This window comes from Micromonospora sp. WMMD1128, assembly GCF_027497235.1.
Lineage (GTDB): Bacteria > Actinomycetota > Actinomycetes > Mycobacteriales > Micromonosporaceae > Micromonospora.
On the sequence record NZ_CP114902.1, the window covers coordinates 6,662,973 to 6,720,643 of the forward strand.

Consider the following 57,671-nt stretch of genomic DNA (forward strand, 5'->3'; position numbering starts at 1 on the left):
CTCCGCGTACATCTCGGCGGCGCCGAGGGACGGCGGTCGTTCGGTGGCCGGGTCGTGGGTCCAGACCGGCGGTGGCGGCGGGTACGCGGGGCCGACCTCGATGGTCGCGCGGGCATATCCGGCGAAGGCGACCGCGTACCGGTTCGGGCCGGCGGCCCGAACCACGATCTCGACGTCGGTGGCGGGTTCGGCGATCAGCCACTTGTGGAACTTGGCGTCGTGCACCGCCACCACCGGGACGCCGGGCACGAGCTGCTCCACCGCCTCCATCATGTGCGCGACCAGGGCGGTCGCCGGCACCACCGGCCACCGGTCCTCCGGGTCCGGCCAGTCGTCGGGCTGCACGAAGAAACAGTGGTCAAGCAGGTACGGCATGGTCTTCAGGGAGACCCGCCGGGTGATCCGACCGATCTCCGCACCGGCCCCGGCGGCGGTCCCCGGACGCAGCGGGCCGGTGGTGGTCACCGGTGGCCGCGCGGGCGTGGTGCCGGCCGGTGCCGCCGCGGTCGGGGTCACCGGCCGGGCGGGACGGGTCGGTGCTCCCGTGCCACTGCCGCCGGTGGCCGTCCGCGGCGCCGCCGGGCCCGAGGTGTTCTCCCGCAGCAAGGCGGCGAGTTCGGCCGCCGCGCTGGACCCGCCCGCGAGCCGTTGCAGCGCGTCCAGCGCGGCCGTCGACCGGGCGGCGGCGGGCGTCGGCACGGCGGTCGCCTGTGCGGCGGGTGCCTGTGCGGCGGGTGGTCGGGCCGCCGGGGGTGGTGCGGCGGCCGGCGTCGGCGCGCCACCCTGGCCGGTGGCGGTGCGGCCGGTCATGGCGACGACGGGCCGGGGCACGCCGTTGCCGTTGCCCGGCGTCGGCGGCGCCGGTTCGGGCGACGCGGTCACCCCGAGCAGGCCGGCGGCGTCCGCCCCGAGGCGGACCAGCGGACCGCCGAGGTCGAGCTTCATCCGCGGGCCACGCCGGGCGGCACCGCCCCGCGGCTTCGCCGGGCCGCCGTCGGCGCCCGCCGCCGGCATCCGGCCGTTGCCCGCCGCCGGGGTACGGTCCACGGTGTCCAGCGCCCGCAGGTCCGGTGCGGCACCCTCCACCCACAGCGCGGTAGCGACCCGGCGTAGCTGGTTCAGCCCGCTGCGGTGCGCGGTGTTCACCGGCATCGCGAGGTGGTCGCGCCCGCGCAGGTTGTCACCGACAAGCGAGGCGAGTTGCCCCGCGCCGACCTGGAGGAACACCCGGAACCCGGCGTCGTACATCGCCTCGACGGTCTGCCGGAACCAGACCGGCTCCATCATGTGCCGGACGAAGATCCGGTTGACCTCGTCCTCGTCCGCGGGGAACGGTGCGTGCAGGGTCGCCGACCACACCGGCATCCGGGTCGGGTGCACCTCCCAGCGGCCCAGGGCGGCGCCGATCGAGGTGAGCCCGTCGGCGAAGGCGGGGGTGTGGAACGCCGACCGGAACGGCAGCTTCTGGCACAGGACGTTACGGGTACGCAGCGCCTCGACGAGCCGGTCGACCTGCGGCTCGGGGCCGTTGACCACCGACTGCGCCGGGGCGTTGTCATGCGACAGGACCACCCCGGGATAGTCGCCGAGCAGCGGGGTGACCTGGTCCGCGCCGGCACCGACGGCGGCGAAGACGTAGCCGGAGACCTCCACCGAGTCGGCGTTGAACAGGTCGAGGAACTCGTCCATCGCGGCGGTGCTGATCTGACCGCTGACCGCGGCGGCGGTCCACTCGCCGATGCTGTGACCGGCGACGGCGTCGGGGCGTACCCGGATCCGGGCCAGCGCCTCGTCGAGCAGCTTGCCCACCTCGATCAGCCCGGCGCCGTGCCGGCCCAGGTCGGCGGCGGACCAGTCCCGGTCCGGCAGGCCGAAATGGGCGGCCAGATCGGCGGTCCGTGGGGCGAACTCCGCCTCCAGGCCGGGGAAGACGAAGGCGAGCTTGCCCGCCCCCGCGCCGAGCAGCGGCCGGGGGCTGAACCAGATGTCCCGTCCGCCCCGCCACGCCTGGCCCCGGGCGACCGTCTTGCGGGCCACCGCGAGCAGCTTGTCCGTCGGGTTGACGACGCCCAGCCGGGTCCGCGCCGGGGCGTCCCCACCGGAGCGGGCGGCCAGCTCGACGCCGAGCCGGCGTACCTCGTGGTCGTCGCGGGCCAACAGCTCGGCGAGCCCGGCCGGGTCCGGCGCGGCCAGCCAGAGCACCTGGTCCGGCTCGTCGACCACGGCCCGGCCGGCGGCCGGGGCGGTCGGCGCGACCACCGGCTCGCCCACCGACATGGGCGGCTGCTCGATGATCAGGTGGGCGTTGATCCCGCCGAAGCCGAACGCGTTGACCCCGGCCCGGCGCGGCCCGTCGCTCTCCCACGGCCGGGCGGTGTCGATCGGCGCGAACCGGGTCGCCGCCATCTCCGCGCGCGGCGTCTCGCAGTGCAGGGTCGGTGGCAGCACCCCCCGGTGCACCGCGAGCGCGGCCTTGATCAGACCGGCCACCCCGGCGGCCGGCATGGTGTGCCCGATCATCGACTTCACCGAGCCGATCACCGGCCGGGAACCCCCGGTGTACGGGCCGAACACCTGCGCCACGGTGGTCAGCTCGGCGGCGTCCCCGGTCGGGGTGCCGGTGCCGTGTGCCTCCAGCAGCCCGAGCGCGTCCGGGGCGGTCGGGTCGAGCCCGGCCGACTCCCAGGCCCGTCTGATCGCCAGCACCTGACCGGGAACCGCCGGGTTGAACATGCTCGCCGACTTGCCGTCGCTCGACACCCCGCTGCCCCGGATCACCGCGTAGACCCGGTCGCCGTCGCGCACCGCGTCGGCGTACCGCTTGAGCACCACCACGCCGGTGCCCTCGCCGATCAGCAGCCCGTCGGCGGCGGCGTCGAACGGCCGGATCTCGCCCTGCCGGGACAGCGCCCGGAGCTGGTTGAACACCGACCAGAAGCTGATGTCGTGCACGTGGTGCACGCCACCGGCGAGTACCGCGTCCAACCGGCCGTTGACCAGCTCCGTGATGCCCTGGTCCACGGCGATCAGCGACGACGCGCAGGCCGCGTCGATGGTGTACGCCGGGCCGCGCAGGTCGAGCCGGTTGGCCACCCGGGAGGCGGCCAGGTTCGGCACCAGGCCGATGGTCCCCTCCGGCTGGTACGGCCCGAGCCGCTCGTCGAACTTCTTGCGCAGCAGCTCCAACCGGGCCGGGTCGACGTCCGGAATCAGCTCCCGCAGGATGCTCACCACCTGGCTGGACATCCGCACCCGCTGGGCGTAGCGGGCCTGGGCGGGGCTGAGGATGCCGCCCCGGCCGAGGATCACCCCGATCCGGTCGCGGGCCGGCAACCGGTCGTCGCCCCCCGCGTCGTCGATGGCCGCGGCGGCCACCTCCAACGTGATGAGCTGGTCCGGCTCGATGTCTCCGACGGAGGCGGGCATCACCCCGAAGCGCAGCGGCTCGAAGGTGGCGTACTCGTCGACGAAGCCGCCCCGCCGGCAGTACATCCGGTCGGCCCGGTGGGCCTGCTCCGGGTCGTAGAACTCCTCGTCCCATCGGTGGACGGGGACGTCGGTGATCGCGTCCACCCCGGTGATCAGGTTGCGCCAGTAGCTCTCCAGGTCACCGGCCGAGGGCATCAGGGCGGCCATCCCGACGATCGCGATCTGGCCGGGCGCGGGGGCGCCGTTATTCATCGGTTCCTCCGACGACTGGTGGGGCGGGCGGGGACGGGACTGCACATCGGCGTCCTCACCAACCCGACGCGGTGTAGACGACCGAGGTGACCGACGCATCGGCCCAGGCCAGCTCGCGCAGCAGGGCCAGCGCGCCCTCCTCCGGGTCGATCAGGCCGATGCCGCGCCGGGCGTACTCCCGGCTCAGCTCGGCGGTGACCATGCCGCCGTGACCGGCGCCCGGGGCCCACGGTCCCCAGTGCACGGTCAGGCAGCGCACCCCGGTCCGGGCCGCGTACCGGGTGCCGATGGAGTCCAGCGCGTCGTTGGCCGCCGCGTAGTCGGCCTGGCCCCGGTTGCCGTAGGCGGCGGCGATGCTGCCGAAGAAGACCACGAAGCGCGGCGCGGTGGGCAGCGCGTCGAGGCCGGCCAGCAACCCCCGCGCCCCGTCGACCTTGGTGTCGAAGACCCGGGTGAACGACGCCGGGTCCTTCTCGGCGATCAGCTTGTCCTCGATGATCCCGGCGGCGTAGACCACCCCGTCGAGGCGGCCGTGCTCGGCGTGGATCTCGGCCAGCAACCGCCGGGTGGCGGCGGCGTCCCGTACGTCCAGGGTGTGGTAGCGGACCTCCCCGCCCAGCTCGGTCAGCTCGGCGATGGTCGCGGTCACCTCCCGGGCCGCCAGGATGCCCTGCGCGGTCCGGGCGATCTCGGCCGGTGTGGACGCCCCGCGCCGGGCCAGCACCCCGACCAGCGCGGCCCGGTCCACGGCGCCCGCCAGCTCCGGGTCCTCCGGTCCGGACGGCAGCGGGGTCCGACCGACCAGCTCGATGCGGCAGCCGGTGGCCGAGGCGAGCGCCCGGGCGAACCACGGGGTGATGCCCCGCGCCCCACCGATCAGCACCACCACCGAGTCGCGTTCCAGGCCGATCGCGGCGGCCTCGGACACCCCGTCGCCGGCCGGTCCGGCACCCCCGGCGGCCAGCGCGCCCAGCTCGACCGGGACCAGGTCGGCGACGTACCGGTCGGCGCCGCGCCGGGCGACCACCGGGGCGTCGGCGACGGTGAGCAGTTCGTCGACGAGCTGCCGGGCGAGGGTCTCCGGCGTCGCCGCCGGGTCCACCGCCACGAAGCGGGCGTCCAGTCCGGGGTACTCGCGGGCGATCGTGCGGAACAGTCCGGGCATGCCGTCGGCCGCGCCGGTGACGTCCTGCGCCCCGGCGGCGAGCAGCCAGCGCGGTCCGGCGGCCAGGACCCGCTGCAACAGCGGGAACACGTCGGGCAGCAGCGGCTCGTCGAGGTTGGTCAGCCCGTCGAGCACCAACACCCCGTCGAAACCCTGACCGGCCTGCGCGCTGTCGAGCACGCCCAGCTGGCCGCCGGCGCCGTACGCGCCGAGCAGCTCGGCCAGGTACGCGCCGACCGGTCCACCGCCGGTGATCAGGAAGCGCATTCCGGTGAGGGCGGTCGCCGGGTCGGCGCTCTGCCCGGTCTGGACGCTCTCCCGGGCGACCAGCCGCTTCGGCGCGATCCCCACTCCCGTGCCGGCCCCGGCGGGATCCGGAGCGGGTGCGGCGGGAGCGGGTGCGGCGGTGTCGGCGGCCGGCGTGGCGGCGGTCGCCGGCCCGGTGGTGGCCGTGACGTGGATGGTGCCGCTCATCTTCTGGTCGAGCCAGGTGACCATGGCGTGGACGGTGCGGGCCTTGACGAGGTCTTCGAGTTCGCTTTCGTCGCCTTCGACGCTGAGGGAGAGGCGTTGGGCGACTTCGCCTGCGACTTCGGCGCGTTTGATGGAGTCGATGGACAGGTCGGCTTCGAGGTCGAGGTCGGGTTCGATGAGGTCGACCGGGTAGCCGGTGCGCTCGCTGATCACCGCGAGGATGGCCTGCTGGAACTCGGCGAGGGAGACGCCGGCGGGCGCGCCGGACCCGGCGGGAACGGGAGCGGGTGCGGCGGTGTCGGCGGCCGGCGTGGCGGCGGTCGCCGGCCCGGTGGTGGCCGTGACGTGGATGGTGCCGCTCATCTTCTGGTCGAGCCAGGTGACCATGGCGTGGACGGTGCGGGCCTTGACGAGGTCTTCGAGTTCGCTTTCGTCGCCTTCGACGCTGAGGGAGAGGCGTTGGGCGACTTCGCCTGCGACTTCGGCGCGTTTGATGGAGTCGATGGACAGGTCGGCTTCGAGGTCGAGGTCGGGTTCGATGAGGTCGACCGGGTAGCCGGTGCGCTCGCTGATCACGGCGAGGATCGCCTGCCGGAACTCGGCGATGCTGGGACCGGCCGGCGCGGGGGCCGCCACCGGTCCGGTCGGGGTTGCGGTGGCCACCGCGGCGGGGGCCGCGACGACGCCGCCGACCGCGGGGGAGACGGGCACGACGTCCGGGGTGACCGGGACGGGTCGGCCGATCGCCGGTGCCGGTGCCGTGGCCAGCGCGGTGCCTCCGTTCGACCCCGACACGGTGGGCAGCGCGGCGGGGGTGGCCGCGGGTCGGGCGACCGGCGCGGGTGTCGTGGCCGGGACCACGGCCGGTCGGGGATCCGGGGCGGACGCGGGTCCGGCGGGCAGGGCCGGGTAGTCCTGCGGGAAGGCCCCGGTGGGCTGCCCGGTCGGCCGGGTGCCCGCGTCCGGGGGTTCGCCGAGGAAGGCGAGCATCACGTCCCGCTGGGTGGCGATCATCTCCCGGTTGGTGCGCAGGTACTCACGGAGCAACTCGCCCCGGATGTCCCGGACGGCCGCCGGCTCGGGGTCGCTGACGGTCCGGACGTTCCGGACGGCCACGGGTTCGGGGCCGTTGCGGGTGCCGGTGGCGGCGCCGGGGGTGGTGGCGGTGCCATTGGCAGAGGTCATCGACAACTCCTTGATCCGTCGGGGAGGGGTCATGCCACCGGGAAGACAGTTGCCGTGCTGGTCCCGGACGAGTTGGCCGTCGACCGTCCAGAGCGGACGACGGGGCGGTGCGGTGGTGCTGCCGTCGGCGACCCGCCCGTGGAAGAGCCAGTCGGGGCGGACCGGGGCGCCGGCGCAGGCGAGTTCGGCGACCGAGATGAGGAATCCGCGCAGCCCGTCGGAGGGGCCGCGCTCGCAGGCGACCGTCCGGTGCGGCCGGTCGCCGAGCACCGCCTGCACCAGCCGGGTGAGCACCTGGCCGGGGCCGACCTCGACGAAGAGGCGGGCGCCGGCGGCGTACATCGCCTCGATCTGCTCGACGAAGCGGACCGGTGCGCCGATCTGTTCGGCGAGGTGGTGGCGGACCTGGCCGGCGTCGCCGGAGTACGGCGCGGCGGTCAGGTTCGACCAGACCGGGATGCGCGGCTCGGCGATCGACCGGGCGGCGAGCACCTCGGCGAAGGTCTCCACCGCGCCGGCCACCACCGGGCTGTGGAAGGCGCACGCCACCGGGATGGTCCGGGCGGACAGGCCGGCGTTCTTGAACGCGACCACCGCCGCCCGTACCTTCGCCGTCGGGCCGGAGACCACCACCTGCTGCGGGGCGTTCCGGTTGGCCAGCACCACCTCGCTGGCCAGGCCGGCTCCGGCGAGCGCCTGGGCGACCTGGTCGGCGGTGGCGTTGACCGCCGCCATGGTGCCCGGATCCTCACCGCAGGCCCCGAGGATGGCCGCCGCCCGTTCCCGGCTCAGGTCGAGCAGGGTGGCCGCGTCGAACGCCCCGGCGACGCAGAGCCCGACGAGTTCGCCGTAGCTGTGGCCGGCGGTCATGTCCGGTCGGACCCCGAGCCGGCGCAGCAGGTGGTCCATGGCGAGGCCGCCGATGCCCAGCACCGGTTGGGCGACCCGGGTGTCGCGTACCCGGTCCTCCTGGGCGCGTCGGGACTCCTGGTCGAACGCGGTCGGTGGGAAGAGCAGCTCCGCTGCCGGCCGGTCGAGTTCGAGGTAGTGCCGCAGCTCGGGGAAGGCGACGAAGAGTTCACCGAGGGCGCCGGGGCGCTGGCTGCCCTGGCCGGGGAAGAGGAACGCCACCTGACCGGGCCCGACCGGGTCGGTCCCGGTCGGCTGGACCAGGCCCCGGGCCGGGTCGTGCTCGCCGGCCAGGGCCCGGTCCAGCAGGGTCTCCAGTTCGGCCACGTCCCGGGCGACCACCGCGACCTGGGTCGTACCGGACCGGTTGGCCGCCTTGGTGGCGACCGACGCGGCCAGCTCGGCGAGCCGCCCCGGCCGGTCCCGTCCCCCGTCGTCGGCGAGGCTCTCCAGCAGTTGCCGGATCGCCTGGTGGGCGGCGGCGCGGTCCGGGCCCCGGAAGCAGAACAGTTCCGCCGGCCAGATCCGTTGCGCGTGCCGGGGTTCCGGCGCGTTCGGGTACGCGCTGAGCACCACGTGGAAGTTGGTGCCGCCGAAGCCGAACGCGCTGACCCCGGCGATCCGTTCGGCGGCCGGCACCGGCCACGGGCGGGCCTCGGTGAAGAACACGAACGGGCTCTGCTGCGGGTGCCAGGCCGGGTTGGGGCGTTCCAGGTGGATGGTGGGGGGCCGGATGCCGTGGTGGAGGGCGAGCGTCGCCTTGATCAGACCGGCCAGTCCGGCGGCGCACTTGGTGTGCCCGATCTGGGACTTCACCGAGCCGAGCGCGCAGCCGCCGGGTGCGGCCCCGGCCTCGACGAACATCCGGGTCAACGTCTCCAGCTCGGTGCGGTCGCCGACCACCGTGCCGGTGCCGTGCGCCTCCACCAGCCCGACCTCGCGGGGGGAGATGCCGGTGCGGTGGTACGCCCGGTCCAGGGCCCGCCGCTGCCCGTCGGGGCGCGGCGCGGTCAGGCCGAGGGCTCGGCCGTCGCTGGCCCCGCCGAGCCCCTTGATCACGCCGTAGATCCGGTCGCCGTCGCGTTCGGCGTCGGCCAGCCGCTTGAGTACGACGCACGCGACGCCCTCGCCGAGGGCGATCCCGTCACCGGTGCTGTCGAAGGGGCGGGACCGGCCGGTGGGGGACAGCGCGTGCGCCGAGGTGAACATGAGGTAGTCGTTGACGCCGTTGTGCAGGTCGGCGCCGCCGCAGATCATCAGGTCACTGTCGCCACTGACCAGTTCCTTGCAGGCGGCGTCCATCGCGGCGAGCGACGAGGCGCAGGCCGCGTCGATGGTGTAGTTGGGGCCACCCAGGTCGAGCCGGTTGGCGACCCGACCGGCGATCACGTTGGCCAGCACGCCGGGGAAACTGTCCTCGGTGACCGTGGGCAGCAGCTCCTGCATCTGCTCGGGCACCTCACCCAGGTATGCCGGCAGCATGGTGCGCAGGGTCTGCGCGTGCCCCATGTCACTGCCGGCCTCCGCGCCGAACACCACGCCGGTGCGAGCGTGGTCCGCCCCCGGGGCGTCGTACGGGTAACCGGCGTCGACCAGGGCCCGGTGGGAGACCTCCAGGGCGAGCAACTGGGTCGGGTCGATGCTGCTGAGCGCGGCCGGCGGGATGCCGTAGCCGATGGCGTCGAAGGGCACCGGCTCGATGAACCCGCCCCACTTGGAGACGCTGATCCGGCCGGTCTGCCCCGGGCCGACCGCGGGGGCGTAGTAGTGGTCGGTGTCCCAGCGGTCGGCCGGGACCTCGGTGACGGTGTCGGCGCCGCTGAGCACGGTGCGCCAGAAGCTGTCCAGATCGGGGGAGCCGGGCAGCATGCAGGCCATCCCGACGATGGCGATGTCGAGCGGGGCGGGCGGCTGGTCGGTTTCGGCGGCCGGCGGCGCGAGCCGGGCCCGCAGCGCGTCGAGCCGGTCGGCGTGCAGGCCCCGTACCTCGGTGGTGACGGCGTCGTGCAGCGCGGCGACGGTGGTGGCGCGGTCGCGCAGCACGGCGACCTGGCCGGCCATGAACAGCCCGTCGCTGGCCTGGACGCTCTCGTCGACGGCCTCGACGGTGTCGCCGGAACGGCGCAGGCCCTTGCTGGCGATGCGCAGCCGGCCCACGTTGAGCAGCTCCAACTGCTCCCACACCTCGCGGTTCTCCACCCCGGCGCCTTCCAGTTGGGTGCGCAGCTGGTGGAAGTCGTCGACGAACGGGGTGTGCAGGCAGCGGGTGGCGTGCCCGGGGGCGGTCTCCAGCAGCGCGGTGTGCTCGGCGGTGAGCGCCGCACGTTGGAACAGCGGCTGGACCGCGCCGTGGCTGACGGCCTCGGCGGTGAACAGGTACGCGGTGCCCATCAGCACGCCGATCCGGGCGCCCCGGCGGGCCATCGGCGCGGCCATCGTGGCCACCATCGCCGCCGAGCGGGCGTCGTGCACCCCACCGGCGAAGAAGACCTGTAGCTGCGCACCGGCGGCCGGGTCGGTGTCCAGGTAGTCGTCGAGCACCGCCAGTTGGGCCTCCCACAACGGGAAGCTCGCCCGGGGGCCCACGTGCCCGCCGCACTCGGCGCCCTCGAAGATGAACTTGCGGGCGCCGGAGCGCAGGAACTGGCGCAGCAGGCCGGGGGAGGGCACGTGCAGGAAGGTGCTGATCCCCTGCTCCTCCAGGGCGCGGGCCTGCGGCGGCCGGCCACCGGCGATGACGGCGCAGGCGGGCCGGATCTCCCGGATGACGTCCAGTTGCGCGGCGCGTAGTTCCTCGGGCGCGAAGCCGAGCACCCCGACGCCCCAGGGGCGGTCGCCGAGCTGCGCGGCGGTCTCGGCGAGCATTCGGCGGCACTTGTCGGCCGAGTTGAGGGCGAGCGCGATGAAGGGCAGCGCGCCGCCGTCGGCGACCGCTGCGGCGAAGGACGCTTCGTCGCTGACCCGGGTCATCGGGCCCTGGGCGACGGGGACCCGTACCCCGAGGGCCGCGGCGAGGGGAGCGCCGGGCTGGAGCAGGTCGGCGGCGTCGGGGCGGTCGACGGCGGCGAGCATCTCCGCGCGCATCCCCCGGACGGCGGCGGAGGTGTCCGGCCAACGGTCGGCGAAGGTGGTCGCCAGCCACCCGTCCTGTCCGACGGGCAGCAGTTCGGTGTCGGCGCCGTGCGGGCCGCCGCGGCGGATGCCCCGTATCCCGTCGCGCAGGACGGTCTCCGAACCGTCCATCCGCCGGATCGCGGCCTGGACGTCGGTCGGCAGGTCCGACTCGGGCATCAGGGCGAGCTGGGTGTCCAGGACCACGCCGGCCGCGCCGCCGATCAGGCAGGCGCCGGCGGTGCGCGGGCCGATCCCGCCGGCCACCCAGATCGGCAGGTCGACGGTGTCGTCGGCGACGAGTTGCTGGAGCAGGACGAACGAGCTGAGTTCGCCGATCCGGCCGCCGGCTTCCATCCCCCGGGCGATCAGTCCGTGTGCTCCGGCCGCCGCCGCGGCCCGCGCCTCGGCCCGGCTGGTCACCTCCACGAGCACCCGGTGGTGCGGGGTGATCTCGGCCAGCGGCCAGGGGCTCGCCGGCTCGACCACGATCAGGTCCACCCGGTCGTTCGCGGCCCGCGCCAGCTCGGTGGGGGTGGCCCGGCAGCCCGCGGGCACCCGGACGCCGATCGGCGCGGCGGACCAGCTCGCGGCGCGGGCGAGCGCCCGCAGCGACCAGTCGTCGCCGGTGGCCAGGTCGATGATGCCCTGCCCACCACCGGCGGCGGTGGCGGCCGTGATCCGTGGGCCGGGTTCCAGGACGCCGACGGGGCTGACGACCAGGATCAGGTCACGCGTGTACGGTGCGCTACTCATCGGGCTCCCACTTCGGTCGCGAAGGATCGCGTGGTGACGGGGGGATTGCCGGCCGAACACCGGCGAGGACGGATCGGATTTGCGCCAGTCAATGTCGCGGTGAGTCACAGCCTAGCTTCGCCCAGTTACGTCTCGGTTAAATCCACCCGCCAGGGCCGTTGGTGTGAAGATTTCCTACCTACGCCGGGGGGTATGTCTCCGGGTTAAGCAGGAGAAATGATCGTCGATGCGCCGACGTTGTCACCAAACCATGCCGCAGTTGGTTGCCTGTTCATTTTCGAACTTATTTCCAAGCTGTTTTCCGTTGATTGGGAAGATCCTGATAGCGGGAGATCAACTCGTCGCACGTCCCACCATGTGGAACGAGTCTTGCCATGGATTGCATCGACCATTAAAGATCCGTATCGGCATCCACGCCATCATTACCCATCGATTAGCTGTGGAATTCGTGAGGCGAGGTGGAATTGGTTTCGATCATCAGATCCCCTGGTAGTGAGGGGTCTCCTCGTGCTCCGCGTCTCCGCTCCACCCGTCGTCGCTGACCTTGCGGGTGGTTACCAACGGAGGCGAGGGCTCCCCGAGCATGCCGCCGGACCCGGTGTTGAGCTGGTCACACTGCGGCCTTTGGCGACGGTCAACGTACTCACTTAACGAGCGTTTCATGCGCTGTCCGCCGGGCGGTCAGCCGATCCGGCGCCGGATATGCCGCCTGCTGATTTCCGGCAGTACCCCAGCCCTGCCCGTGCTCCCGGCCAGGTGAGACGGTCAACACGTCCGTCCCGGCCGGGCCGTCCTCCCCCATTTTCCTTTCGGATCGGCGGTAATTGTGCGTAGCCTGCTTCTCCTCGCCCTCGTCGGCCTCGGTGCCCAACTCGTCGACGGCAGCCTCGGCATGGCATACGGTGTGACATCCACGACGTTGTTGCTGGCCCTCAACACCGGGGCCGCGAGCGCCTCGGCGACCGTTCACCTGGCCGAGATCGGCACCACCCTGGTCTCCGGCGCCGCGCACTGGCGGTTCGGCAACGTCGACTGGACGGTGGTCCGCCGGGTCGGCGTCCCCGGTGCCCTCGGCGCGTTCGCCGGCGCGACGTTCCTCTCCCGCCTCTCCACCGAGACCGCGGCCCCGATCATGTCGCTGATCCTGTTCACCCTCGGCCTGTACGTCCTGATCCGGTTCACCGTCGCCGGGCTGCCCCGGGAACGCGTCGGGCTGCCCCTGCGCAAGCGCTTCCTCGGGCCGCTGGGACTCGTCGCGGGCTTCGTGGACGCCACCGGCGGTGGCGGCTGGGGGCCGGTCGGCACCCCCGCCATCCTGGCCAGCGGCCGGTTGGAACCCCGCCGGGTGATCGGGTCGATCGACACAAGTGAGTTCCTGGTGGCGGTCGCCGCCAGCGCGGGATTCCTGGTCGGCATCGGCTCGGCGAACATCAACTTCGGCTGGGTGGCCGCGCTGCTGCTCGGCGGCATGATCGCCGCGCCGATCGCCGCCTGGCTGGTACGGCTGGTCCCGCCCCGGGTCCTCGGCTCCGCCGTCGGCGGGGTCATCGTCCTGACCAACACCCGGACCCTGCTGCGCAGCGACTGGATCTCCGCCCCGGACCCCGTCCGGTACGCCTGCTACCTGCTCGTCGCGGTGCTCTGGGCGGCGGCGGTGGCCTGGTCGCTGCGCCGGCACCTGGCCGACCGGCAGGTGGCCGCGCCGGTCGCCGCGGGACAGGAGGGAGGCGCCGGGGAACCGGTCATCACGTCGAGCTGACCGGACGGCGGCCCGGCGGCCCTCGTCGGTGGAGCGGGCGGGGCGTGGTGCGGCTCAACCGGGCAGGGTTTCGATCGGCTGGCCGGTGAGCGTGGCGATGAGGTCGAAGTCCTTGTCGACGGCCAGGACGGTCAGTCCGGTCTTTTCAGCGGTTGCGGCGATCAGCAGGTCGGGGATCGACGGAGCGCGGTGTTGGCCGCGGTCGGCGAGCAGCAACTGCACTTCCAGCGCCCGGTCTTCGATTGCGGGTGTGAGGTGTTCGACGGGCATCAGGGACAGTGGTGGGATGGCGAACTGCCGGCGTCCCGCTTCTCCGGTGCGCGCCGAGTAGCCGAGTTCGAGGCGCGTGATGGTGGAGAGCCGGACGAGTCCTCGGCTGATGCGCGCGTTCCACTCGTCGCGGTTCGCCGTCTGGCCGAGTTGGAGACGAACGTAGGCGGACTTGTCGATCAGCCAACTCGTCACCGCCACGCGGCCCCCATCACCGTAGGGTCGGCGAGGTCGGCGAAGGTCTCCGCGGATCGTTGCCAGTCCTCGGCGGTGACCGTCCGGTCGCTGGCTGGACGGATGTTCTCCTCGAACTTCCGGCGTAGGTACTCGTTGCGGGACAGCCCGAGGCTGGCGGCTGTGGCGTCGATGCGGTCCACGGCTTCTTGGCTGAGATCGCGGACGAGGATGTTGGGCATGTGGCACCTCCCTGGCCGGGTGCTATCACGATATCACGCTGGCAGCGGCGTCAATCCGAAACCGGATTTTTCGCCGCGCACGGCGATTGCACAGTGGCCTGGCGAAGAGCCCGCCGGTAGCGCGCAGATCGGGGTTCGTCGCCAGTGCGTCGGCCGGCTCCGGGGGGAGCCGGCCGACGCACTGCTAGCCGGCGCGGGGCCGATCCAGCACGGCGTGCTGGGCGGTCGCGTACTGCTCGCGGATCAGTGGGACGGGATCGTCCTCGTACGTCTCCGGCGTCTCCGCCGACCACCGAGGCGGGGTGTCCCCGCCGGCGACGACCCATGCCGCCTGCCGGGCCGCTCCGTCGGCGACGTACTCGCCGGGCGGGGGTACGAGCACCGGCTTGCCGAACAGGGCGGGCGCGATCCGGCGTACCGCCTCGCTTTTCGCCCCGCCGCCGACCAGGACGATCCGGTTCGCCTGGGCGCCCTGGTCGACGAGCGCGTCCAGGCCGTCCGCCAGGGCGCAGAGCATGCCCTCGACGGCGGCCCGGGCCAGGTGCGCCGGGTCGGACGTCTTCAGGGTCAGCCCGTGGATCGCGCCCGTGGCATCCGGCCGGTTCGGGGTCCGCTCACCCTCCAGGTACGGCACCAGGACCAGGCCGTCCGCACCGGCGGGCGCGGACAGCGCGAGCCGGGACAACTCGTCGTGCGAGACCCCGAGCAGTCGCGCCGCCGCGTCCAGCACCCGGGCCGCGTTGAGCGTGACCACGATCGGCAGGAAGCGGCCGGTGGTGTCGGCGAACCCGGCCACCGTGCCGCTCGGGTCGACGGGTGCCGTCTCCGAGGAGACGAACACCGTGCCGGACGTGCCGATCGAGACGATCACGTCGCCGGGCAGCGCGCCGGTCCCGAGGGCGGCGGCGGCGTTGTCCCCGGCTCCCGGGCCCAGCGGGGCGCCGTTCGGCAGGCGCCCGGCTACCCCGGTCGGACCGAGGACATCCGGCGTTCGCAGGGCCCGGCCGAATCCGAGCTCCAGCAGGTCGGGCCGGTATTCGTTGGTCCTGGCCGACCAGTAGAGCGTGCCGCTGGCGTCGCTGCGGTCGGTCCTGATGTCCGCGATGTCGGTGGACCCGGACAGTTTCCAGGTGAGCCAGTCGTGCGGCAGGCAGACCGCGGCGACCCGGGCCGCGTTCTCCGGCTCGTTGCGCGCCAGCCAGCGCAGCTTCGTGAGCGTGAAACTGGCGACCGGCACGATCCCGACCGCCTCCGCCCACCTGTCCCCGCCGCCCAGTTCGGCGATCAGGTCGGCGGCCGCGCCGGCGCTGCGCGTGTCGTTCCACAGCAGCGCCGGGCGGACCACCGCACCGTTCTCGTCCAGCACGACCATGCCGTGCTGCTGACCGGCCACCGAGGCGGCGGCCACGTCGTCCAGGCCGCCGGCCTCCTCGATCGCCTGCCGCAGCGCGGTCCACCAGGCGTCCGGATGCACCTCGGTGCCGTCCGGGTGGGTGGCCCGGCCCTGCCGGACCAGCTTCCCCGTCTCGGCGTCACGGATGACGACCTTGCACGACTGCGTCGAGCTGTCGATCCCGGCCACCAGCGCCATGGTCAGCGCGCCCCGATCAGGTGCTCGACGGCCAGCTGGTTGAGCCGGATGAACCCGTAGCCCTGGGCGCCGGGGACGGTCACGTCGAAGTCCTCGAACGCGCTGCGGTCGGCGAGCAGGTCGGCGTAGCTCTCGCCCGGGTTCAGGGTCGGGGTGGACAGCTCGCCGACCTTCGCGGCGGCCAGCGCCTCCTGCACCTCGGGGTCCGCGCGGAACGCCTTGGCCCGCTCCTTGAGCAGCAGGTACATCCGGATGTTGGCCTTGACCGACTCCCAGACGCCGTCGAAGTCCTCGGTGCGCGACGGCTTGTAGTCGAAGTGCCGCGGGCCGTCGTAGGGGCTGGCGCCGTCGAGGCCGTTCTCCAGCAGGTCGACCGTGGAGAACGCGTTGAGCAGGTCGCCGTGACCGAAGACCAGGTCCTGGTCGTACTTCGGGCCGTGCTGACCGTTCAGGTCGATGTGGAACAACTTCTTGTGCCACAGCGCCTGGGCGATGCCGTGGGTGAAGTTGAGGTTCGACATCTGCTCGTGGCCGACCTCGGGGTTGATGCCGAACAGCTCGGGCCGGTCCAGCTCCTGGGTGAACGCGATGGCGTGGCCGGCGGTCGGGAGCAGGATGTCGCCGCGAGGCTCGTTCGGCTTCGGCTCGATGGCGAAGCGGTAGCCGTAGCCGCGGTCCTCCGAGTACTGCGCGAGCAGGTTCAACGCCTCGGCGTAGCGGTCGAGCGCGGCCCGGACGTCCTTCGCGGAGTCGTACTCCGAGCCCTCACGGCCGCCCCACAGCACCAGGATCCTGGAGCCCAGCTCGGCGCCGAGGTCCATCTGGCGCAGCACCTTGCGCAGCGCGTAGCGCCGAACGTTGCGATCGTTGCTGGTGAAGCCGCCGTCCTTGAAGATGGGCTGCTGGAACAGGTTGGTGGTCACCGACGGGACGATGAGCCCGGTCTCGTCGAGCGCCTTCTTGAAGGCGGCGACGATGCGGTCGCGGGTCGCGGCGTCCGCGCCGAACGGCACCAGGTCGTCGTCGTGGAAGCCGACGCCGTACGCCCCGAGCTCGGCGAGCTTGTGCACGGTCTCGATCGGGTCGAGCGCGGGACGGGTGGCCTCGCCGAACGGGTCGCGTGCTTCCCAGCCGACGGTCCAGAGACCGAAGGAGAACTTGTCCTCACGTGTGGGCTGCACAGACACGGTTACCTCCGGGAAACGCGTTGGATTTGTTTGCTGGTTGAATTATTTGCCCGGGGTATGGCATTGTCAAGGCGTGACGGCTCGGTTGACCTCCGCATCGAGCGCCCCCGTCCGGCAGTCGAGTGTGCGCGCTCACAATCTCGCGCTGGTGCTGAGCACCGTGGCGGACAGCGCGGACCCGCCGTCCCGGGCCGCGGTCGCGACCCTCACCGGGCTCACCCGGGCCACCGTCTCGGCGCTTGTCGACGACCTGATCGCGGGCGGCCTGCTGACCGAGCTGGACCCGCCGCCGCGCACCGGAGCCGGCCGCCCGGCGGCCGGGCTCGCGCTCGCCTCGACCGGTCCGGCCGGGCTCGGCCTGGAGATCAACGTCGACTACCTGGCCGTCTGTGTGGTCGACCTGACCGGCGCGGTCCGGCAGCGCCTCGTCGAGCACGCCGACCAGCGCCCGGCCGCGGCGGCCGACGCGCTCGCCGCACTCGGCCGGCTGGCCGCCCGCGCCCGGCACGCCGCCGAGGCCGACGGGCTGGTGGTGGCCGGCGCCGCCCTCGCGGTCCCCGGCCTGGTCTCGGCCGGGTCGGTCCTGGACGCGCCGAACCTGGGCTGGCAGAACGTGGACGCACTGGCGCTGCTGCGCGGCGTGCCGGAGCTCGCCGACCTGTCGATCGTCGTCGAGAACGAGGCCAACCTCGCCGCCCTCGGTGAGTTGCGGGTCGCGGGGGGCGAGCAGACGTTCCTGTACGTCTCCGGCGAGATCGGCATCGGCGCCGGGCTGGTGATCGACGGCCAGCTGTACCGCGGCGCGCGCGGCTGGAGCGGCGAGATCGGTCACGTGACGGTCCACCCCGACGGGCGGGCCTGCCGCTGCGGCTCGAACGGCTGCCTGGAGCAGTACGCCGGTCAGGAGGCGCTCGGCGCGGGTGAGCCGCAGGCCGCCGCGGCGCTGGGCATCGCGCTGGCCGCGGTGGTCAACCTGCTGGACGTGCCGGTGATCGTGCTGGGCGGGGCCTATGCGACCTACTTCGACCGGCTGCGCGACGGCATCGAGGCCGAGTTGCGGCGCCGGGTGCTGACCGCGAGGCTCGCGCCGGTCACGCTGCGGGCCGCCCGGCTGGGCACGAACGCCGCGGTGCGCGGGGCGGCGGACGCGGTGGTACGGGGCGTGCGCGACGATCCGGCGGCCTGGCTGCGGCGGGTCGGCTGAGGGCGCCTACCCGGGCCGGGCTGAAGGCGAGTTCAGGTAGGCGTGGCTCGCCGCGAGCGCCGCGAAGACGTCGCCGTCGCTGGCCTTCATCTCGACGATGCGCAGCGCGCCGGCCGGGGTGGCGGCCAGGATCTCCGCCGTCGGCATCGCGCCCCGCCCGAGGGCGACGTGCGGGGCGTCCGCGGTGATCGGGCCGTCCTTCAGGTGTACGGCCGGCACCCGCGCGCCGAGCCGGTCGAGGACGGCCGGTACGTCGGCGCCGCCGACGGCCGCCCAGTAGGTGTCGAGCTCGAAGAGGACATCCGGGGCCACCAGGTCGGCCAGGGCCTCCAGGGCGTGCCGGCCGTCGACCCGGGCGGCGAACTCGGACCAGTAGTTGTGGTAGCCGATCCGCAGGCCGTACCCGGCGGCCCGCTCGGCGAGCGCGTTGAGCGCGTCGGCGGTGCGCTCCAGTGCCGCCGGGCCGGTGAAGGCGTCGTCGGGGAGGCCGGTTCCGACGATGGCCAGGTCGGTGCCGAGCGTCGCCACGGCTTCCAGGGCCGCGTCGCGGTCGGCGGTGAAGAACCGGTGCGAGTGGGCGCTGCAGACGGCGAGGCCGGCATCCTCGGCCGCCGCACGCAGGCCGGCCGGGTCGTCGAGAGCCTCGAAGGGCTCGACGCCGCGGTAGCCGAGACCGGCCACGCGCCGTAGCGCGCCGTGGCGGTCGGCCGCCAGCTCGTCCCGGATGGTCCACAGGTTGACCGCTGGCGAGTTCGACATCAGTCCGTGCCCTTTCCGGTGGCTGTCGCGGGGATGTTCGGAAGCGCGAAGGACGACACCCAGGTCACCACGAGCAGGGCGGCGCACAACCAGTAGGCCAGCTCGCTCGCGGCGAACGGCGACGCGCCCCGACCGATCTGATCGAAGATCACCGTGGAGAAGATCGCCGCCGCCACCGCGCCACCCAGTTGCTGGAGGGCGTTGACGGCGCCGGTGGCCGACCCGAGCTCGCGGTCGTCGACCCGGGACAGGACCAGGTTCAGGAACTGCCCGAAGAACAGGCCGGTCCCGACGCCGGCGACGAGAAACGCGGGCGCCAGGTTGAAGCTGGTGAGGCCGGAGTCGTACCGCAGGCCGTCCGGCCCCGGGTAGGTGGTGGTGCCGGCGGTGGCCGCCACGGTCACCGCGGCCAGGCCCATCCCCACCGCCTGGCACAGGATTCCGGCCTGGAGCACCAGGCGCGGTCTCCGCTTCGCGAGCAACTGCCCGATGCCCATCGCGGCGATGGTGCCCACCGGCCACCAGGTGCCGGTCAGGCCGCTGCGGAGCGGCGACCAGCCGACGTACAGCTGGACCAGGACCGGGTAGACGATGAAGGCTCCCGAACAGGCGCCGAAGAACAGGAAGACGACCACCGAGCCGCCGGTGAAGGACCGTTTGCGGAACAGGCTCGTCTCGATGAACGCGTCCAGCCCGCGTCGGTGCCGGGTGCGGGCGTGCAGCGCGAAGAGCACGAGAACCAGCACCGACGAGACCATCATCGCCCGGGTCCACCAGGCCCACTGATGTTCACGGCCCTGAATGACCGGATAGACGAACAGCCCGACCGAGACCGAGCACAGGACCATGCCGATGCCGTCGAGCTTCGGCCGGGCGGCGGAGGGGCGGTCGGCGGGAAGCGTACGGAGGGCGAAGAAGTACACGACGAGGCAGGCCGGGATGTTGACGATGAAGACCCAGTGCCACGACGCGTACGTGATCAGCGCACCACCCAGGATCGGGCCGGCGGCGGACGAGAGACTCATGAAGGGCCCGAAGATGGCGAACGCCTTCGCGCTGTGCTCCGGACCGAAGCTCTCGCGGATCATGCTGACGCACTGCGGGACCATCATCGCCGCGGCACCGCCCTGCACCAGCCGCGCGACGATCAGCGGGGCCGGAGCCTGCGCCGCCGCGCATGCCGCCGACGTGAGCGCGAACCCGGCGAGTCCGATGAGGAACATGCGGCGGCGGCCGACGATGTCGCCGAGGCGACCGCCGGCGAGCAGGAGCACCGCGAACGTCAGCACGTAGCCGACACTGATCCACTGGAACTGCGCGTTCGACGCGCCGAGGTCGTTGCGGATCGCCGGGGCGGCGACGTTCATCGCGGTGGCGTCGAGCAGGTCCATCATCGCCGCGCCCAGCACCGTGAACAGGACCGCCCAGGCACCCCGGGGTGGTGCGGAGGAGTCGGCGTCGAGGCCGGGTTGCGCCATCGCGGACACGGCGGGCACGGCCACCCTTCAGGCATTTAGGCAACGATCTGGATCAAACTAGTGGCCGCACGGCGGCCTGCCAAGAGCCGGTCCATCCGGGCCGGCCTGTAGCGTGCACCCATGCCGATCGACGTCGGTGCACCCATGCGCCACGCCAGCATGCGCGAACGGAATCTGGCCGTGCTGCTCGGCGTGATCGCGGAACATCAGCCGGCCACCCGGGCGCAGCTCGCGTCGCTCACCGGCTTCACCAAGACCACCGTGTCCAACCTGATCGCGGTGCTCGCCGACGCCGGCCTGGTGCACAACGGGGGCGTGCTCCACGGCGGCGACCGCGGGCGCCCGGGAACCGGCGTCCTGGTCGACGGCGCGAGCGCTGCCGGGCTCGGCCTCGAGGTGACCGTCGACTACCTGGCGTCGTGTGTCCTCGACCTGAGCCGCCGGGTGCGCCACCGGGACCTGGTGACGACCGACAACCGGAATCGCCGGCCCGAGGAGATCGCCGCGGCCCTGGCCGTGCTCGCCGAAAAGGCGGTCGTCTCCGCCCAGGAGCAGGGCCTCACCGTGGCCGGGGCGGTCGTGGCGGTGCCCGGTCTGGTCGACCGTTCCGGGATGTTGCGTGCGCCGAGCTTCCGCTGGCGGGACGTGCCGGCCGCGGCACTCGTCGACCGCGGCCTCCGCGAGCTGCGTCTGCCGACCAAGGTGGAGAACGAGGCGAACCTCGCCGCGCTCGGCGAGATGTGGCTCGGCGCGGGACGCCCGCTCAGCGACTTCCTGCACGTGTCCGGGGAGATCGGCATCGGCGCCGGCATCATCCTGAACGGCCGGATCTTCCGGGGCTTCCACGGGTTCGCCGGCGAGCTGGGCCACATCCAGGTCGATCCGGACGGGCCGCGGTGCGCCTGCGGCGCGCGCGGGTGCCTGGAACTCGTCGCCGGCCGGGAGGCCATGCTCTGCGCGGTGGGGCTCAGGCCGTTGGCCGCCTGGTCCGGCCCGGACGACCGGATGTCCGCCCTGATCGAACTGCTCGACGCCGGGGACCGCGACGCCATCGCGGCGGTGCGGCGGGCCGGTGACGCTCTCGGACGCGCGCTCACCTGCGTCGTCAAGGGGCTGGACCCGGGCGCGATCGTGCTGGGCGGCATCTTCTCCCGGCTCGCGCCGTGGATCCTGGCACCCACCGAGGCGGCACTGCGGGCCGGCGCGCTGTACGAGCAGACACCCACGGTCGTCATCTCACCCCTGGGCGGGGACGCGGTGATGCTCGGCGCGGCCGGGCAGATCATCGAGGACATCTACGCCGATCCGGCGGTCCTGCTCCGCTGACGACCGTCACCCGGCGTGTTCCATTGTGGTTTACCGTGTGTCTCCATGGCTCGCATCGCAGTGCTCGGTGCCGGTCCGGTCGGTGTCGGCCTGGTGGAGCGGCTGCTGGCCAACGCCGACCTCGCACCGGACCGCCCGATCGAGATCATGCTGATCGATCCCCACCCGGCCGGTCCGGGACGGATCTGGCGGGGCGGGCAGTCGCCGCTGATGCGGATGAACTCGCTCGCCAAGGACGTCACCCTCTTCCCCGGCGAGGCCGTCCGCTGTGCCGGCCCGCCGCGTCCGGGGCCGTCGCTTGCCGAGTGGGCGACGGCCACGGCCGCCGGGCGTCTCCCGCCCGTCGATCCCGAGCTGGCGGACGACGTACGCGAGATCTCCCCGGTGTCGTTCCCGACCCGGCGGGTCCAGGGGGCCTACCTGTCCTGGTTTCTCGGTGAGGTGATCCGTCAGGCGCCGCCCGGCGTGCGGGTGACCGTGCGTCGGGGGCGTGCCGTGGCACTCACCGGGGCACCGGACGGTACGGAGCGGGTGCACCTGGCGGACGGTTCCCGGATCGACGCCGACGCGGTGGTCCTCGCGCTCGGTCACCTCGAGGCCCGGCCGCAGGGCGAGCAGTCGGAGGCGGCCGGTTTCGCGGAGCGGCACGGTCTGGTGTACCTGCCGCCCGGCTTCGTCGCCGAGGCCGACCTGTCGGTGCTGCCGGCCGGCGCCGACGTCCTGGTCCGGGGCATGGGACTGGCGTTCTTCGACCTGATGGCACTGGTCACCGAGGGACGCGGCGGCCGGTACGTCCGCGAGCGCGGCGGCCGGCTGCGCTACCTGTCGTCCGGGCGCGAGCCACGGCTGCTGGCCGGTTCCCGCCGCGGCCTGCCGTACCGGTGCAAACCGAGCCACCGGCTGGTCCATGGACCGGTGCGGGAGTTGCGCTACTTCCCGCCGGCTCTGGAGCGGTCGCTCGCCGGGGACGGGATGCTCGACTTCCGTCGTGACCTCTGGCCGCTCATCCGGAAGGATCTGAGCTTCGCGTACCACCGTGAGCTGTTCGCCGCCGCCCCGCGGCACACCGCCATGCCGTGGCCGGACTTCGAGCGGCTGCACGACGCCGCCGGGATGGACGAGCTGGACGCGCTCGCCGAGAAGGCGGTCCCGGACCCGGCCCACAGGTGGAACATGGACGATCTGCGTGCGCCGTTGCGCCACGTCGAGCCGGGGAACGCCGACGACTTCCGCGCGCGGTACGTCACGCTGCTGGAGCAGGAGCTGCGGCGCGCCCACGACCCGGCCCGGTCCGCCGACTCGGCCGTCTACGGCGCCCAACTGCTGTTCTTCGAGCGCCTCGCGCGCCTGCGGCACCGCCTGTCCCCGCGGGACCAGGTCGGGGAACTCGACGGGGCCTGGTTCACCCTGTTCAACCTCGTGGCGAGCGGTCCACCGGCGTTCCGGACGGAGGAGCTGCTCGCGCTGTGCCGTGCGGGGGTGGTGCAGCCGCTCGGCTCGGGGATGCGGGTACGTCTCGACGAGTCGACCGGCCGCTACCGGGCCGGCAGCGCGAACCTCGACGGGGAGTGCCCGGCCGCGGTGCTGATCGACGCCCGGCTGCCCGAGCCGACGCTCGACGGTACGGCCGACGAGCTGTTGCGGTCGCTGCACGCCGCCGGAGCGGCGTCGGAGGAGTTCCTGACCGACCCGGCGACCGGCCACCGCACGCCGACCGGGCGGATCGCCGTCGACGACCGGGGGCGCATGGTGACCGCCGACGGCACGGCGCATCCGGCGCGGTACGCGCTGGGCTGGAACACCTCGCTGCGTGGGACGCGCGCGTTCGCCATCCCGGGCACCGACGCGGCCACGTTCCGGCACGGGGATCTGGTGGCGCGCGCCGTCCTCACCGGACTGTCCTGACCAGCCGGTAGGACTTCCTGACTTCGACGTTGACAGATGGATCACTGCATGCTGCGATTAGTGCAAGATCTGGACTTAATATCGGGGGAACGCTTTGGACGACACCGGAAATCGTCAGGAGGAGATCGCGCTCAGCGTGGTCATCCCGAGCTACTTCAACACGCAGTGTCTGGAGCTGGTGCTGCAGTCGCTGGCCCACCAGACGATGCCGGCGGACAAGTTCGAGGTCATCGTCGTCTACAACGGCTGCGAGCCGCCGGCCAGGCTGGCCGAGCTGCGCGCGAGCACGCCCTACCTGCTACGGGAGCTGACCTCGCCGAAGGGCTGGTCGCGGGCGCGTAACACAGGCATTCTGGCCGCCACCGCCGAGCGGCTGCTGCTGCTCGACAACGACTCGCTCTGCCCGCCCGACCTGCTCGAACGGCACTGGCACCTGGCCGAGAAGGACCCGCGCAGCGTGGTGATGGGCGGCCGCGGCGAGCTCGGCGTCCAGGGCTGGGCCGCGCTGCACGCCGTGATGAGCGGCAAGGGCGTCCTCGACACGTTCCCGGTGGAGCACGACGTGCGCGCCCGCTCGGCGCCCTCCGAGCCGTGGATGTACGGCTTCACCAACAACTACGGCCTGAGCCGGTCGGACGCGCTCGCGGTCGGCATGTTCGACGTGGACTACGACGCCCGGTGGGGCGGCGAGGACCTGGACATCTCCTACAAGCTGTACCGGCACTTCGACCGGGACCGCTCACGGTTCCACTACGAGCCCACGCTTCGTGTCTGGCACGTGCCGCACTACCGGAACCTCCGCAAGTCCATCGGCGACCACTTCGCCAGCCTGGCGCTGCTGCGCGACAAGTTCCGGCACTACGAGGTCGAACTCATCGCCGGGCTGCCCGAGGTCCTGGCCGGCTCGCTCGCTGACATCGCCGAACGGGTCACCGACTACCGCCGGGTGATGGCGGTGTGCGCCGACGCGGGTCTGTGCTCGGTCGGGCCCTGGCGTGCCGCCGTCGACCCGCTGCGCGGGCGGGACCCGCAACGCCCCGACCTGGTCATCGGTTACGACACCGACCAGCTCGACCGGCGGCGGCTCGTCACGTTCGACTACGGACGCGACGCGGACGCGGACAACCTGCACCTGCTCGGGGTCGATGTGCCGTTCGCCGAGGGCACGTTCCGCTCGGCGTTCTCCTTCGACTTCTGGCGCCTGCTGCGGATGCCGGATCTCCTGGCCTTCGTCACCACCGCACTGATCGTCGCCGACGAGCTGTACCTGGGCGCGTCCGAGGACCTGATCGCCCGCGGGCCGGCGCTGGGCCTCGACCCGCTCGTGGACCTGCGGTATTTCGCCGAGCTCGTGGAGCCGGTCTACCGGGTCACGAGCCAGCAGGTCGCCGGCGCCGGAACCCTGCTGCGGGTCGTACCCGCCAATTGATCCTCGTCCCGAGCCGGGCGGGCACTCCGCGCTGCCTTCCATCCGCTGGACACCCTGAGGTGACCTTCATATGCATGATGTGGAACTCGACCGGCTGCTGAGCCGCGAGAACCGGCACTATCTGGACAGCATCGACCTGATCGCCGCCTCGAACGCGCCGATCGCCGCGGCCCGGGACAACCACGGGTGGGGCGTGGCCCAGTTCCGGTCCGCCGAGGGGCACGTCGGAAACAAGCCCTACGCCGGCACCTCGATCTTCGACGAGGTGGAGCGACTGGCGGTGGAACGGGCCCGCGCCGTGTTCGGCGGCGAGCACGCCAACGTGCAGCCCGTCTCCGGCTCGCTGGCGAACCTGGCCGCCTACCGGGCGCTGATGAAGCCGGGCGACACCATGATGGCGATGGCGGTGACCGCCGGCGGGCACCTCTCGCACGGCCATCCCAAGCACATCGTCTCCGAGCTGTACCGCGTCGTGCCGTACACCGTCGATCCCGCGACCGGCCTGCTGCCGTACGACGAGATCCGGCGGATCGCGGAACGGGAGCGCCCCCGGGTCATCGTCGCCGGCTACTCCGCGTACCCACGGGTGGTGGACTTCGCGCGGCTCAGCGCGATCGCGCGGGGGGTGGGCGCGACCCTGATCGCGGACATCTCACACATCGCCGGCCTGGTCGCGGCCGGGCTGCACGACAACCCGACCGCCTACCCGGACACCGTGGTGACGACCTCGGTGGAGAAGACGCTGCGCGGTACCCGCGGCGGGATCGTGCTGTGTCCCGCGTCGCTGCGGGCGCGGATCGACTCGGCGATCTTCCCCGGTCTCCAGTCCTCGGTCGGGATGGCCGGGCTGGTCTCCCTCGCGGCCACCCTGCGGGACGCGGCCGACCCCGCCTTCCGGGCCTATCAGGAGCGGGTGGTGAGCAACGCGCGGCGGATGGCCGGGCTGCTGCTCGACGGCGGGCTCGACCTGTTGACCGGCGGCACCGACACCCATCTGCTGGTCGTCGACCTCACCCGCACCGCGCTGACCGGGCGGGACGCCGAAGGCCGGCTCCAGGACCTGGGCATCCTGTCGAACCGCAACATGCTGCCCGGCGACCCGAGGCCGCCGTTCGTCGCCAGCGGCCTGCGGCTCGGCACGCCGACGATCACGTCACGCGGGTACGACGACGAGGACGTCACCGAACTCTCCGACATCGTGCTGGCGGCGCTGCGCGCGGAGGACTGGGACGCCTCGAAGGTGACCCTGCTGCGGAAGCGGGTGGAAGTCCTGCGCGCCCGGGCGCGCCCGGACGACGCGCTGCGTGACCTGGTCGCCTCGGCCGCCGACGATGAGCGCTGAGGCGAAGCCCGCGCCGGCCGCGGCGAGCGGTGGGACGCTCCGGCGGCCCGGTCCGGTCGTGGGCTTCCACACGTTCCGCAGCTACGCCGGTCACCCGGGCAAGGACGGTGCGAACTTCGCCTACACCGAGGTCGCGCGGCTTCTCTCCGGCAGCGCCGAGGTCCGGCCCAAACCGCACGACGTGGTGGAACTGTTCCGCAGCGACGAGGCGGCGCGCGCGGCGCTGGCCGGCTGCGACGTCGTGGTGGCGACCGTGGGCCCACACGCCTACCTTTACTTCCACCTGCGCGAACGGCTCGGGCTCGACTTCCGCGTCGTCCGCGACGCGCGCACCGCGCTGTGGAACGGCTACCTGCAACAGGAGGCGCTCTCGGCGCCCTACCTCCGCCCCGACGACGTGCTCTACCACTCGTCGCGATACTCGCTCGCGCTCTACACGATGCTGTTCCCCGGGCTCGCGCGCTCCCGGCAGGCCGTCTGCTACCCGCTGTTGCGCTGGTTCCCGGCGGAACTCGCCGGATCGTGGACCGGCTCGGGCGGTGACGGCACCCAGATCGGTTTCGTCGGCCGGCTCACCGACGACAAGAACTACTCGCAGGTGATCAGCCTGCAACGGGAGCTGAACCGGCGCGCTCCCGGCGCGTTCCGGACGGTGGCGATCGGCGAGGGCGGGCAGAGCGCGACGGCCGGCGGGTCCGCGGTCCCGGGCTACTCGTGCCGGCCACCCGTGGACCGGGCCCGCCTGTGGCAGGACTACCGCGAGATGGACGTGTTGTTCTTCCCCAGCACGTCGTCGCTGGAGACGTTCGGACGGGTGCTGGTCGAGGCGTCGTACGTCGGCACACCGGTGCTGGCCGCCACGCACGCGGCGGCGTCCGAGCTGCTGCCGAGCGAGTCGTTGCTGCCCACCACGCTGCGCGCGGACGTCGACTTCACCACCCACCTGGCCGCGCGACTCGGTGACGTCGACGTCGCGCACGCGGCCGACCTGCTCGTCGCCGGAGCCGTCCCACCCGCCGGACGGGGACACGCCGGCTACGCGGACCACGACCGGCTCCTGCTCGACCTGGTACGCGGGGACGCCCCGGACCCGTCCACCGCCGATCCGGCGCCCACCGCGGCCCAGCGGGCGTTCCTCGACCGGCTGCGGATGCGCGGACTGACGGTGCCGGCCGATCCCGCGGCGGCGGACCGGATGATCCGCCGGCTGCGCCGGTCGTTCACCGCCCTGCACCGCAGTCGCACCCCGCAGCACCTGGGCACCCTCGCCATGCTGCTGGCGCGCTCCGGCTACCGCCGCAAGACCGCCTCCTTCGTCCGCAAGAGCCTGTTCCACGGCGAGGACTTCACCAACATCGGCGGTGTCGACCTGCAGTTGAGCCACCTCATCGGCTTCGAGCCACGCTTCACCATCACCGCCCACGACGAGGAAGGCGGAAGCCCTTGCTGAACAAGCTGATCGTTCCGTACGACAACAGGCGGTTCGACTTCGCCGGCGCGATCAGCGCCGCCAGCGGTGTGCCGGACCTCGCCCGGTGGCATCACCACCACGCGCCCGCCGAGGCGGAGGAGCCGCCGGGCTTCGGCGACCAGGGCTCCGCGATGCACCAGAAGCTGTACCGCATCGAGGAGATCGCCGCGCTGTACCACGAGTTCGTCCAGACGGTGATCACCGAGATGGTCGGCGAGGACGTCCGCTACCAGCACGTGCCAAACTGGCGGATCCAGTTGCCCGGGCGACACGGCGTCGGCGCCTACCACCGAGACCGCAGCGGTGGTCACAACCCCTGCGAGATCACGTTCTGGCTCCCGCTCACCGATGTGACGTCGGAGAACTGCCTGTGGGTCGAGTCGAGTGAGGGCACCGAGGACTTCCGGCCGCATCCCATGCGCTACGGCCAGATGCTCGCGTTCGACAGCGCGAACCTCATGCACGGCAACGTCCGCAACGCCTCCGACCGCACCCGGGTCAGCTTCGACTTCCGGGTGATCCCCGCGTCCGTCTACCACGACGGGCTCGCCACGCCGCACCACACCGGCATCGACGGCCCGATCGAATGGCATTCCTCACCGACCGGGGGAGCGCGGACATGACCGGGATCGGCGCCGATCCCGGTCCGGCGTACGACGCGATCGTGGTCGGGTCCGGGTTCGCCGGCTCCTGGGCGGCCAAGGAACTGGCCGAGGCCGGGTTCCGTACCCTCGTCCTCGAGGCCGGGCCGGTCCGCCGCGCCGGGGACATCCCGGACCGCGCCGCCCCCGGGGTCACCGCCGGCGACCACGACGAGCGCACCCGGGCGCGGCAGCCGGTGCAACGCACCCACTTCAACTTCGGTCCGCGCGGGCCCCACCTGTTCGTCGACGATGTGGAGCACGCGTACGAGACGCCGCCGGACAAGCCGTACACCTGGATCCGCGGCATGCAGGTCGGCGGGCGGTCGTTGCTCTGGGGCGGGTCGGCGCTGCGCCTGTCCACGTTCGAGACGGCGGCCGGCGACGTCGACGGTTGCTCGCTGAGCTGGCCGATCGGGTACGCCGACCTGGCCGCCGCGTACGACGTCGTGGAAGATCTGGTCGATCTACGCGGGACCGCCGAGGAGTTGGCACAACTTCCCGACGGGCACTTCCGTGGCAAGCCGCCGGCGCTCACCCCCGCCGAGGCGGCGTTCCAGCACGCCTACCGCCGGGGGAACACCCGCCCGATCCCGGTGCGCTTCGTCTCGGCCGAGCGGGGCGAGGACGGCTGGCCGGAGTTCACCATGCAGGCCACCGCCCTCGCCCGGGCGGAACGGACCGGCCGGGTGACGCTGCGATCGGACGCCCGGGTCACCTCCGTGACCGTCGACCCGGACGACGGCCGGGCGACAGGCGTCAGTTACGTGGACGCCGCCGTCCCGGGCGCCCGGCACCACGCCCGCGCCCGGGTCGTGTTCCTCTGCGGTGGCACCATCGAGACCGCCCGGCTCATGCTCAACTCGCACAGCCCCCGCCATCCCGACGGGCTCGGCAACAGCAGCGGCTGGCTCGGCCGTGGCCTGATGGACCATCCGCTCGTCACCTCGTCCGGCGTCCTCGACGGTCACCCGCCGATGCCGGCCCACCGGTCCGCCGGCCGGCAGAGCGGTCTGCTCGTCCCGCCGCCGCAGCCGCAGACCGGCGACATCCGCCCGTTCGCGCTCTGGGTGTCACTGCAACGCGGCGACGCCGGTCCGGCGTCGGGCGGGATCGACGCGCAGGGGGAGATGCTGCCGTACCGGCACAACCGGGTACGGCTCGGCGACACCCGGGACCGGTGGGGCGTCCCCGTGCCGGTCATCGAATGTGGCTACGGGCCGCACGAGGACCGGCTCTACGACGCCATGCGGCGCGAGGTGGAGCGGGCCGCGTCGGTCGCCGGCCTGCGGCTCACCGCCGTCGCGGACACGCTGACGTCGCCCGGCCGCAACGTCCACGATCTGGGTACCGCGCGGATGGGCCGGTCGCCGGCCGACTCCGTGGTGGATCCGGACAACCGCTGCTGGGACGCGCCGAACGTCTTCGTCGCCGACGGGTCCTGCTTCCCGTCCGGCGGCTGGCAGAACCCGACCCTCACCATCATGGCGATCGCGGTGCGAGCGGCACGGTTCGCGGTGGGGTTGCTACGCGACAAGGCGTACTGACCATGGTTCCGCTTGGGAGGAAACGATGAACCCACCGCCACACCCGCTGTCGCATGCCGAGTACACGAAGATGGTGGACGAGGAGCGTTACCCCGACGACCCGCACGTTCCCCTGGACGAACCCTTCGTCAACGCCGCGGGGAGCATCCTGAACGTGCTTCTCGAGAGGTTCACGTCGGTGGCACTCATCGAGAGTCACCCCGGCGCCGTCCGCGCCAACCACTATCACAAGACCGACTGGCACTACACCTACGTGCTGTCCGGCAGCGTCGTCTACGGCTGGCGGCCCGCGGACGGCACGGACGGCGTCCAGGTACGGACGTTCGAGGCGGGTCAGCTCTTCTTCACCCCACCCCTGGTGGCGCACGTGATGTACTTCCCGGAGCGGACCACGTTCATGACGTTCGCCCGGAACAAACGCGACCACGAGTCGCACGAGAGCGACGTGGTCCGCGTACCCCCGATGTTCGACCTCACCTGGTCGTCCTTCGCCGGGAGGTACGAGTACGCCGTAGCCGGCGGATCGCCGTCGTGACCTCGGCGCGGGTACGCCGCACGTGCGCGTTGTGCGGCACCGGAACCGCCGGTCACGTGGTCCTGTCACTCCCGTCCACGCCCTGCGCGAACGGTTTCGTGGACAAGCCGCAGGAGCAGGAGCGCTTCCCCCTCGACCTGCAACTCTGCCCCGCGCCGGAATGCGGGCACCTCCAACTCGCCGCGGTGGTCAGCCCGTCCCTCCTGTTCGACAACTACGTCTACGCCTCGGGCACGTCGCCGTCGTTCGTCAAACACTTCGGCGACTACGCCGAGCGGGCGATCGACCTGCTCGGCCTGGACGAGAAGTCGTTCGTCGTCGACGTCGGGTCGAACGACGGAACGCTGTTGCGGCAGTTCGTCGAGCGGGGCGTGCCGGGTGTGCACGGCGTCGAGCCAGCGCGGGGGATCGCCGAGATCGCCGAGTCGCGCGGCGTACCCACGACGGTGGCCTTCCTGGACGCCGCCCTCGCGCTCGACCTGCGCGACCGGTTCGGGCCCGCGGACCTGGTCACCGCGAACAACGTCTTCGCCCACATCGGTGACCTGGCGCAGGCCGCCTCCGACGTGCGCTCCCTGCTCGGCCCGCGCGGGGTGTTCATCTTCGAGGTCTCCTACCTCGCCGACGTCGTCGAGGGCCTGCTGTTCGACACGATCTACCACGAGCACGTCGCCTACCACGCCGTCCGCCCGCTGGTCCGCTTCTTCGACCGGATGGGAATGACGTTGTTCGACGTGGAGCGGGTCCCCACCCACGGCGGCTCGATCCGGGTCCACGTGGCGAACGACGACCGTGCCGTCAGCCCGCGGGTGGCGGAACTCGTGAGATCCGAGGAGGAGGCGGCGCTCTTCTCCGCCCGGACGTACGAGGACTTCGGGGAGCGCATCCGGACCCGGGGGCAGAAGCTGCGGGAGCAGATCGCGACCCTGAAGCACGACGGATGGCGGTTCTGCGGTTACGGGGCGCCGGCGAAACTGACGACCCTGATGTACTCCTTCGCACTCGACGCGGACGACGTCGAGTTCATCGTCGAGGACAGCCCGCTCAAGCGCGGACTCTTCACCCCCGGCACCCACATCCCCGTGGTCGGCCCGGAGCGGCTCGCGGAGGTGTCCGGTCAGCGGTACTGCGCACTCGTCTTCGCCTGGAACTACTACGACAACATCGTCGCCGGCCACGCGGACTGGTCCGGTCTCTGGATGAATCCGCTGACCTTGGCACGGCTGGACGGGAGAGCAGTCGAATGAGCACCCTCATCGATTCGGACATCGACGACATCTGCGTCGGCCTCGGCGAGTACGCACAGCGGTTCGACGGCAAGCGGGTCCTGATCACCGGCGCTCGCGGGTTCGTGGGTCAGTACCTGACGGCCGTCTTCCGGAGGCTCAACGCGAAATACCTGCGCGAGCCCTGCCAGGTCCTGGCGATGGACAACCTGCGGACGCCCGCCGACGGCAGCGCCACGCCGCTGGAGGACCCGCACATCACCTTCGTCGAGCACGACGTCGTCCTGCCGTTCAGCCCGGGCGGGAAGGTCGACTTCGTCGTGCACGCGGCCGGCATCGCCAGCCCGTACTACTACCGCAAGTTCCCGCTGGAGACCATGGACGTCGCCACCCACGGCCTGCGGAACATGCTCGACGTCGCGCGTGCCGACGGGGCGAGGCTGCTGTTCCTCTCGTCGTCGGAGATCTACGGAAATCCCGACGCCACCCACGTGCCGACGGCGGAGGACTACAACGGGAACGTCTCCTGCCTCGGTCCGCGTAGCTGCTACGACGAGTCGAAGCGATTCGGCGAGACGCTGCTTCAGGTCTACGTCCAGCAGTTCGGCGTGGAGGCGGTGATCGTCCGGCCGTTCAACGTCTACGGGCCCGGCCTGAGCCGCGAGGACTACCGCATCATGCCGAACATCGCGGTCCGGCTCTCGAACGGAGAGGCGATCGACGTCTACGGCGACGGGACCCAGACCCGCACGTTCTGCTACGCCACCGACGCGATCGTCGGGTTCCTGCTGGCGCTGCTGCGGGGGCGCCCCGGCGAGGCGTACAACGTGGGCGCGTCCGGTCCGGAGGTCTCCATCATCGACCTGCTGGAACTGGTGCGCGACTCCGTGCCGGCGCCGGACCTCAAATACACCGTGCGGGACTATCCGGACAGCTACCCCGGTGACGAGCCGATGCGGCGCTGCCCGGACCTGGTCAAGGCGTTCGACCACCTGGGCTACGAGCCGACCGTGCCCTTCACCGACGGCCTGCGGAAGTTCATCACCTGGTCCCAGGAGTACTACAGGTGATCCCGTGCCGCCGATGAGGCTGGGGATCGTCGGCACCGGGCGGTGGGGGTCACGGTACGTCGAGACCGTCGGCCGCATGTGGCCGGAAGGCGAGGTGCTGATCTCGGAGGTGGCCGGGCGCCGGGATTCGCCCGGGGCGCTCATCCGGAGCGCCGCGGTGGACGGGATCATCGTCGCCGCACCTGCGGCGACGCACTACGCGATCACGATGGAGGCGCTCGACGCCGGCGTTCCCGTGCTGGTCGAGAAGCCACTGGCGCCCACCCTGAGCGAGACGCTGGCGATCCGGGACCGTGCGGAGGCGCGCGGCAGCACGGTCATGGTCGGCCACCAGCACCTGCACGCCCCGGCCTTCCGGGAGCTGCGCGAGCGGGTCGCGGGCCGGGCGGTGAGCACGATATCCGGCACGTTCGGCGGCGACGGGCCGGTGCGCGCGGACTGCGACGTGCTCTGGGACTACGGTCCGCACGACTTCGCCATGGCGCTCGACCTGCTCGGCGACCAGGGACCGGTGACGCGGGAGTACGCCCGGTGCGAGGTCCCGGCGCCGGGCCGGCAGGACTGGGACGTCGGCGTCCGCGTCGGTGGAACGCCGGTCAGGTTCCGTTTCACCAACGCCGCGACGGCCCGGCACCATCGTTTCCGGGTGCGGCTGAGCGACGGCGGCGAGTACCGGTACGACGACTTCGCCCCGCACCGGTTGACCCTCGACGACGTCCCGATCGACGTCGCGGACACCCTGCCGCTGGACAACCAGATACGGGCGTTCGTCGCGGCCGTCCGCGGCGATAACGTCCCGTCGAGGACTTCCGATCTGGCGCTCGCGGTGCGGGTGGCCGAGGCGCTCACCAGGCTCAGCGCGACCCCGGCCGGCACCGACGCCTGATCTGTGGCGCTCTCGGTCCTCCGGCCGACCACGCGGTGGTGGAGGTCAGTTCGGCGCCGGTGGGCTGACCGGCGCGCAGGCGGTCAGCGCCTCCTTCGCCTTCGCGTCGGACGGGTCGAGACCGTCCGGGTCGACGCCACGCCCGGTGAGACAGGTGCGGTAGGCCGTGTCACGCCCGGCGTCCGGCGCGTCCGACCCACCGGGCCCGCCCCGCCCACCGGGCCCGCCCCGCCCGCCAGGTCGCTCGGTCGGCATCAGCGAGGAGCACGCCTCCTGCGCCTTCTGCCAGGTGGCCTCGTCGACATCCGCTGGTCGGCCCATCCCCGGAAACCCGCGTCCCGCACCGCCGGACGGGCGGGCCGTCGGAAAGCCGGACGGGCGGGCTGTCGGAAAGCCGGACGGGCGGGCCGTCGGAAAGCCGGACGGGCGGGCCGTCGGGCGGGCTCGGGGAGAGCGGTCCGGGTCGGCGGAGGGCAGGACGACGCCGTGGTCGCCCAGGCAGTTCCGGTATGCGACGAAGCCGTTGTTCCCCCCACCGTCGGTCGCGGTGGCGGTGGGGGCGTCGTCCCCGCCGCAGCCGGTCAGCAGCGCCGACGCGGCGACGGTCAGGACGGCCGCCAGCAGGCGGCTTCTTCCAGTCTTCGACACGGAAACTCCTCAGCCTTTTCCGGGACCCGCTCAGGCAAGCGGCCTCAGCTCCGGGGCGCCTCGGACCCGGCTGGGAGTTGCCTCGGAGCTTCCCGGCGACACCGGGCGGACCCGCCGTCAGGGCCGCTCCTTTGAGGCAACTCCGAGCTGGGACCGAGCCGCCGGAGAGGAGCGCCCGGCAGACTGACCCGTCATGGGAGACGGCCAGGCCCGACTGTGGCGCACTCGACGGGGCCGCTGGGGAGCCGCTGCCGCCGGTGCCGCGCTCGTGCTCGCCGCCGCCGGGGCGTTGGTGTTCACGGCGGGCGCCGACGAGGTGCCAGCCCGGCCGGTCACCGTCGTGGTCGACCGCGGACCTGTCGAGATCGAGGTCGCCACCACGGGCACGGTCCAGACGACGACCACCCGGGCGCTGAGTTTCACGGTCTCCGGCACGGTGGCGAGCGTTGCCGTCCGGCCCGGTACGGTGGTGCAGGCCGGGCAGCAGCTTGCCACGCTCTCGGACGAGGACGTCGCCACGGCGGCCGGTGCGGTCGACCGTGCCGAGCAGGATCTCGCGGATGCCCGCAACGCGCTGGCCGAGGCGCGCGAGTCGACAAGTGCGGCGTCGAACTGCCCGACCGCCGCCGTCCGCGCGGTCGGCTCCGCCAGCGGCGCCCTCCGCACCGTCGCATGGATGTCGCCACAGCCCACCGGGACGGTGACCCCCACTGCCCCGGCGGCATCAGAGTCCGCGACGCCGACGCCGTCCTCCCCGGGCGCGCCGCCCACCTCCCCCGCCCACCCCGCTCCCACCCGCACCGCGCCCACCAGCTCGGGCACCGTGCGGCCCGAGGCGACGCGAGTGCCCGCCTGCGCCGGCGGATCGTCGGGCGGAAGCGACCGGATCCTTGACGCCCAACGCCGGGTGAACCAGGCCGAGGCAGCCGTGGCGGAGGCGGAGAGCACGCGGTCCGGTGTCACCGTCGTCGCGCCGATCCGGGGCACCGTCCTGGCGGTCGCCGGCAAGGTGGGCAGCGCGGTCGGGCGAGGCGCCACCTTCATCACCCTGGCGGACACCTTCAACATGCAGGTCGAGGCGAAGTTCCCGGAGGCGGACGCGGCGGCGATCGCGGTCGGGCAGACCGCCACGGTGGGCCTCGCCGACCGGGCCGGCGAGACGTTTCCGGCCACCGTCGTGCAGGTGGACCCGGCCGGCACCGCCGACGGCCAGTTGGTCCGTTACGGCGTCGTGCTCTCGTTCACCGAGGCCCCGAAGAACCTGCTGATCGGGCAGACCGCGGCGGCGACCGTGCGTACGGGCTCGGTGGCAGACGCGCTGCGGGTGCCCTCCACCGCGGTGCACGATGTGACGGACGGCCACGGCCGGGTGCGGTTCGGCGCCTCCGGTGAGACGCGGACGGTCGCCGTCGGTCTGCGTGGCGATCAGTACACCCAGGTCATCGATGGTTTGACTGCCGGTGACGTCGTTCTGCGGTCGTGGTGACAGCTGGGACACAGGTTCAACACAGGTCGCTCCGAGGCGGACCCGGTAGGCAGGGTCGGTGCAGATCGACATCCCCCGACCGACCGGGGGCGGCCCGGTCCCCGCTCTCGCCGGCACGGCCGGCGCCGCCCGGGTCCTGGTGGTGGACGACGAGCCGAACATCTCCACGCTGCTCGCCTCCGCGCTGCGTCTGGTCGCGTACGACACGCGGGTGGCCGCCAGCGGCCGGGCGGCCCTGGCCAGCGTCGAGGAGTTCGACCCCCACCTGGTCGTCCTCGACGTGATGCTGCCGGACCTCGACGGGTTCGAAGTGGCCCGGCGGCTGCGTGCGGCCGGGCGGCCGGTGCCGGTGCTCTTCCTGAGCGCCCGGGACACGGTGGAGGACCGGGTGGCCGGGCTGGTCGTCGGCGCGGACGACTACGTCGCCAAGCCGTTCAGCCTCGAAGAGGTGGTGCTGCGGATCCGGGCCATCCTGCGACGTAGTCAACCTGAGCCCTCGGCGGTGCCGGAGACCTCGACGCTGCGCTACGCCGACCTGGAGCTCGACGACGGCGCGCACCAGGTGCGCCGGGCGGGCCAACTGGTGGAGTTGTCACCGACCGAGTTCAAACTGCTGCGCTACCTCCTGGTCAACGCCGGCCGGGTGGTGAGCAAGGCGCAGATCCTCGACCGGGTGTGGAACTACGACTTCGGCGGTGACGGGCGGATCGTCGAGTCGTACGTGTACTACCTGCGGCGCAAGGTCGACCGGCTCGGCCCGCCGCTCATCCACACGGTTCGCGGCGTGGGGTACACCCTTCGGTTGTCGACCGGGGACGAGTGAACGGCCGACTGGGGGTGCGCCGGTGGGCGCACTGGACGCTGCGGTCCCGGCTCGTCCTCGTCATCGGCGCGCTCACCACGGTCGCCCTTCTCGGTGCGAACACGGCCGGATTCTTCCTGCTCCATGGCTATCTGCTGGAGCGGATCGACGACCAGTTGGCGGCCCAGGCCCGTCCGTTGCACGCCGTCCGCGGGCCGGGGACGGCGTCCAGAACCGGTGACTCCACAGCCCCGGGTGTCGGGCCGTCCGCGAGCCCGGCTCCCTGGGCGGAGCCCGAACCGACGTCCGGTGCCGTGCGTGGCCTGCCCGGCCGGTTCGCCCGCCTGGGACAGGACCAGCTGGTCCTGGTCTATCGCCCGGACGGCACCCGGGACGCCGAACGCAGCAGCACACCGGCGACGGGGAGCCCGGATCCGGGCACGCTCGCCGAGGTGCGGGCGCGAGCCGCGACCGGGCGTCCGTACACCGCTGCGGCCGGTGCGGGCGGGGACGACTGGCGGTTGCTCGCCGTGCCGGTCGGGCAGGAGGGCGCGGTGGTGGTCCTCGGCGTGTCCCTGAGCGAGGTGGACCGGACCGCCGAACGGTTGCTGCTCATCGACGGGGCGGTCACCGCCACCGTGCTGCTCGGGCTGGGTCTGCTCGCGGCCTCGGTGGTCCGGTTGGGGCTGCGCCCACTGACCACCATGGAGGGCATCGTCGCGGGTATCACCGGGGGTGAGCCGACCCGCCGGGTCGACGGGGCCGACCCGCACACCGAGCCGGGGCGGCTCGGCGCGGCGGTGAACCTGATGCTGGACCGGATCGGCGCCGAGATGGCCGCCCGTGCCGCCTCGGAACGGCGGCTGCGTCAGTTCGTCGCGGACGCCTCGCACGAGCTGCGTACCCCGCTCACCTCGATCCGGGGTTTCGCGGAGCTGTACCGGCGCGGCGGCGCTCCGCCGGGGCCGCCCCTCGACGAGGTGATGGGCCGCATCGAGGGCGAGGCGGCCCGGATGGGTGTGCTGGTCGAGGATCTGCTCCTGCTCGCCCGGCTGGACCAGCAGCGGATCCCGGTGTGGTCTCCGGTCGACCTGCTGGAGGTGGCCGCGGACACCATCCGTGACGCGCACGCCCGCACACCGAGGCGGCGTGTCCGGCTGACCACCCTGGCCGACCGCGACGACTCGTTCGAGCCGCCGAGCGTGCTCGGCGACGAGCACCGGCTCCGCCAGGTTGCGGCGAATCTGGTCGGCAACGCGCTCCAGCACACGGGGCCGGAGGTGCGGGTCACCGTCCGGGTCGGGCGGTTGCCCGCACCACCGGCCGACCCGGTTGTCCGGTCCGCCCCGCCGCCCGCGCCGGACGGCGGGCTCGCGGTGCTGGAGGTGCACGACGGCGGGCCGGGGATACCCGTGGCGCACGCCGGTCGGGTGTTCGAGCGGCTCTACCGGGTGGATCCCAGCCGCGGGCGGGGCAACGGCGGCGGCTCCGGCCTGGGGCTTTCCATCGCCGCTTCAATCGTGCACGCCCACGGCGGCTGCATCGAGTTGGATACCGCGCCGGGTGCGGGAACGACGTTCCGGGTGCTGCTGCCCACCGCGCCCGACGATGCTGCCGGGCATCCCACCGCCGGGGTACACGCCGCTTGCGGTGCCCCGGCCGACCAGCCCGCGTTGCGGACGGCGATTCCGAGCCAGCTCTGAGCTTCCCTGGAACGTTCTCCCAGCCGGCCGGTGAAGGCTTCGGCCATGCGTGTGCGCCTGCCGGCTCTCCTGCGCCGGCCTCCCGTGGCGGTGAACGCCGCACTGGCCCTGCTGTTGCTCGGCGGCGGCTACTGGGCCTGGTCGTCGGTGACCGGTGACTCCGCGGCACAGGTGGAGCCCGGCCGGTCCGCCCGGTCGGTCGTGGTGTCGCGGGGCACGGTGACCGCCACGGTCACGGCGGACGGCTCGATCGAGAGCGCCACCACGGCGAGCGCGGGCTTCGTCACCGCCGGCACGGTCACCGACATCCGGGTACGGGTCGGGCAGACCGTCAAGAAGGGACAGCTGCTGGCCACTGTCGATCCCGCCGCGGCCGAGCGGGCGCTCAAGCTGGCCCGGGCGAACCTGGACGCCGCCGAGAACGCGCTGGACCGGGCCCGGGCCGCCGACGGCGACACCTCCTCCGCCGAGAACTCGGTGACCCAGGCGGAACTCGCGGTCGACGAGGCCGAGGCCGGGGTTGCCGGGACGAGACTCGCCGCGCCGATGGCCGGCACGGTGGTCGCCGTCAACGGCACGGTGGGCAGCTCGTCCGGCGGTGGATCGACCGGCAATCCGGGTGGTGGCTCCCCCGGCGGTTCCGGTGGCCAGCAGGACGCCGGCACGTCGAGCACGGCCACCGGGTTCGTGGACCTCGCCGACCTGACCCACCTACAGGTCAGCGCGGCGGTCGCGGAGGCGGACGCCACCCGGCTCAAGAGCGGGCAGACCGCCACCGTCACCTGGAACGCGCTGTCCGGCGCCCGGGCCGCCGGGACGGTGACAGCCATCGACCCCCAGGCCACCACCAGCAACAACGTGGTCACCTACGGCGTGACGATCGGCTTGGGCGAGCTGCCGACCGGCGCGAAGCCGGGGCAGACGGTCACGGTGAGCGTGGTCACCGGCACCGCCCAGGACGTCCTCCTGGTCAACTCGACGGCGGTCAGCGGCAGCGGTGACCGGCACACCGTCACCGTGGTCACGGAGACCGGCGAGGAGACACGGCGGGTGCAGGTCGGACTCGCCGGGAACCAGGCGTACGAGATCACCTCCGGGCTTGCCGAGGGTGAGCGGGTCGTCCTGCCGGGAAGCAGCGCCGGGACCGGCAACACCGGCGGCGGCCTCCGGGGCGGCGGGAACCTTCCCGGCGGCGGCTTTCCCGGCGGCGGGTTCCCGGGTGGCGGCCAGGGCCCGCGACAGGCCGGGAACGCGGGCCGCTGATGGACCTCCGGGACACGCCGCACCGTCCGGTCCTGGACGTCCGCGGGCTGACCAAGGTGTACGGCGAGGGGGACGCGGCGGTGCACGCGCTGCGCGGCGTCGACCTCTCGGTCGAGGCGGGCGACTACGTGGCGATCATGGGTTCGTCGGGTTCCGGCAAGTCCACCCTGATGAACATCCTCGGCTGTCTCGACGTGCCGTCGGGCGGGCGGTACCTGCTCGACGGGGTGGACGTGAGCAGCCTCGCCGACCGGCAGCTCGCGCTGGTCCGCAACCGGCTGATCGGCTTCGTGTTCCAGGCGTTCAACCTCATCCCCCGCACCAGCGCGCTGGCCAACGTGGAGCTGCCGCTGGCGTACGCAGGCGTCCGCGCGACCCGGCGCCGGCGTCGGGCGATGGCCGCGTTGGACGCCGTCGGACTCGCCGACCGGGCCGACCACCATCCCAACCAGCTCTCCGGCGGGCAGCAGCAACGGGTGGCCGTGGCCCGGGCGCTGGTCACCGAGCCCGCGCTGCTGCTCGCCGACGAACCCACCGGCAACCTCGACAGCCACTCCACCGAGGACATCCTGGTCATTCTCGACCAGCTCAACGCCGCCGGCCGGACGATCGTGCTGATCACCCACGAAACGGAGGTCGGCGCCCGGGCCCGGCGTCTCGTCCGGCTCTTCGACGGTCAGGTCCGCGTCGACACCCGGCAGGACGTGCCGGGGCGGCACACGGCGGGAGCACCGAGGTGACCCTGGTCGAGATCCTCCGCTTCGCGCTGCGCGGGGTGGCCGCCAACAAGCTGCGCTCGGCGCTGACGATGCTCGGCATCCTGATCGGCGTCGCGGCGGTCATCCTGCTGGTCGCGGTGGGCAACGGGTCAGCTCAGGCGATCACGAGCCGGATCGAGGCGCTGGGCACCAACACCCTCACGGTGACCGGCACCAACCGGGGCGGGGGCGGCGGCGGGCTCACCGTGGAAGTGGCCGACGCGCTGGCCGACCCGGTGCTCGCTCCCGACGTACGATCGGTGTCTCCGCTGGTCAGCGCCGCAGCCACGGTGACCTACCAGGGCGCGGAGCACGAGGTCGGCCAGTTCGTCGGCACCCGGCCGAGCTGGTTCGACGCCTCGAACTCGCCGGTCGCCAGCGGCACGGTGTTCAGCCGGGACGACGAGGCGCAGGGCCGCCGGGTGGTGGTCGTCGGAAGCACCGTCGTCGACGAGTTGTTCGCCGGGGCCGACCCGATCGGGAAACAGGTCACCGTCGGAGGCGCGCTGTTCACGGTGGTCGGCACGTTGGCCCCGAAGTCCGCGACCGGCTTCCAGGACGCCAACGACCTGGTGGTCGCCCCGCTGCGGGCCGTACGCGAGGTGCTGACCGGCTACGGGGCGCTCAGCTCGATCCTCGTCGAGGCGAGGAGCCCGGAGCGGGTGGAGGAGGTGCAGGCGCAGATCGGCACGGTGCTCGCCCAACGGCTGCCGGGCACCGGCGCCGGCAGCACCCCGTACCGGATCCAGAACGCCGCGCAACTGCTCCAGACGCAGACCGAGACGGCCGACACGTTCACGGTCCTGCTCGGCGCGGTTGCCGCGATCAGCCTGCTCGTCGGCGGTATCGGTATCACCAACATCATGCTCGTCACCGTCACCGAACGGACCCGGGAGATCGGTATCCGTAAGGCCCTGGGCGCCCGGCGCCGGACCGTCCTGATCCAGTTCCTGACGGAGGCGACCCTGCTCAGCCTGATCGGCGGGGCGCTGGGGGTGGCCGCCGCGCTGGTCGGGTCCCGGTTCTCCATCGTGGGCGTGCGGCCGGTGATCGTGCCGAGTTCCGTCGTGCTGGCCCTCGGCGTGTCGGTCGCGATCGGGCTGTTCTTCGGCGGCCTGCCGGCGGCCCGGGCGGCCCGCCTGCGCCCGATCGACGCCCTGCGTTACGAGTAGCTCATCCGGAGAGGCGAGGACATGGACGACACCGACACCGTCATCTTCGAACGGGCGGCAGCCGAAGCGACGGGGCAACCGGATCGCGCGGCGGAGCCCGACGGTGACCTCTCCGCCGCACTCGCCGCCGCCGCGCCACGCCGCTTGTGGAACCGGGGCACCGTCGTGCTGGCCGGCCTGGTGCTGGTGCTGGTCGGCTTCCTGGCCGGGACGCAGGTGCAGCAGCGCTGGGGGGACGCCCCGGCCGCGGCGCGCCCCGGCCGGACGGGGGGCTTCCCGGGGGCGGCGCCCAGCGGGTTTCCCGGCGGGGGTTCGGGGCGCGGAGAGCTGGGCGGTGGGTCGACCCCGAACTCCGCCGCGGTGGCCACCACCGGGAAGGCGAAGCTGATCGACGCGGGTGTCCTGTACCTGGAGACCGCCGACGGCACCGTGGTCACGGTGCGGACCGACGACCGCACCACGGTGCTGACCGGCCGGAAGAGCGAGCTGGCGAAGATCAAGGCTGGGCAGACGGTCAGCGTGCAGGGCGACCGGTCGGCGGACGGCACGGTCACCGCCACCACGGTCACCGCCACCGGCTGACCCGGGCCGGCCGCGCCTTGTCGGCACCGGGCCTGCCCCGGGCGCCTCGACCGGGCCGCTGCCGAATCGGCAGGTCGCGTCCGTTCCGCCCCAGGCTCAGCTGGTCAGGTCGCGGCGGTTGAACGTCGTCACGGCGATGGTCAGCAGCACCGCGGTGACGGCGGCCAGGATGCTCAGGTCGGCCCATTGGAAGCCGTGACGCAGTGGTTCTCCGCCGATGTAGTAGTGGAAGGGGGAGGCGTAGCGGAGGGCGTCGGCGTCGATCTGGGTGGCGGCGGTGCTGGCGGCGTAGGTGAGGACGGCGATGGCCGCGGTGCCGGCGAGGGCGGCGGGCCGGCTGCCGGTGGTGGCGCCGATGGTGATGGCGATGGTGCCGAAGACGATGATCAGCAGTGCCAGGGCGAGGCACTGGGCGGTGAACTGGCCGATGCTGATGCTGTCGAGTCGGGCGCTGGGCCGGACGGCGAGCATGGCGAGCAGGACCGCGGTGGCGACGAGGGTGGCGCCGACGGTGAGCGCGGCGAAGCGGTGCAGCAGCAGCCGGGTCCGGCTGACCGGGTGGGCGAGGAGCAGGTCGAGGTAGCCGGCTTCCTCGTCGCCGGCGACGGCGCGGGTGCCGGTGGCGATGCCGAAGATGACCGCGATCAGGGGCACGATGATGCCGAACACGCTGGAGCCGAGATAGCCGGCGGCGGAGGCGAGGTCTTCCATCCGCAGTGCCTCGCGCAGCGCGGGGGAGAAGCCCTGGACGGTCTGCCCCATCGCGCCGTCGGCGACCTGCGGGTAGAAGCCGGCGTACATGGCGCCGACCAGGGCGGTGCCGGCGGCGAATCCGGCCAGGGCGCGCCGGCCGTCCCACAGGGTCTTGGTCAGGACGTCAGGCATGCGTGGTCTCCCTGCTCGTGGCGTCGGCCTGGTAGTAGGTGAGGAACAGGTGTTCCAGGTCGGGTTCGGTGGCGCGCAGCGCGGTGACCCGGTGCCCGGCGAGTACGCGGATGAGCCCGTCGGGGCTTCCGGCGAGGCGGAAAGCGGCGGTCGGGCCGTCGACGGTCAGGCCGGACACCTCCGGCAGGGCGGCGAGTGCGGTTTCGTCGATCGGGCCGGCGAAGGTGACCCGGAACTGGTGCACGTTGCGGTCGCGGAGGCGGGCCACGGTGTCGAGCGCGACGAGGTGGCCGTCGCGGATGATGCCGACCCGGTCGGCGACCGCCTCGACCTCGCTGATGATGTGCGAGGACATGAACACCGTCTGCCCGGCGGCTCGGGCTTCGCGGACCAGGTCGAGGAAGGTCTGTTGCGCCAGGGGGTCCAGCCCCGATGTCGGCTCGTCGAGGATCAGCAGGTCCGGGCGGTGCATGAACGCCTGCACCAGGCCGACCTTCTGCCGGTTGCCCTTGGACAGGGTCGTGATCCGGGCGGTCAGGTCCAACTCCAGCCGTTCGGCCAGCTCGGCGACGTGGGCCTTCGGTACGCCGCCGCGCAGGTCGGCCAGGAAGGCCAGGCACTCCCCGGCCCGCTGCCGTGGGTTGACGACGAAGTCACCGGCCAGGTAGCCGATGCGCCGGTGCAGCGAGACCGCGTGCCGGCGCGGGTCGTGCCCGAACAGCAGCGCGCGTCCGCTTGTGGGCCGGATCAGGTCCAGCAGCACGCGGATGGTGGTCGACTTGCCGGCCCCGTTCGGCCCCAGATAGCCGAACACCTCACCCTCGGCCACGGCGAGGTCCAGGTTCACCAGCCCCCGGTGGCGGCCGTACGTCTTGGTCAGCTTCTCCGTCTCGATTACCGCTCTCATAGCTTGGAGAGTATCGAATGTTCAGAGATTTCTGAAGATCGGAAGATGTTAGGCTTCCGGATGATCGAGTGCGGGAGGGCCCGGATGGCGTTGAGTGCTCCGGCGGAGAGGCTGGCGCTGACCCTCACCGAGGGCGGCCTGCAGCGGATGACCGCCCGTGTGTTGGCGGCGTTGCTGTTCACCGAGCAGGAGACGATGACCGCCGGTGACATCGCCGAGGCGCTCACCATCAGCTCCGGCAGTGTGTCCACCGCGGTCAAGTCCCTGGCGACCGTCGGCTTGATCGAGCGGGTGCCCGCCCCGGGTAGCCGCCGGGAGCACTTCCGGCTCCGCGACGGTGCGTGGGCCACGCTCATGTCCGGCCAGAACGCGATGATCGGCAGCATGCGGGAGGCCGCCGAGGAAGGCATCTCCGTGGCCGGCGAGGACAGCCTCGCCGGTGCCCGCCTCGCCGAGATGCGCGACTTCTACGACTACCTCTGGCGCGAACTACCGGCGTTGATCGACCGGTGGCGTGCGGGGCGGAGCCAACATGCAGGGTGAGGCAGACAAGCGGGCGGATCGGTCATCGACGTGGGAGCGATTCACCGCCGTCCCGCTGACGGTGTTGTCGGTGGTTTTCCTGGGGGTGTACGCGGCACCGATCCTGCACACCGGGTTGCCGCAGGTGTGGCGGGACGCCTGTGCGGTGACATCTGTCGTCATCTGGCTGCTGTTCTGGGGCGACATGCTGGTGCGCCTGAAGCTGGCGACCGACCGGCGCCGCTTCCTGCGCACGCACCTGTTCGACCTCGTCGTGCTGGTGCTCCCGATGCTCCGACCGTTGCGCGCCGTGCGGCTGATCATGGTGGTGCTGACGATCAGCCGGCGCACCGAGGTCTGGGCGAGGGGCCGTCTCGCCGTCTACGTCGCCACCACCACCGTGCTGCTCGTCCTGGTGTCCGCGCTGGCGGTACTGGACGCCGAGCGGTCCGGGCCCGACGCGAACATCGCGTCGTTCGGCGACGCCCTGTGGTGGGCGACGGTCACCATCACCACCGTCGGGTACGGCGACTACTACCCGGTCACCACGATGGGACGCTTCGTCGCGCTCGGGTTGATGATCGGAGGGATCGGCCTGATCGGTTTCGTCACCGGTTCGCTGGCGACCTGGATCGTGGAGCGGGTCTCCGCGGCCTCCGAGCAGCCCAGCGCGGCGACGAGTGCGGATGTCGCGGCGCTGCGGGCGGAGATCGCGGGACTGCGGCAGCACATCGAGGCGGCTGCGCCGAACGGGTTCGTGGCGGAGCCGGAGGGGCGGACGCCCGCACCGAGAAGGTCACCATGACCGCTCGCGGATGCCGGTGGCGGTGTCGCGTCAGTCGGCGGTGGCGAAGCGTTCGACGTTGTCGACGGTGCCGACGACAAGGATGAGGTCACCGTAGGCGAGGACGGTGTCGGGGGTGGCGTAGGTGAAGGCGCGCGGTTTGCCGCCGGGTGGGGCCGCCTGCGGTTTGACGGCGACGACGGTGACTCCCCACTTGCCGCGGACGCGGGACTCGCGCAGCGGTACGCCGACGATGTCGCGGGGTGGGGTGGTCTTGATGACGGCGAAGTCGGCGTCGACCTCGACGTAGTCGAGGATGCGTCCGGAGAGCAGGTGGGCGACGCGTTCGCCCATGTCGTGTTCGGGTGCGACGACGTGGTGGGCGCCGACGCGGGTGAGGATGTTGCGGTGCTGGGCACTGATGGCTTTGGCCCAGATGTCGGGGATGCCGAGTTCGGCCAGCAGGCTGGTGGTGAGGATGCTGGCCTGGATGTCGGTGCCGATGGCCACCACGGCCTGGCGGAACTCGGCGACACCGAGTTGCCGCAGGGCTTCGATGTCGGTGGAGTCGGCGGTGACGACGTGCGGCAACTGCCCGGAGAGGGCCTGGACGACCTTCGGGCGGTGGTCGATGCCGAGGACCTCGCTGCCCCGGTTGAGCAGTTCCAGGGCCAGGGCGGAGCCGAAGCGGCCCAGCCCGATCACGACGACGGGTTCGGTGCGCGTCTCAGCCAACGATGGTCCTTTCCTCGGGTAGTTCGAAGCGACGGTTGCGGTCGCGCAGCGCCAGCGCGGACGCCAGGGTGAGCGGACCGACGCGGCCGGCGAACATCAGCACCACCAGGAGCAGGTCGGCCTGCGGCGGCAGGGAGGCGGTGATGCCGGTGGACAGGCCGACGGTGGCGAACGCGGACACCGCCTCGAACAGCACGACGTCGAGCCGGTACGGGGTGGTGGCCAGCAGCGCGAAGGTGGCGGTGACGACGGCGCCGACGCTGAGCAGGGCGACGGCGAGGGCCTGGCGCTGGTTGCTGGCGGGGATGCCCCGCCGGCCGACGTTGACGTGGAGTTCGCCGCGCATCTCCGACCAGAGGACGAAGGCGAGCAGCCCGAACGTGGTGACCTTGATGCCGCCGGCGGTGCCGGCGCTGCCGCCGCCGATGAACATCAGCACGTCGCTGGCGAGCAGGCTCTCCGGCCGCATCGCGCCGATGTCGACGCTGTTGAAGCCGGCGGTGCGGGTCATGGTGGAGGCGAAGAACCCGGCCAGCAGCTTGTGCCACCCGTGCAGGGGGCCGAGGGTACGCGGGTTGGTGAACTCGGCGAGGGTGAGCACGACGGTGCCGAGGACGAGCAGCGCGCCGGTCAGGGCGAGGGTGATGCGGGTCAGCACCGACCACAGCGCGGGGCGGCGCCAGCATCGGAGCAGTTCGAACACGACGGGGAAGCCCAGCCCGCCCAGGATCACGGCGGCGGCGATCGGCAGGCAGATCCACGGGTCGGCGACGTAGCCGACGAGGCTGTCGGCGTTGGTGGAGAAGCCCGCGTTGTTGAACGCGGACACGGCGTGGAACACCCCGTCGTACACCGCCTCGCCGAACGGTTCGTCGTAGGCGGTGGCGAACCGGGCGGTCAACACCACCGCGACCACCGCTTCGCCGGCGAGACTGAACAGCACGATCCGGCGGACCACCGCGCGCACGTCGGTGAGGTCGAGGCTCTTCGTCTCGGCCTGGGCCAGGAACCGGGCCCGCAGGCCGAGCCGGCGGGACAGCAGCACGGTGAACAGCGTCGCCAGGGTCATGATCCCCAACCCGCCGGCCTGGATGAGCAGCAGGATCACCGCCTGTCCGAAACCGGACCAGTAGCTGCCCGTGTCGACGGTGACCAGCCCGGTCACGCAGACCGCGGAGGTCGCGGTGAACAGCGCGTCCACCAGGCCGGTCCGCTCGCCGGAGCGGGTGGCCACGGGCAGTGACAGCAGGCCGGTGCCGACCACCACCGCCGTACCGAAGCCGACGGCGATCACCTGCGCGGGGTGCCGTAGCCGGCTGCTGCGTCGCTGCCACGCCGGTGCTCGACCGATCACGCGCCACCCACACCGAGACGGCGACCATCCGCGGTGCGCGCAGGCGGTGGGGTCCGTTGGCCGGTCCGGGTCATGAGCCGCATGCTCTCACGACCCGGGCCGGGCCGGGCGGGACGGCCACCGCCCACGGCCGTCGCGGCTAGGCCATGCGTCGGCTACGGCCGCAGGTCGCGTCGCTGATAGGCGTACAGACCGGCCGTCACCGCCGCGACCGTCGCCGCGCCCATGACGGCCAGCGCGAGCCAGTCCGGCGCCGTCTCAGGCACGGCCGCGAGATGGCGGTACGGCGACAGCGCGCTCACCCAGCCCGGCGCGTCGACGCTGTCGGCGAGGACCATGAGCAGGAATCCGCCGGCGGTCGGCACCATGCCCCACGCCACCACGCCGTGCGGTGCGCGGCCGTGGGCCACGGTCGCGGCGGCGAGGCTGAGCAACGCGACCGGTAGCGCGTTCCAGGCGCCGGCGAGTGCCGCCGGCAGCGGCAGGTTCGCGCCGACCAGGTTGGTGCCGAGCCACGTCGCGGTCGCGGCGACGGTGACGAGGAGCGCCGCGCCGGTGGCCGTGGTGAGTAGCTCGGCGCCGAGTAGTCGGGTGCGGGTGGCCGGTCCGGCGTGCAGGAGGGTCAGGCGTCCGCTGGTCTCGGCGGTGGCGAGCGCGGCGAGCCGGACGGCGGTGAAGGCGCCGACCGGGACGGCGAGCAGGGCGAACAGCGTCGCGGTGTAGCCGCGGACCGTGCCGAGGCCGCCGAAGCCCGCCTGCGCTGCCAGGTCGGCGAACCGGGGGTTGTCGGCGAGGAATCCGGTCAGCGAATCGGCGAGCAGACCGATCAGCAGGAAGTAGGCGCCGAGCCCGGCCGACCAACCGGCCAGCGGTCGCAGCAGTCGCCGGATGGCGAAGGCTTCCACCGAGCCGAGCAACCACAGCCGGGCCGGCCGGCCGGTGGCGGGGGCGAGCAGCCCGGCCCGGGCGTCGCGTCGACCGGCCAGGGCGAGTGCGGCGACGGCCAGCGCGACGGCGGTGAGCGCGGGCACGATCAGGGGTGCCCAGCGGTCGTCCCGGTAGGGGTGGAGCAACGCCAGCGGGCCGTACGGCGGCAGCCAGCGCAGCCAGCCGAGGGCGGTGACCCCGTCGCCGACCATGCGGGCCATCAGCCCCACGCCGAGGAACGCCAGCGCGGCCCCGGTCGCCCCCGACCGCGTCGGGAAGATCTGTGCGGCGAGGGCCGCCACCGCGACCGCCACCACGCCGGCCGACGTCAGACCGGCGGCGTGCACGACCGCCCCGCGGCCCGGGGTGCCGGCCGCGGTGAGTGCCGCGGCGAGCGTGACCCCGGTCAGGACCATCGCGGCCGTGAGCACCGCGAGGTGCCGGCCGAGCAGCACCGGGCGGCTGAGTCGGCCGGCGAGCAGGAGATCCCACCGGCCCGCTTCCTCCTCGCCCCGGGTCACGCGGGTGGTGACGAGCGTCCCCCAGACCGACAGCAGCACGGCGAGGACGACGCCGGTGCGCCAGACCGTGAAACCGCCGGCCGTGTCGAGGGCGACCGGCTCGCCGAACAGGGTGCGGATCGCGGGGTTACCGGCCAGGGCGGCGAGGGCCTCCGCGCCGCCCCCGTCGGCGATCGTGCTGGCGTACGTGGCGACGACCAGCACCGACATGCCGACCGCCAGGGTGAGCACGATGAGGGCCCCTCGGCGTACCTGCCGGACGGCGAGCCGGGTCACGGCCCGGCCGGCGGCCGGACGGACCGGGAGGGGGAGGCCGTGGGCGGTCATCGGGCCGACTCGCCGTAGTAGTCGAGGAAGATCTCCTCAAGGCTCGGTTCCCGCACCGTGAGCGCGGTGAGGTCGGCGGCGGCGAGGGCGCTCAGCGCCGGTGCCGGCGGTCCGGTCATGGTGAAGCGGAGCATCCTGCTGTCCTGGGCGACGATCTCGACGCCGGCCACGTCGCGCAGGTCGGGCGCGGGGCCGGTGAAGCCGGCGGTCACCTCCGTACGGTGCAGGCGGCGCAACCCACCGACGGTGGCGACGTCGACGAGCCGGCCGGCACGCAGGATCGCCACCCGGTCGCAGACGGCCTCGACCTCGGCGAGTTGGTGGGAGCAGAGGAAGACCGTCTGCCCGTTGTCGCGCGCGACCGCGACGGCGCGCCGGAACTGGAGTTCCATCAGGGGATCCAGGCCACTTGTCGGCTCGTCGAGGACCAGCAGCGGCGCGCGGGTGGCGAACGCCGCGACCAGGGCGACCTTCTGCCGGTTGCCGGTGGAGTAGGCGCGGGCCGGCGTGGACAGGTCGAGGGCGAACCGGTCCACCAACTCGTCGCGGTAGGCCCGGTCGACACCCGGCCCGGTGGCGGCGAGCAGCTCCAGGGTCTCCGCGCCGGTGAGCTGCGGCCAGAGCGCCACGTCGGCCGGCACGTACGCCAGCAGCCGGTGCGCCGCGGCGACGTCCGCCGCGTCGGCGTCGAAGATCCAGGCCCGCCCGGCGGTGGGCCGGGCCAGGCCGAGCAGCAGCCGGATCGTGGTGGACTTGCCGGCGCCGTTGGGGCCGAGGAACCCGAACACCTCACCCGCCGGCACGTCGAGGTCCAGCCGGTCGAGGGCCAGCAGGTTCCGGTAGCGTTTGGTCAGGTGTTGAGTGCGGATCGCGGGTGCGGCCACGGGTGCCTCCGGTCGACGACGTGTCACGACTGCCGACCAGGCTTCCCGGCGCACCGGCCCTCACCGTACTCCCGTGTGTCACGCCCGAACAGAGCAGCACGGCCGGTCGACGCCCGTCGCGCCGGTCGTCGCCGGTCGTTATGATCACCGGGATCCGTGGAGCGCCGGGAAGACTGGTCGGCACCGTGATGGTCCGCGCCCCGGAGGGATCCCCGTGCTGCTGCTGTGCTTCGCCGCCGTCCTGCTGGCCGCCGTGCTCGTCTCCGCGCTGGCCCACCGCACCATCCTGTCGACCGCGGCGCTGTTCCTGGTCGCCGGTTTCCTGCTCGGCGAGGACACCACCGGCGTGCTGCACCTGCGCGCCGACTCCCCGATCGTGGCGCAACTGGCCGAACTGGCGCTGTTCGCGGTGCTGTTCACCGACGGGATGCGCGTCGGTTGGGCCGACCTGCGCTCGGCGTGGCGGTTGCCCGGGCGCGCCCTGGGCTGGGGCCTGCCGCTGACGTTGCTCGTCACCGCCGTGCTGGCCCACTACGTCGCCGGGCTCGACTGGCCGGAGGCGCTGCTGATCGGGGCGATCCTCGCCCCCACCGACCCGGTCTTCGCCGCCGCGCTGGTCGGCAACGACAAGGTGCCCGCCCGGCTGCGGCACCTGCTCAACGTCGAGTCCGGCGTCAACGACGGGCTCGCCCTGCCCTTCGTGGTCGTGCTGCTGGCCGTCGCGGCCGGCTCCGAGGACCTGCACCTGGGGGAGTTGGGCACCGAGCTGGCGGTGGGACTGCTGATCGGCGTGCTGGTGCCGTTGGCCGCCATCGCGCTGGAGCGCACCAGATGGTTCGCCGCGTCCGCGGCGTACGCCCCGCTCAACGGGGTGGCGATCGGGCTGCTGGTGTTGGCGCTGGGCAAGGTCACCCACGGCAACCTGTTCCTCGCCGCGTTCGCCGCCGGCATCACCGTGGCCACCTTCGGGCCGCGGGAACGGGCCGCATTCGAGCACTTCGGGGAGAACGTCGCCGAGCTGCTGAAACTCGCCGCGCTGCTGGTGTTCGGAGCGCTGATCTCGGTGGACTTCCTCGGGGAGATCTCCTGGGCCGGCTGGGTCTTCGCCGTCCTGGCCATCGTGGTGGCCCGTCCGGTGGCGCTGTGGATCTCCTTCCTGCGCTCCGGACTGGGCCTGCGGGAACAGGCCGCCGCGATGTGGTTCGGCCCGAAGGGCTTCGCCTCGGTCGTCTACGGGCTGCTGGTCCTCGAATCCGGCATCGCCGCCGGCGACGAGGTCTTCCACCTGGTGGCGCTGACCATCGTCATCTCGATCCTGGCGCACTCCTCCACCGACGTCGTGGTCGCGCGGGCCTTCGACGACTCCCGCGAGACGCCCGCCTGGCACGGGGTGCTGCGCCGGATCGGGCAGGCCCGCCGGCGGTGACGCACGTCGAGCACCAGCGCGCCGACCCACCGCAGCGGGGTTCCGTCAGCCGCACCGGACCCGGCGCCCACGACGCCCTCTCCCGCCGCCGGTCACGTCCCGGGTGGTCGCGGGGCCGGGTGTGCGGTAACTCCCTGGGAATCGGGCGGGTCGGGTGCGGCGAAGGTGACCGGCGCGCCGAAGGCGGCCCGTCGGGCGGCGCGGCGCAGCGCGGCGAGCACGGCCGGGCCGACGAGAACGATCGCCACGGCGGTGGTGATCGCCCGGCCGGTGTCCCAGCCGAAGGTGGAGGTGACGGCGGTGAACAGGGCCAGCCGGTGCAGGTTCTCCAGCACCGGCGCGCCGGGCAGGTAGGACAGTTGGGTGTCGGCGCCGATGCTGAACGGCCAGAACCACAGGTTCATCAGCAGGCCGTACCCGTAGGCGGCGACCGCGCCGTATCCGGCGAGCACCGCGGTTTCGGTCCGGCCGCGTAGCCGGGACGGGAGCAGGCCGGCGCCGAGGCCGATCCACGAGGCGCACAGCATCTGGAACGGTAGCCACGGTCCGATTCCGGCGGTGAGCAGCGCGGAGGCGAACAGAGACGTGGAGCCCAGCAGGAACCCGAAGCCGGGCCCGAAGATCCGTCCGGCGAGTACGAGCAGGAAGAAGACCGTTTCGATGCCGGCGGTGCCGGCTCCGAGCGGGCGTAGCGCGGCGTTGACGGCGGAGAGCACGCCGAGCATCGCCAGGGTCTTGCTGTCGATGCCGCCGGAGCTGAGTTCGGCCAGCAGGAGCGCCACGAGCACCGGCAGCATGAGGAAGAAGACAAGCGGCGCTTCGCCGGTGCGGGCGGTGCTCTCGGGGTGCGCGGGGACGAAGAACGGCCAGGTGAAGGTGGCCAGCGCGGCGGCGGAGGCGAGTGCCAGGACCACGGCGGTCCGGGGCGCGATCCGCGGCCCGCTCACGTCGGTGCTCCGGCTATCCGGAGCGCGGCGGCCACCTGGTCCACGGTCAGCCACGGCTGCGGCGCGAGGACCTTGGCGACCTGCGGCGCGAAGGCCGGTGAGGCAAGCATGACCTCGGCCGTGCCGCCCTCGGCGACGATCTCTCCCTCGGCCATCACGATCACCTGGTCGGCCAGGGTCGCGACGAGTTCGACGTCGTGGGTGGCCAGGACCACGCCGCGGCCGGCGTCCGTCATCCGCCGGACGAGCGCGCCGAACTGCTTCTTGGCGTGGTAGTCCAGGCCACGGGTCGGTTCGTCGAGCAGGATCACCGGCGGGGCGGCGGTGAGCTGGACGGCGAGTGCGAGGGCCAGTCGTTGTCCCTCGGACAGGTCGCGGGGGTGCCGGTCGCCGGGCAGCTCGGGGACCAGTTGGTCGAGGACGGCGCGGCAGGTGCCGGTCGGCGCGTCGCTCTCCCGGTCGGCCTGGTCGCATTCGGCGTCCACGGTCTCCAGGTAGAGCAGGTCCGTGGGGTTCTGCGGGACCAGGCCGACGTGCCGGCGGGCCTGGCCGGCCGGCAGGGCCTTCGGGTCGACGCCGCCGCGGGCACCGGTGACGGTGACGGTGACGGTGACGGTGCCACCGTGGCGGGGGCCGCTGCCCTGCACCGCCCACAGCAGGCTGGACTTGCCGGAACCGTTACGGCCCATCAGCGCGACGACCCGGCCGGGATGCAGGTCGAGGTCGACCCCGGCCACGGCGACCGTGCCCGGATACCGGACGACGATCCCGCGGGCGGTCAGCACCGGAGCGGGTGCCGGCTCCGGTGCCGGCGTGGCGGGGGCCGCGTCGGCGAGTCGGTGGCGCAGGGCGGCGGCGCGTCGGCGGGCGTCGCGTACGGACAACGGCAGCGGGGTCCAGCCGGCGAGCCGTCCCAGCTCGATCAGGGGTGGCGCGAGGTCGATCCCGGCGAGCACGGTCGCCGGTGCCCCGTCCCGCACGTGCCCGTCGCCGGGCAGGTAGAGCAGCCGGTCGGCGTACTGCACGACCCGTTCCAGCCGGTGCTCTGCCAGGACCACGGTGACGCCGAGGTCGTGCACCAGGCGGGTGACGGTGGCGAGGACGTCCTCGGCGGCGGTGGGATCCAGCGCGGAGGTGGGTTCGTCGAGGACAAGCACCCGCGGATGGGCGGTGAGTACGGCGCCGATGGCCACCCGCTGCTGCTGCCCGCCGGACAGCGTGCGCAGCGGCCGGTCCCGCAGCTCGGCGATGCCGAGCAGGTCGAGCGTCTCCTCGACCCGCTTGCGCATGGCGGCCGGCGGCAGGGCCAGCTGTTCCATGCCGTACGCCAGTTCCTCCTCGACGGTGTCGGTGACGAAGCCGGACAGCGGGTCCTGGCCGACCACACCGACCACGTCGGCGAGGTCACGCGGCGGGTGGTGACGGGTGTCCCGGCCGTCCACGGTGACGGTGCCGTGCAGGGTGCCGCCGGTGAAGTGCGGCACCAGTCCGTTGATCGCCCGCAGCAGGGTGGACTTGCCGGCGCCGGTGCGGCCGGCGACCAGGCACAACTCGCCCTCTTCGATGCGGATCGTCACGTCCCGCAGCGGGGGTGGACCGTCGTCGGCGTAGCGGACGGTGACCCGGTCGAACTCGATCACGTGCGGCCTCCCGCCGTCGCCGGCATGGTGGGTCGGGTCGGCGGGGCGGCGGTGTCCGCCGGGCCGGTCGGCGGCCGGGTGGGCGCGGCCGGCGGAGGTGGCGGCGCCAGCCAGGCCGGCGCCGCCGCGACCGCGACGGCGAGCAGCGTCAGCGGGGTCAGCTCGGGCCAGGTGAGCGGGCTGACCGGCGGATAGAGCAGGTCCGGGTCGACCGAGCCGGCGAGCGTCGTCAGGGCGGCGGTGGCCACGCCGCAACCGGCCACCACCAGTTCCGCGGCTCGCCAGCGGTCCGGCCGGTAGCGGCTGCGCCGGACCCGCCGCCCGGCCAACAGCATCCCGGTCACGGCGGCGACCAGCCCGGCGAGCAGCATCGGCAGACCGAGGAAACCGGCTCTGCCGGTGTCGAGCAGACCGTAGGTGCCGGCGCAGACGCCGATCAGCCCGCCGAGCACCAGCACGCCGGTCGCGGTGCGTTGCCCGGCCGGCACCGCGGCGGTGCGCCCGTAGCCGCGGGAGTCCATCGCCGCCGCGAGGGCCAGGGACCGGTCGAGGGCGTCGGCAAGCACCGGCACGGCGATCCCGCGCAGCGCCCGCATCCCGCGTCCGGGTGCGCCGCGCAGTCGCCGGGCCCGGCGCACCCGGAGCACGCTTTCCACCAGTTGCGGAGCGACCGACAGCGCCACCACCACGGCCGTGCCGACCGCGTACAACGCGCCGGGTACGGCCTTGAGCAGCCGCTTCGGGTTGGCCAGCGCGTTCGCGGCGCCCAGGCAGACAAGCATGGTGGCCAGCCGCAGCCCGTCGTAGAAACCGCCGAGGACCTGTTCGGCGGCGACCGGCCCGAGCAGCCGGATGCCTGCCGCCCAGGCCGGCAGGGGGATCTCCGGCAGGCGGAGCAGCACATGGTCGCCCTGACCGCCGCCGAACACGATCCGGAACACCACCCGCATGCCCACCACGACCGCGGCCAGCCACAGGTACATCCGGAACGCCAGGGCCCACGGGGCGTCGCCGCGCCGCCGGACCACCACCAGCGCGGCGGTGGCGACGAGCAGACCCAGCGGCAGCGGGTTCGTGGTGTGGCTGGCCGCCGTGGCCAGGCCGAGCGCCCACAGCCACCACGCCCCCGGGTGCAGCCCGCGGGGCAGCCGCGCCGCCGACCACCGGACCGGCCGCCGGCCGGTGCCGAGGGCCGGATCCGGGCTGGTCCCGACCGTGGCGGTGGCGGACCGGTCAGGCATCCGGTTCGGTGGTACGCCGTCGCCGCGCGGCGATCAACCCGCCGCCGGCCAGCAGGACGAGCAGCAGCACCCCGGCGATCGTGCCGAACGGTGGACCTGCGCCGTCGCGGGGGGCAGCGACGTCTGTCAACTCCGGCCCGGAGGCGCCCGGCGACGACACGCCGGTGGCCCCACCGGTCGGGGCACCGACCTGGCTCGGCGTCGGCGACGGGGCGCCGGTGGCCGTACCCGTGGGGGCGGGGAGCCCGGTGGCGTCGACGGTCGGTCCGGCCGCACCCGGCCGACCGCCAGGTGGGGCGGCCCCGCGACCACCCTGCGCGGGCGGTGCGACAGGCCCACCACCGGCGGCCGGCGGCGTCGCGACCGGTCCACCACCGCCCGCGGCCGGCGGTGGCGCGGGCGGCGCCGGTGGCGCGGGTCGCTTCGGTACGACGTCGGGCCGGGGCGCGTCGTTGCTGCCGCGGTTGAGCGAGAACGACCAGCCCTCGAAGCTGCCGGCCGGCGGTCTGCGGTTGGCCACGCCCTTGTCGCTGTAGGTCCAGCCACCGCCGTTCGAGGCGTGCCAGTACGACCAGTAGGCGCTGGCCGGCGGCGTGTCGACGCACTTCTCCGCGGCTGCCGACGGCTTGCCCTCGATCCGGCAGATGAACCCCTCGCCCCAGCGCAGCGTGCCGGTGATCGGGAAACCGGCGTTCTTCAGGGCGGTGAGTCCGGTGGCCTGGTCGCCGTGGGCACAGCGGACCACCGTGCCGCCGCCGAGTTCGTTGAAGGCCACCACGACGGTGACCCCGGAGGCGTCCGGGCAGTAGCCGGCCGTGCCGGCGGCCTCCGCCCCCGCGGCCGGTGCGGCAAGGGTGCTCGCGGCGGTCAGGGCGAGGACGATCCCGGCTCGCGCGTACCGGGCCGTCATCTCGTCCGCCGCCGGCCGAGCACCATGAGCAGCACCCCACCACCGACCATCAGCACCGCGACCAGCACGTAGCCGGCGATCGCCGTGCCGGTGGTCGGCAGCCCAACCAGCCCCGGGGCGGGCGGTGCCGTGCTCGGAGCGGCGGTCGCCGCGGGTGGCGTGGTGGCCGACGGGGTCGCCGCCGGCGGGCTCGCGGTGTCGCCGGGGGTCGGGTCGACGGTGCCGGTCGAGGTCGGGGTCGGGTTGGCGGTGGCGCTCGTGGTCGGCGTCGGTGATCCGGTGGGGGAGGCGGTGGGCGAGGCCGTACCGGACGGGGTGGGGTCGGGCGACGGCGGCAGGTCGAGGCCGATCCGGCCCAGCGGCACCTGCGCGAGCCCGAGCAGGGCCTGGGCGGTGGCCCGGCGCCACTGGTCCCGGTCGATGTCCGCGATCCCGGCCGCGACGGCTGTCGTGAAACCCTCGGTGTGGTAGGCGACGGCACCCGCGTCGGCGGCTGCCTTTCCGCCGTTCGCGTCGGTGAGCTGCAACGCGGTCAGCGCGTCGGCGGCGCGGGCGGCCTCGGTGTCGCGTCCGGCGGCGGCCAGAGCCTGCCCGGCCAGTCCGGTGCTGTTGGAGTTCGCGCCGGTCGTCGGCCCCGACCCGCCGAAGGAACCGTCGGCGTGCTGCTGGGCCACCAGCCAGTCGGCGCCCCTGCGCGCCGCGCCGGCCGCCCCGGTGGCGCCGTCGTCGGCGGCGGTCAGCAGCGCCTGCACGGCCATCGCGGTGGAGTCGACGTCGAGGGTGGCGCCGGGTTGTTCGTCGCAGGACGGTGACGGCCCGTCCGCGGTGTCCGGGTAGAGCCGGAAGCCCCCCGCCGCGCACTGCTGCCGGACGAGGAAGTCGACGGTGTCCTGCGGGACGTCACCGCTGCGGGCCAGGCCCAGCACGGCGAAGGACTGGTCGAAGGTGTTGCTGGCGTCCGGGCCGCTGTCGGCGGTGACCCGGCTGGTGATCCGGCCCCGCTGGTCACCGGTGCCCGTCGGGGAGACCAGCGACAGGGTCTCGGCCCGCAGGTCGTACCCGCCGAAGTCGGTGGGGTCGGCGCCGGCGGCGGAGGCGGCGTAGAGCAGCTTCGCGGTGGCCCCGCCGTCGGTGAAGCCCTCGATGCCCCACTCGTCGTAGCTGTTGTAGGCGCGCACGTGCGCCGCGACCTGCGCCGTGGCGGCCTGGCGGGTCGGCGTGTCGACGCCGGTGGCGGACAACGCGACGACCCCGTCGATGGTCAGGCCCCAGTCCGGGCCGCCGAACGGTCCGGGCAGAATCCCGTCGGTGAACTCGCCACCGAGCCAGGTCGCGGCGTCCCGCGCGGCGGCGGCGTCGGCCGCGGCGGGAGCGGCCAGCACGGTCATGGGCGTGGTGAGCGCGGCGAGTGCCGCCGCGACGGTGGCGGCGAGGCCGGTGCCGAGTCGCCGGGGCCGGGACATGGGCATGAGGGACGCCTTTCGCAGAGCGGTCGGGGAGAACTCCGGAGAGCACCCGGGACGAGCGCCCGGCCGCCTTCCGACGCCGGGGCGGTGACCGGCACCCGGTGCGCTGCCGGTCACCGCGCCGGTGTGGATCAGGGAGCGGTGATGCCGGGCGCCGCGCCGGAACCGAACGCCCAGCCCTCGACGCTGCCCGGGGCGGGGTTGTAGCCGGCTGCCCCGGAGGAGCTGTAGGACCAGGCGCCGCCGGGCGACGCATGCCAGTACGACCAGTACGCGGTGGCCGGCGGGGTGTTGACGCACGGGTCCGTCGCGGCGGTCGGCTTGCCGTTGATGCGGCAGACGAACGCCAGCCCCCAGCGTTGGGTGCCGGTGACGGTGAACCCGGCGCCCTGCAACGCGGCCAGCCCGGTGGCCGGGTCGCCGAGCGCACAGCCCACCTGGACGCCGCCGCCGAGGGC

44 protein-coding genes (2 of these 44 cut by a window edge) are annotated in these 57,671 nt (G+C 73.2%); 23 read left to right on the forward strand and 21 right to left on the reverse strand.

Features of this window, described 5'->3' with window-relative positions; all coding sequences use genetic code 11:
• Together O7602_RS30280 and O7602_RS30285 are read right to left on the reverse strand one after the other, a co-directional pair.
• A protein-coding gene (locus O7602_RS30280; RefSeq protein ID WP_281585987.1) for a type I polyketide synthase crosses the window boundary here: on the reverse strand, nucleotides 1-3,681 show its 5' portion. It extends 1,167 nt beyond the left edge of the window; 3,681 of the gene's 4,848 nt are visible here — the first part of the coding sequence; it begins with the start codon at nucleotides 3,679-3,681; its stop codon lies beyond the left edge, outside the window.
• Nucleotides 3,682-3,736: 55 nt separating this feature from the next.
• Entirely contained in the window at nucleotides 3,737-11,281 is a 7,545-nt protein-coding gene (locus O7602_RS30285; protein WP_281585988.1) for a type I polyketide synthase, read from the reverse strand.
• Between the two features lie 826 nt (nucleotides 11,282-12,107).
• On the opposite strand from O7602_RS30285, the gene O7602_RS30290 reads away from it, so the two are divergent.
• On the forward strand, nucleotides 12,108-13,040 hold the full coding sequence (locus O7602_RS30290) for a sulfite exporter TauE/SafE family protein (RefSeq protein ID WP_281585989.1): 933 nt from the start codon (nucleotides 12,108-12,110) through the stop codon (nucleotides 13,038-13,040).
• A gap of 54 nt (nucleotides 13,041-13,094) precedes the next feature.
• Here the strand turns inward: O7602_RS30290 and O7602_RS30295 are convergent, their stop codons facing one another.
• The 4 genes from O7602_RS30295 to xylA all read right to left on the reverse strand — a co-directional run bounded on the left by O7602_RS30295 (nucleotide 13,095) and on the right by xylA (nucleotide 16,504).
• Nucleotides 13,095-13,511 carry a PIN domain nuclease gene (locus O7602_RS30295; RefSeq protein WP_281585990.1) on the reverse strand — a complete coding sequence of 139 codons (417 nt, stop codon included), beginning with the start codon at nucleotides 13,509-13,511 and terminating at the stop codon, nucleotides 13,095-13,097.
• Complete coding sequence (locus tag O7602_RS30300) at nucleotides 13,502-13,726, reverse strand: hypothetical protein (RefSeq protein ID WP_281585991.1); 225 nt, start codon at nucleotides 13,724-13,726, stop codon at nucleotides 13,502-13,504. The genes O7602_RS30295 and O7602_RS30300 overlap by 10 nt, the downstream gene beginning before the upstream one ends.
• Before the next feature lie 184 nt (nucleotides 13,727-13,910).
• Nucleotides 13,911-15,317 (reverse strand): xylulokinase, encoded by a 1,407-nt coding sequence (xylB, locus tag O7602_RS30305; protein ID WP_281585992.1) that lies wholly within the window; start codon nucleotides 15,315-15,317, stop codon nucleotides 13,911-13,913.
• Nucleotides 15,318-15,319: 2 nt separating this feature from the next.
• Nucleotides 15,320-16,504: a xylose isomerase gene (gene xylA / locus O7602_RS30310; protein WP_281585993.1), complete on the reverse strand. Its 1,185-nt coding sequence runs from the start codon at nucleotides 16,502-16,504 to the stop codon at nucleotides 15,320-15,322.
• A gap of 73 nt (nucleotides 16,505-16,577) precedes the next feature.
• On the opposite strand from xylA, the gene O7602_RS30315 reads away from it, so the two are divergent.
• Nucleotides 16,578-17,708, forward strand: coding sequence for an ROK family protein (locus O7602_RS30315; protein ID WP_281585994.1), 1,131 nt, complete (start codon nucleotides 16,578-16,580; stop codon nucleotides 17,706-17,708).
• Nucleotides 17,709-17,714: 6 nt separating this feature from the next.
• Here the strand turns inward: O7602_RS30315 and O7602_RS30320 are convergent, their stop codons facing one another.
• A complete protein-coding gene (locus O7602_RS30320) occupies nucleotides 17,715-18,467 on the reverse strand; it encodes a sugar phosphate isomerase/epimerase (RefSeq protein WP_281585995.1) in 753 nt (250 codons plus the stop codon).
• On the reverse strand, nucleotides 18,467-19,963 hold the full coding sequence (locus tag O7602_RS30325) for an MFS transporter (RefSeq protein WP_281585996.1): 1,497 nt from the start codon (nucleotides 19,961-19,963) through the stop codon (nucleotides 18,467-18,469). Before O7602_RS30325 ends, O7602_RS30320 begins: the two co-directional genes overlap by 1 nt.
• A 102-nt stretch (nucleotides 19,964-20,065) precedes the next feature.
• Here O7602_RS30325 and O7602_RS30330 point away from each other — a divergent pair, with 102 nt between their 5' ends.
• The 11 genes from O7602_RS30330 to O7602_RS30380 all read left to right on the forward strand — a co-directional run bounded on the left by O7602_RS30330 (nucleotide 20,066) and on the right by O7602_RS30380 (nucleotide 33,323).
• Nucleotides 20,066-21,271: an ROK family transcriptional regulator gene (locus O7602_RS30330; protein WP_281585997.1), complete on the forward strand. Its 1,206-nt coding sequence runs from the start codon at nucleotides 20,066-20,068 to the stop codon at nucleotides 21,269-21,271.
• Between the two features lie 45 nt (nucleotides 21,272-21,316).
• A complete protein-coding gene (locus O7602_RS30335; protein WP_281585998.1) occupies nucleotides 21,317-23,176 on the forward strand; it encodes an FAD/NAD(P)-binding domain-containing protein in 1,860 nt (619 codons plus the stop codon).
• Nucleotides 23,177-23,270: 94 nt separating this feature from the next.
• Nucleotides 23,271-24,605 (forward strand): glycosyltransferase, encoded by a 1,335-nt coding sequence (locus O7602_RS30340; protein ID WP_281585999.1) that lies wholly within the window; start codon nucleotides 23,271-23,273, stop codon nucleotides 24,603-24,605.
• Nucleotides 24,606-24,675: 70 nt separating this feature from the next.
• Entirely contained in the window at nucleotides 24,676-25,947 is a 1,272-nt protein-coding gene (locus O7602_RS30345; RefSeq protein ID WP_281586000.1) for a serine hydroxymethyltransferase, read from the forward strand.
• Nucleotides 25,937-27,397 carry a glycosyltransferase gene (locus O7602_RS30350; RefSeq protein ID WP_281586001.1) on the forward strand — a complete coding sequence of 487 codons (1,461 nt, stop codon included), beginning with the start codon at nucleotides 25,937-25,939 and terminating at the stop codon, nucleotides 27,395-27,397. The genes O7602_RS30345 and O7602_RS30350 overlap by 11 nt, the downstream gene beginning before the upstream one ends.
• On the forward strand, nucleotides 27,391-28,041 hold the full coding sequence (locus O7602_RS30355; RefSeq protein ID WP_281586002.1) for a hypothetical protein: 651 nt from the start codon (nucleotides 27,391-27,393) through the stop codon (nucleotides 28,039-28,041). The genes O7602_RS30350 and O7602_RS30355 overlap by 7 nt, the downstream gene beginning before the upstream one ends.
• Nucleotides 28,038-29,606: a GMC family oxidoreductase gene (locus O7602_RS30360; RefSeq protein ID WP_281586003.1), complete on the forward strand. Its 1,569-nt coding sequence runs from the start codon at nucleotides 28,038-28,040 to the stop codon at nucleotides 29,604-29,606. Before O7602_RS30355 ends, O7602_RS30360 begins: the two co-directional genes overlap by 4 nt.
• Nucleotides 29,607-29,631: 25 nt before the next feature.
• Nucleotides 29,632-30,141 (forward strand): cupin domain-containing protein, encoded by a 510-nt coding sequence (locus tag O7602_RS30365; protein ID WP_281586004.1) that lies wholly within the window; start codon nucleotides 29,632-29,634, stop codon nucleotides 30,139-30,141.
• Between the two features lie 56 nt (nucleotides 30,142-30,197).
• Nucleotides 30,198-31,388 carry a methyltransferase domain-containing protein gene (locus O7602_RS30370; RefSeq protein WP_281586005.1) on the forward strand — a complete coding sequence of 397 codons (1,191 nt, stop codon included), beginning with the start codon at nucleotides 30,198-30,200 and terminating at the stop codon, nucleotides 31,386-31,388.
• Nucleotides 31,385-32,437 (forward strand): NAD-dependent epimerase/dehydratase family protein, encoded by a 1,053-nt coding sequence (locus O7602_RS30375; RefSeq protein WP_281586006.1) that lies wholly within the window; start codon nucleotides 31,385-31,387, stop codon nucleotides 32,435-32,437. Before O7602_RS30370 ends, O7602_RS30375 begins: the two co-directional genes overlap by 4 nt.
• A gap of 13 nt (nucleotides 32,438-32,450) precedes the next feature.
• Nucleotides 32,451-33,323, forward strand: coding sequence for a Gfo/Idh/MocA family oxidoreductase (locus O7602_RS30380; protein ID WP_281586007.1), 873 nt, complete (start codon nucleotides 32,451-32,453; stop codon nucleotides 33,321-33,323).
• Between the two features lie 45 nt (nucleotides 33,324-33,368).
• Here O7602_RS30380 and O7602_RS30385 read toward each other — a convergent pair whose 3' ends face one another.
• Complete coding sequence (locus O7602_RS30385; protein WP_281586008.1) at nucleotides 33,369-33,971, reverse strand: PT domain-containing protein; 603 nt, start codon at nucleotides 33,969-33,971, stop codon at nucleotides 33,369-33,371.
• A 193-nt stretch (nucleotides 33,972-34,164) separates the two neighbouring features.
• On the opposite strand from O7602_RS30385, the gene O7602_RS30390 reads away from it, so the two are divergent.
• The 7 genes from O7602_RS30390 to O7602_RS30420 all read left to right on the forward strand — a co-directional run bounded on the left by O7602_RS30390 (nucleotide 34,165) and on the right by O7602_RS30420 (nucleotide 41,737).
• A complete protein-coding gene (locus O7602_RS30390) occupies nucleotides 34,165-35,457 on the forward strand; it encodes an efflux RND transporter periplasmic adaptor subunit (protein WP_281586009.1) in 1,293 nt (430 codons plus the stop codon).
• A gap of 70 nt (nucleotides 35,458-35,527) precedes the next feature.
• A complete protein-coding gene (locus tag O7602_RS30395; protein ID WP_281590631.1) occupies nucleotides 35,528-36,280 on the forward strand; it encodes a response regulator transcription factor in 753 nt (250 codons plus the stop codon).
• Complete coding sequence (locus O7602_RS30400; RefSeq protein WP_281586010.1) at nucleotides 36,277-37,962, forward strand: HAMP domain-containing sensor histidine kinase; 1,686 nt, start codon at nucleotides 36,277-36,279, stop codon at nucleotides 37,960-37,962. Before O7602_RS30395 ends, O7602_RS30400 begins: the two co-directional genes overlap by 4 nt.
• A gap of 45 nt (nucleotides 37,963-38,007) precedes the next feature.
• The gene (locus O7602_RS30405; protein ID WP_281586011.1) at nucleotides 38,008-39,225 is read left to right on the forward strand and encodes an efflux RND transporter periplasmic adaptor subunit; all 1,218 of its coding nucleotides are present in this window, start codon (nucleotides 38,008-38,010) and stop codon (nucleotides 39,223-39,225) included.
• Entirely contained in the window at nucleotides 39,225-39,965 is a 741-nt protein-coding gene (locus tag O7602_RS30410; RefSeq protein ID WP_281586012.1) for an ABC transporter ATP-binding protein, read from the forward strand. Before O7602_RS30405 ends, O7602_RS30410 begins: the two co-directional genes overlap by 1 nt.
• A complete protein-coding gene (locus O7602_RS30415) occupies nucleotides 39,962-41,155 on the forward strand; it encodes an ABC transporter permease (RefSeq protein WP_281586013.1) in 1,194 nt (397 codons plus the stop codon). Before O7602_RS30410 ends, O7602_RS30415 begins: the two co-directional genes overlap by 4 nt.
• 21 nt (nucleotides 41,156-41,176) lie before the next feature.
• Nucleotides 41,177-41,737 carry a DUF5666 domain-containing protein gene (locus O7602_RS30420; protein WP_281586014.1) on the forward strand — a complete coding sequence of 187 codons (561 nt, stop codon included), beginning with the start codon at nucleotides 41,177-41,179 and terminating at the stop codon, nucleotides 41,735-41,737.
• A gap of 96 nt (nucleotides 41,738-41,833) precedes the next feature.
• Here the strand turns inward: O7602_RS30420 and O7602_RS30425 are convergent, their stop codons facing one another.
• Entirely contained in the window at nucleotides 41,834-42,622 is a 789-nt protein-coding gene (locus O7602_RS30425; protein ID WP_281586015.1) for an ABC transporter permease subunit, read from the reverse strand.
• Nucleotides 42,615-43,529: an ABC transporter ATP-binding protein gene (locus O7602_RS30430; RefSeq protein WP_281586016.1), complete on the reverse strand. Its 915-nt coding sequence runs from the start codon at nucleotides 43,527-43,529 to the stop codon at nucleotides 42,615-42,617. Before O7602_RS30430 ends, O7602_RS30425 begins: the two co-directional genes overlap by 8 nt.
• 84 nt (nucleotides 43,530-43,613) lie before the next feature.
• Between O7602_RS30430 and O7602_RS30435 the strand changes: the two genes are divergently transcribed.
• Together O7602_RS30435 and O7602_RS30440 are read left to right on the forward strand one after the other, a co-directional pair.
• Nucleotides 43,614-44,072, forward strand: a complete 459-nt coding sequence (locus O7602_RS30435) for a MarR family transcriptional regulator (RefSeq protein ID WP_281586018.1) — start codon at nucleotides 43,614-43,616, stop codon at nucleotides 44,070-44,072.
• A complete protein-coding gene (locus O7602_RS30440) occupies nucleotides 44,062-44,856 on the forward strand; it encodes a potassium channel family protein (RefSeq protein WP_281586019.1) in 795 nt (264 codons plus the stop codon). The genes O7602_RS30435 and O7602_RS30440 overlap by 11 nt, the downstream gene beginning before the upstream one ends.
• A gap of 30 nt (nucleotides 44,857-44,886) precedes the next feature.
• Here the strand turns inward: O7602_RS30440 and O7602_RS30445 are convergent, their stop codons facing one another.
• From O7602_RS30445 to O7602_RS30460, 4 genes are all read right to left on the reverse strand, one after another.
• Complete coding sequence (locus O7602_RS30445) at nucleotides 44,887-45,570, reverse strand: TrkA family potassium uptake protein (protein WP_281586020.1); 684 nt, start codon at nucleotides 45,568-45,570, stop codon at nucleotides 44,887-44,889.
• The gene (locus O7602_RS30450) at nucleotides 45,563-46,924 is read right to left on the reverse strand and encodes a potassium transporter TrkG (RefSeq protein WP_281586022.1); all 1,362 of its coding nucleotides are present in this window, start codon (nucleotides 46,922-46,924) and stop codon (nucleotides 45,563-45,565) included. Before O7602_RS30450 ends, O7602_RS30445 begins: the two co-directional genes overlap by 8 nt.
• Before the next feature lie 155 nt (nucleotides 46,925-47,079).
• A complete protein-coding gene (locus O7602_RS30455; RefSeq protein ID WP_281586023.1) occupies nucleotides 47,080-48,699 on the reverse strand; it encodes a hypothetical protein in 1,620 nt (539 codons plus the stop codon).
• A complete protein-coding gene (locus tag O7602_RS30460) occupies nucleotides 48,696-49,583 on the reverse strand; it encodes an ABC transporter ATP-binding protein (protein ID WP_281586025.1) in 888 nt (295 codons plus the stop codon). Before O7602_RS30460 ends, O7602_RS30455 begins: the two co-directional genes overlap by 4 nt.
• Nucleotides 49,584-49,797: 214 nt before the next feature.
• On the opposite strand from O7602_RS30460, the gene O7602_RS30465 reads away from it, so the two are divergent.
• The gene (locus O7602_RS30465; RefSeq protein ID WP_281586026.1) at nucleotides 49,798-51,009 is read left to right on the forward strand and encodes a cation:proton antiporter; all 1,212 of its coding nucleotides are present in this window, start codon (nucleotides 49,798-49,800) and stop codon (nucleotides 51,007-51,009) included.
• Nucleotides 51,010-51,101: 92 nt separating this feature from the next.
• Here the strand turns inward: O7602_RS30465 and O7602_RS30470 are convergent, their stop codons facing one another.
• From O7602_RS30470 to O7602_RS30495, 6 genes are all read right to left on the reverse strand, one after another.
• Nucleotides 51,102-51,956 carry an ECF transporter S component gene (locus O7602_RS30470; RefSeq protein WP_281586027.1) on the reverse strand — a complete coding sequence of 285 codons (855 nt, stop codon included), beginning with the start codon at nucleotides 51,954-51,956 and terminating at the stop codon, nucleotides 51,102-51,104.
• Nucleotides 51,953-53,596: an ABC transporter ATP-binding protein gene (locus O7602_RS30475; protein ID WP_281586028.1), complete on the reverse strand. Its 1,644-nt coding sequence runs from the start codon at nucleotides 53,594-53,596 to the stop codon at nucleotides 51,953-51,955. The genes O7602_RS30470 and O7602_RS30475 overlap by 4 nt, the downstream gene beginning before the upstream one ends.
• On the reverse strand, nucleotides 53,593-54,837 hold the full coding sequence (locus tag O7602_RS30480; RefSeq protein WP_281586029.1) for an energy-coupling factor transporter transmembrane component T: 1,245 nt from the start codon (nucleotides 54,835-54,837) through the stop codon (nucleotides 53,593-53,595). Before O7602_RS30480 ends, O7602_RS30475 begins: the two co-directional genes overlap by 4 nt.
• On the reverse strand, nucleotides 54,830-55,747 hold the full coding sequence (locus tag O7602_RS30485; protein WP_281586031.1) for a hypothetical protein: 918 nt from the start codon (nucleotides 55,745-55,747) through the stop codon (nucleotides 54,830-54,832). Before O7602_RS30485 ends, O7602_RS30480 begins: the two co-directional genes overlap by 8 nt.
• Nucleotides 55,744-57,210, reverse strand: a complete 1,467-nt coding sequence (locus O7602_RS30490) for a cell wall anchor protein (protein ID WP_281590633.1) — start codon at nucleotides 57,208-57,210, stop codon at nucleotides 55,744-55,746. Before O7602_RS30490 ends, O7602_RS30485 begins: the two co-directional genes overlap by 4 nt.
• 134 nt (nucleotides 57,211-57,344) lie before the next feature.
• Nucleotides 57,345-57,671, reverse strand: the 3' portion of a protein-coding gene (locus O7602_RS30495; RefSeq protein ID WP_281586033.1) for a hypothetical protein. It continues 219 nt past the right edge of the window; 327 of the gene's 546 nt are visible here — the last part of the coding sequence; the start codon falls outside the window, past its right edge — the gene reads right to left on this strand; it ends in the stop codon at nucleotides 57,345-57,347.

Bases quoted from the DNA above. Each gene is read 5' to 3' on its own strand.
- O7602_RS30285 (WP_281585988.1), bottom strand. From the start codon at position 11,281: ATGAGTAGCGCACCGTACACGCGTGACCTGATCCTGGTCGTCAGCCCC.
- O7602_RS30300 (WP_281585991.1), bottom strand. From the start codon at position 13,726: ATGCCCAACATCCTCGTCCGCGATCTCAGCCAAGAAGCCGTGGACCGC.
- xylB (WP_281585992.1), bottom strand. From the start codon at position 15,317: ATGGCGCTGGTGGCCGGGATCGACAGCTCGACGCAGTCGTGCAAGGTC.
- O7602_RS30320 (WP_281585995.1), bottom strand. From the start codon at position 18,467: ATGTCGAACTCGCCAGCGGTCAACCTGTGGACCATCCGGGACGAGCTG.
- O7602_RS30330 (WP_281585997.1), top strand. From the start codon at position 20,066: ATGCCGATCGACGTCGGTGCACCCATGCGCCACGCCAGCATGCGCGAA.
- O7602_RS30335 (WP_281585998.1), top strand. From the start codon at position 21,317: ATGGCTCGCATCGCAGTGCTCGGTGCCGGTCCGGTCGGTGTCGGCCTG.
- O7602_RS30345 (WP_281586000.1), top strand. From the start codon at position 24,676: ATGCATGATGTGGAACTCGACCGGCTGCTGAGCCGCGAGAACCGGCAC.
- O7602_RS30350 (WP_281586001.1), top strand. From the start codon at position 25,937: ATGAGCGCTGAGGCGAAGCCCGCGCCGGCCGCGGCGAGCGGTGGGACG.
- O7602_RS30360 (WP_281586003.1), top strand. From the start codon at position 28,038: ATGACCGGGATCGGCGCCGATCCCGGTCCGGCGTACGACGCGATCGTG.
- O7602_RS30365 (WP_281586004.1), top strand. From the start codon at position 29,632: ATGAACCCACCGCCACACCCGCTGTCGCATGCCGAGTACACGAAGATG.
- O7602_RS30375 (WP_281586006.1), top strand. From the start codon at position 31,385: ATGAGCACCCTCATCGATTCGGACATCGACGACATCTGCGTCGGCCTC.
- O7602_RS30380 (WP_281586007.1), top strand. From the start codon at position 32,451: ATGAGGCTGGGGATCGTCGGCACCGGGCGGTGGGGGTCACGGTACGTC.
- O7602_RS30390 (WP_281586009.1), top strand. From the start codon at position 34,165: ATGGGAGACGGCCAGGCCCGACTGTGGCGCACTCGACGGGGCCGCTGG.
- O7602_RS30405 (WP_281586011.1), top strand. From the start codon at position 38,008: ATGCGTGTGCGCCTGCCGGCTCTCCTGCGCCGGCCTCCCGTGGCGGTG.
- O7602_RS30410 (WP_281586012.1), top strand. From the start codon at position 39,225: ATGGACCTCCGGGACACGCCGCACCGTCCGGTCCTGGACGTCCGCGGG.
- O7602_RS30420 (WP_281586014.1), top strand. From the start codon at position 41,177: ATGGACGACACCGACACCGTCATCTTCGAACGGGCGGCAGCCGAAGCG.
- O7602_RS30425 (WP_281586015.1), bottom strand. From the start codon at position 42,622: ATGCCTGACGTCCTGACCAAGACCCTGTGGGACGGCCGGCGCGCCCTG.
- O7602_RS30430 (WP_281586016.1), bottom strand. From the start codon at position 43,529: ATGAGAGCGGTAATCGAGACGGAGAAGCTGACCAAGACGTACGGCCGC.
- O7602_RS30435 (WP_281586018.1), top strand. From the start codon at position 43,614: ATGGCGTTGAGTGCTCCGGCGGAGAGGCTGGCGCTGACCCTCACCGAG.
- O7602_RS30440 (WP_281586019.1), top strand. From the start codon at position 44,062: ATGCAGGGTGAGGCAGACAAGCGGGCGGATCGGTCATCGACGTGGGAG.
- O7602_RS30455 (WP_281586023.1), bottom strand. From the start codon at position 48,699: ATGACCGCCCACGGCCTCCCCCTCCCGGTCCGTCCGGCCGCCGGCCGG.
- O7602_RS30480 (WP_281586029.1), bottom strand. From the start codon at position 54,837: ATGCCTGACCGGTCCGCCACCGCCACGGTCGGGACCAGCCCGGATCCG.
- O7602_RS30485 (WP_281586031.1), bottom strand. From the start codon at position 55,747: ATGACGGCCCGGTACGCGCGAGCCGGGATCGTCCTCGCCCTGACCGCC.
- O7602_RS30490 (WP_281590633.1), bottom strand. From the start codon at position 57,210: ATGTCCCGGCCCCGGCGACTCGGCACCGGCCTCGCCGCCACCGTCGCG.